General features: G+C 65.1%; 44 protein-coding genes and 2 pseudogenes (1 of these 46 running past the window's edge). 27 read left to right on the forward strand and 19 right to left on the reverse strand.

Features of this window, described 5'->3' with window-relative positions; translation table 11 throughout:
- Positions 1-18: 18 nt before the first annotated feature.
- Positions 19-8541, forward strand: coding sequence for an SDR family NAD(P)-dependent oxidoreductase (locus tag ACIBW7_RS09480; protein WP_397045814.1), 8523 nt, complete (start codon positions 19-21; stop codon positions 8539-8541).
- Positions 8542-8584: 43 nt separating this feature from the next.
- Here the strand turns inward: ACIBW7_RS09480 and ACIBW7_RS09485 are convergent, their stop codons facing one another.
- Positions 8585-9343 carry a thioesterase II family protein gene (locus ACIBW7_RS09485; protein WP_397045816.1) on the reverse strand — a complete coding sequence of 253 codons (759 nt, stop codon included), beginning with the start codon at positions 9341-9343 and terminating at the stop codon, positions 8585-8587.
- Complete coding sequence (locus ACIBW7_RS09490; protein WP_397045818.1) at positions 9336-10193, reverse strand: class I SAM-dependent methyltransferase; 858 nt, start codon at positions 10191-10193, stop codon at positions 9336-9338. Before ACIBW7_RS09490 ends, ACIBW7_RS09485 begins: the two co-directional genes overlap by 8 nt.
- Before the next feature lie 136 nt (positions 10194-10329).
- Here ACIBW7_RS09490 and ACIBW7_RS09495 point away from each other — a divergent pair, with 136 nt between their 5' ends.
- Positions 10330-11667 carry a cytochrome P450 gene (locus tag ACIBW7_RS09495; RefSeq protein WP_397045820.1) on the forward strand — a complete coding sequence of 446 codons (1338 nt, stop codon included), beginning with the start codon at positions 10330-10332 and terminating at the stop codon, positions 11665-11667.
- Positions 11668-11829: 162 nt separating this feature from the next.
- Here the strand turns inward: ACIBW7_RS09495 and ACIBW7_RS09500 are convergent, their stop codons facing one another.
- Positions 11830-13551 carry an MFS transporter gene (locus ACIBW7_RS09500; protein ID WP_397045822.1) on the reverse strand — a complete coding sequence of 574 codons (1722 nt, stop codon included), beginning with the start codon at positions 13549-13551 and terminating at the stop codon, positions 11830-11832.
- A gap of 125 nt (positions 13552-13676) precedes the next feature.
- Between ACIBW7_RS09500 and ACIBW7_RS09505 the strand changes: the two genes are divergently transcribed.
- Positions 13677-14567: a sigma-70 family RNA polymerase sigma factor gene (locus ACIBW7_RS09505; RefSeq protein WP_397045824.1), complete on the forward strand. Its 891-nt coding sequence runs from the start codon at positions 13677-13679 to the stop codon at positions 14565-14567.
- Between the two features lie 200 nt (positions 14568-14767).
- Here the strand turns inward: ACIBW7_RS09505 and ACIBW7_RS09510 are convergent.
- The 4 genes and pseudogenes from ACIBW7_RS09510 to ACIBW7_RS09525 all read right to left on the reverse strand — a co-directional run.
- A pseudogene (locus ACIBW7_RS09510) lies at positions 14768-14857 on the reverse strand (AAA family ATPase); the annotation flags it as partial.
- A 6-nt stretch (positions 14858-14863) separates the two neighbouring features.
- A complete protein-coding gene (locus tag ACIBW7_RS09515) occupies positions 14864-15361 on the reverse strand; it encodes a hypothetical protein (protein WP_397045825.1) in 498 nt (165 codons plus the stop codon).
- Positions 15362-15366: 5 nt separating this feature from the next.
- Positions 15367-16446, reverse strand: coding sequence for a MerR family transcriptional regulator (locus ACIBW7_RS09520; RefSeq protein WP_397045827.1), 1080 nt, complete (start codon positions 16444-16446; stop codon positions 15367-15369).
- Positions 16447-16490: 44 nt separating this feature from the next.
- Entirely contained in the window at positions 16491-17474 is a 984-nt protein-coding gene (locus ACIBW7_RS09525) for a cation diffusion facilitator family transporter (protein ID WP_397045829.1), read from the reverse strand.
- A gap of 304 nt (positions 17475-17778) precedes the next feature.
- Between ACIBW7_RS09525 and ACIBW7_RS09530 the strand changes: the two genes are divergently transcribed.
- From ACIBW7_RS09530 to ACIBW7_RS09545, 4 genes are all read left to right on the forward strand, one after another.
- Positions 17779-18588 carry an SAM-dependent methyltransferase gene (locus ACIBW7_RS09530; protein ID WP_397045831.1) on the forward strand — a complete coding sequence of 270 codons (810 nt, stop codon included), beginning with the start codon at positions 17779-17781 and terminating at the stop codon, positions 18586-18588.
- Between the two features lie 24 nt (positions 18589-18612).
- Entirely contained in the window at positions 18613-19893 is a 1281-nt protein-coding gene (locus ACIBW7_RS09535) for a diguanylate cyclase domain-containing protein (protein WP_397045833.1), read from the forward strand.
- 16 nt (positions 19894-19909) lie between these two features.
- A complete protein-coding gene (locus ACIBW7_RS09540; RefSeq protein WP_397045835.1) occupies positions 19910-20464 on the forward strand; it encodes a GNAT family N-acetyltransferase in 555 nt (184 codons plus the stop codon).
- A gap of 324 nt (positions 20465-20788) precedes the next feature.
- Entirely contained in the window at positions 20789-21289 is a 501-nt protein-coding gene (locus tag ACIBW7_RS09545; RefSeq protein ID WP_397045837.1) for a CGNR zinc finger domain-containing protein, read from the forward strand.
- A gap of 177 nt (positions 21290-21466) precedes the next feature.
- Here ACIBW7_RS09545 and ACIBW7_RS09550 read toward each other — a convergent pair whose 3' ends face one another.
- The gene (locus tag ACIBW7_RS09550; RefSeq protein ID WP_397045839.1) at positions 21467-22192 is read right to left on the reverse strand and encodes a hypothetical protein; all 726 of its coding nucleotides are present in this window, start codon (positions 22190-22192) and stop codon (positions 21467-21469) included.
- 653 nt (positions 22193-22845) lie between these two features.
- Between ACIBW7_RS09550 and ACIBW7_RS09555 the strand changes: the two genes are divergently transcribed.
- Entirely contained in the window at positions 22846-23106 is a 261-nt protein-coding gene (locus ACIBW7_RS09555; RefSeq protein ID WP_397045841.1) for a hypothetical protein, read from the forward strand.
- A 21-nt stretch (positions 23107-23127) separates the two neighbouring features.
- On the opposite strand, the gene ACIBW7_RS09560 is transcribed toward ACIBW7_RS09555, so the two are convergent.
- Positions 23128-23610, reverse strand: a complete 483-nt coding sequence (locus ACIBW7_RS09560; RefSeq protein WP_397045843.1) for a VOC family protein — start codon at positions 23608-23610, stop codon at positions 23128-23130.
- A 340-nt stretch (positions 23611-23950) separates the two neighbouring features.
- Between ACIBW7_RS09560 and ACIBW7_RS09565 the strand changes: the two genes are divergently transcribed.
- From ACIBW7_RS09565 to ACIBW7_RS09595, 7 genes are all read left to right on the forward strand, one after another.
- Positions 23951-25033 carry a sugar ABC transporter substrate-binding protein gene (locus ACIBW7_RS09565; protein ID WP_397045845.1) on the forward strand — a complete coding sequence of 361 codons (1083 nt, stop codon included), beginning with the start codon at positions 23951-23953 and terminating at the stop codon, positions 25031-25033.
- Positions 25034-25108: 75 nt separating this feature from the next.
- The gene (locus ACIBW7_RS09570; RefSeq protein ID WP_397045847.1) at positions 25109-25879 is read left to right on the forward strand and encodes an ATP-binding cassette domain-containing protein; all 771 of its coding nucleotides are present in this window, start codon (positions 25109-25111) and stop codon (positions 25877-25879) included.
- On the forward strand, positions 25876-27117 hold the full coding sequence (locus ACIBW7_RS09575; RefSeq protein ID WP_397045849.1) for a sugar ABC transporter permease: 1242 nt from the start codon (positions 25876-25878) through the stop codon (positions 27115-27117). Before ACIBW7_RS09570 ends, ACIBW7_RS09575 begins: the two co-directional genes overlap by 4 nt.
- A gap of 62 nt (positions 27118-27179) precedes the next feature.
- On the forward strand, positions 27180-28373 hold the full coding sequence (locus tag ACIBW7_RS09580) for an ROK family protein (RefSeq protein WP_397045851.1): 1194 nt from the start codon (positions 27180-27182) through the stop codon (positions 28371-28373).
- Between the two features lie 187 nt (positions 28374-28560).
- On the forward strand, positions 28561-29106 hold the full coding sequence (locus ACIBW7_RS09585) for an Rv3235 family protein (RefSeq protein ID WP_397045853.1): 546 nt from the start codon (positions 28561-28563) through the stop codon (positions 29104-29106).
- A 406-nt stretch (positions 29107-29512) separates the two neighbouring features.
- The gene (locus ACIBW7_RS09590) at positions 29513-30151 is read left to right on the forward strand and encodes a class I SAM-dependent methyltransferase (protein WP_397045855.1); all 639 of its coding nucleotides are present in this window, start codon (positions 29513-29515) and stop codon (positions 30149-30151) included.
- 11 nt (positions 30152-30162) lie between these two features.
- Entirely contained in the window at positions 30163-30870 is a 708-nt protein-coding gene (locus tag ACIBW7_RS09595) for a haloacid dehalogenase type II (protein WP_397045857.1), read from the forward strand.
- Position 30871: 1 nt separating this feature from the next.
- Here the strand turns inward: ACIBW7_RS09595 and ACIBW7_RS09600 are convergent, their stop codons facing one another.
- Both ACIBW7_RS09600 and ACIBW7_RS09605 read right to left on the reverse strand, forming a co-directional pair.
- A complete protein-coding gene (locus ACIBW7_RS09600; protein WP_397045859.1) occupies positions 30872-31729 on the reverse strand; it encodes a class I SAM-dependent methyltransferase in 858 nt (285 codons plus the stop codon).
- Positions 31730-31761: 32 nt separating this feature from the next.
- Positions 31762-32394 carry a TetR/AcrR family transcriptional regulator gene (locus ACIBW7_RS09605; protein ID WP_397045861.1) on the reverse strand — a complete coding sequence of 211 codons (633 nt, stop codon included), beginning with the start codon at positions 32392-32394 and terminating at the stop codon, positions 31762-31764.
- Positions 32395-32830: 436 nt separating this feature from the next.
- Between ACIBW7_RS09605 and ACIBW7_RS09610 the strand changes: the two genes are divergently transcribed.
- The gene (locus ACIBW7_RS09610; RefSeq protein WP_397045863.1) at positions 32831-34246 is read left to right on the forward strand and encodes a lipase family protein; all 1416 of its coding nucleotides are present in this window, start codon (positions 32831-32833) and stop codon (positions 34244-34246) included.
- A gap of 54 nt (positions 34247-34300) precedes the next feature.
- Here ACIBW7_RS09610 and ACIBW7_RS09615 read toward each other — a convergent pair whose 3' ends face one another.
- Positions 34301-34723 (reverse strand): nuclear transport factor 2 family protein, encoded by a 423-nt coding sequence (locus ACIBW7_RS09615; protein WP_397045864.1) that lies wholly within the window; start codon positions 34721-34723, stop codon positions 34301-34303.
- 105 nt (positions 34724-34828) lie between these two features.
- On the opposite strand from ACIBW7_RS09615, the pseudogene ACIBW7_RS09620 reads away from it, so the two are divergent.
- A pseudogene (locus tag ACIBW7_RS09620) lies at positions 34829-34963 on the forward strand (Ada metal-binding domain-containing protein); the annotation flags it as partial.
- A gap of 30 nt (positions 34964-34993) precedes the next feature.
- Entirely contained in the window at positions 34994-35818 is an 825-nt protein-coding gene (locus ACIBW7_RS09625; RefSeq protein WP_397046536.1) for a helix-turn-helix domain-containing protein, read from the forward strand.
- Here ACIBW7_RS09625 and ACIBW7_RS09630 read toward each other — a convergent pair.
- The 3 genes from ACIBW7_RS09630 to ACIBW7_RS09640 form a co-directional block, all read right to left on the reverse strand.
- Positions 35807-36727: an esterase/lipase family protein gene (locus ACIBW7_RS09630; RefSeq protein WP_397045865.1), complete on the reverse strand. Its 921-nt coding sequence runs from the start codon at positions 36725-36727 to the stop codon at positions 35807-35809. The two genes, ACIBW7_RS09625 and ACIBW7_RS09630, sit on opposite strands and share 12 nt — an antisense overlap.
- Positions 36724-39168 (reverse strand): beta-glucosidase, encoded by a 2445-nt coding sequence (locus ACIBW7_RS09635; RefSeq protein ID WP_397045866.1) that lies wholly within the window; start codon positions 39166-39168, stop codon positions 36724-36726. Before ACIBW7_RS09635 ends, ACIBW7_RS09630 begins: the two co-directional genes overlap by 4 nt.
- 93 nt (positions 39169-39261) lie before the next feature.
- On the reverse strand, positions 39262-39861 hold the full coding sequence (locus ACIBW7_RS09640) for a TetR/AcrR family transcriptional regulator (RefSeq protein WP_397045867.1): 600 nt from the start codon (positions 39859-39861) through the stop codon (positions 39262-39264).
- Between the two features lie 140 nt (positions 39862-40001).
- On the opposite strand from ACIBW7_RS09640, the gene ACIBW7_RS09645 reads away from it, so the two are divergent.
- Positions 40002-40883 carry an SDR family oxidoreductase gene (locus tag ACIBW7_RS09645; RefSeq protein WP_397045868.1) on the forward strand — a complete coding sequence of 294 codons (882 nt, stop codon included), beginning with the start codon at positions 40002-40004 and terminating at the stop codon, positions 40881-40883.
- Positions 40884-40917: 34 nt separating this feature from the next.
- Here ACIBW7_RS09645 and ACIBW7_RS09650 read toward each other — a convergent pair whose 3' ends face one another.
- Entirely contained in the window at positions 40918-41820 is a 903-nt protein-coding gene (locus ACIBW7_RS09650) for an SGNH/GDSL hydrolase family protein (RefSeq protein ID WP_397045869.1), read from the reverse strand.
- A gap of 598 nt (positions 41821-42418) precedes the next feature.
- Here ACIBW7_RS09650 and ACIBW7_RS09655 point away from each other — a divergent pair.
- The 6 genes from ACIBW7_RS09655 (at position 42419) to ACIBW7_RS09680 (ending at position 51970) form a co-directional block, all read left to right on the forward strand.
- Positions 42419-43774: a cytochrome P450 gene (locus tag ACIBW7_RS09655; protein WP_397045870.1), complete on the forward strand. Its 1356-nt coding sequence runs from the start codon at positions 42419-42421 to the stop codon at positions 43772-43774.
- 33 nt (positions 43775-43807) lie between these two features.
- Positions 43808-45208: a wax ester/triacylglycerol synthase family O-acyltransferase gene (locus ACIBW7_RS09660; protein WP_397045871.1), complete on the forward strand. Its 1401-nt coding sequence runs from the start codon at positions 43808-43810 to the stop codon at positions 45206-45208.
- A gap of 5 nt (positions 45209-45213) precedes the next feature.
- Positions 45214-46674: a flavin-containing monooxygenase gene (locus ACIBW7_RS09665; protein WP_397045872.1), complete on the forward strand. Its 1461-nt coding sequence runs from the start codon at positions 45214-45216 to the stop codon at positions 46672-46674.
- A gap of 1 nt (position 46675) precedes the next feature.
- Positions 46676-48583, forward strand: coding sequence for an asparagine synthase (glutamine-hydrolyzing) (gene asnB, locus ACIBW7_RS09670; RefSeq protein WP_397045873.1), 1908 nt, complete (start codon positions 46676-46678; stop codon positions 48581-48583).
- Positions 48580-49749, forward strand: coding sequence for a cytochrome P450 (locus tag ACIBW7_RS09675; protein ID WP_397045874.1), 1170 nt, complete (start codon positions 48580-48582; stop codon positions 49747-49749). The genes asnB and ACIBW7_RS09675 overlap by 4 nt, the downstream gene beginning before the upstream one ends.
- A gap of 190 nt (positions 49750-49939) precedes the next feature.
- Positions 49940-51970: a CocE/NonD family hydrolase gene (locus ACIBW7_RS09680; RefSeq protein ID WP_397045875.1), complete on the forward strand. Its 2031-nt coding sequence runs from the start codon at positions 49940-49942 to the stop codon at positions 51968-51970.
- A gap of 1 nt (position 51971) precedes the next feature.
- On the opposite strand, the gene ACIBW7_RS09685 is transcribed toward ACIBW7_RS09680, so the two are convergent.
- The 3 genes from ACIBW7_RS09685 to ACIBW7_RS09695 all read right to left on the reverse strand — a co-directional run bounded on the left by ACIBW7_RS09685 (position 51972) and on the right by ACIBW7_RS09695 (position 55584).
- On the reverse strand, positions 51972-52556 hold the full coding sequence (locus ACIBW7_RS09685) for a TetR/AcrR family transcriptional regulator (protein WP_357479435.1): 585 nt from the start codon (positions 52554-52556) through the stop codon (positions 51972-51974).
- A 136-nt stretch (positions 52557-52692) separates the two neighbouring features.
- A complete protein-coding gene (locus tag ACIBW7_RS09690; RefSeq protein ID WP_397045876.1) occupies positions 52693-53907 on the reverse strand; it encodes an Ig-like domain-containing protein in 1215 nt (404 codons plus the stop codon).
- A gap of 126 nt (positions 53908-54033) precedes the next feature.
- Positions 54034-55584, reverse strand: coding sequence for an LCP family protein (locus ACIBW7_RS09695; protein ID WP_397045877.1), 1551 nt, complete (start codon positions 55582-55584; stop codon positions 54034-54036).
- Between the two features lie 229 nt (positions 55585-55813).
- On the opposite strand from ACIBW7_RS09695, the gene ACIBW7_RS09700 reads away from it, so the two are divergent.
- The gene (locus ACIBW7_RS09700; RefSeq protein WP_397045878.1) at positions 55814-56467 is read left to right on the forward strand and encodes an SDR family NAD(P)-dependent oxidoreductase; all 654 of its coding nucleotides are present in this window, start codon (positions 55814-55816) and stop codon (positions 56465-56467) included.
- A 126-nt stretch (positions 56468-56593) separates the two neighbouring features.
- Positions 56594-57671: the 5' portion of a serine hydrolase domain-containing protein gene (locus tag ACIBW7_RS09705; RefSeq protein WP_397045879.1), read on the forward strand. It continues 53 nt past the right edge of the window; the window shows 1078 of its 1131 coding nt (coding positions 1-1078); the start codon lies at positions 56594-56596; its stop codon lies off the right edge, out of view.

Below are 57671 nucleotides of genomic sequence, written 5' to 3' on the forward strand. Positions count from 1 at the left end.
GGTGTGGCCGGGTTGTTCGTGGCCGGTGCCGAGGTGGACTGGGCCGGTTTCTACGCCGGTTCCGGAGCTCAGCGAATCGACTTGCCCACCTACGCCTTCCAACGTCGGCGTTATTGGATGGCCGAAGGGTCCGCTGGTAGCGGGGACGCTCGGGCGATGGGCCTGGTGGCTACCGGACATCCCTTCGTTTCGGCGGTGCTGTCGCAGCCGGACTCCGACGTGGTTTCTGTCAGTGGCAGGTTGTCGCTGCAAACGCATCCATGGCTGGCCGATCACAGGGTTATGGACACCGTGCTGTTCCCCGGCACCGGTCTTGTCGAACTCGCTCTGCACGCCGGGGAGCGGGTGGGCTGCTCTGTTCTGGATGAGCTGGTTCTGCGGGCGCCGCTTGTGCTGTCGGAGTCGGCAGGGGTCGCGGTGCGTGTTGTCGTCGGTGGCGAGGACAGCGCGGGTCGTCGCGGGGTGCGAATCTTCTCCCACCCCGATGATGATGTCGATTCGTTGCGGTCGTGGACGCTGAACGCCGATGGCGTGCTGGCGTCCGGATTCGATAGCGCGGCTGTGGATTTGGTGCAGTGGCCGCCGGCCGGAGCGACCGCGGTCGATATCGATGGTGTCTATGACTCTCTCGATGCGCAGGGCTACCACTACGGTCCCATGTTCCAGGCGCTGAAGTCGGTGTGGCGCGCAGCGGACGGGGTCTACGCCGAGGTCGAATTGCCCGAGCAGACCCGATCCGAGGCGGAACGGTTCGCTGTGCATCCGGCGTTGCTCGACGCCGCTCTGCATGCTTTGCGTTTCGCCGATGACAAGGCCGCGGCGGGCGCCGGGCTGGCGTTGCCGTTCGAGTGGTCCGGTGTCACCGTGCATGCGGCCGGGGCCGACGCGTTGCGTGTTCGGCTCACCCGTATCGGTGAACACGGTGTCGCTCTGAATCTCGCGGACCCGACGGGCGCCCCGGTGGCGACGGTGCGGCAGCTGGCTTCCCGGCCGATCGATCCCGCACAGCTCACGGTCGGCACACCTATTGCCCGTACCGCTCTGTTCCAGGTCGGTTGGACACCGATCTCGGTGTCCGAGGCCGAAACCACCGCTGTGGGATGGGCGGATCTCGATAACGATGTGGTTCCGCAGGTCGTGGTTCTGGAGTGCCCGTCGGGTAATGATCCCGCCACCATCCACGCTGCGACGCACGAGGTTCTCCAGGTCCTCCAGTCCTGGACTGCGCAGGATCGGTTCACCGAATCGGTCCTCGTGATCCGCACCAGCGGTGCTGTCTCGGTAGCCGGGGAGGACATCACGAACTTGGCCGGTGCGGCGGTGTGCGGTCTGGTTCGTTCCGCGCAGGCGGAGAGTCCTGGCCGAATCCTGTTGCTCGACACCGATTCCGAATTCGGTGCACTGCTGGGCGGGATCGTGGCCGCAGCCGAACCTCAGGTGGCCGTGCGTAATGGGCAAGTACTCATCGCGCGGCTGGCCCGTGTCGATTCCACCTCGACTGTTTCCATCGAAACCGCTTCGGCGACTATCTCTTTCGACCCGGACGATACTGTTCTGATCACCGGCGCCAGTGGTCTGCTCGGTGGGTTGTTCGCCCGGCACCTGGTCGCCACACACGGTGTTCGTCACCTGTTGCTGTTGAGCCGGCGCGGCGCGGCCGGTCCTGATGCTGCCGAATTGCGAGTGGAGTTGCAGCGTCTGGGTGCCGACGTCGAGTTCGTCGCGTGCGATGTCGCCGATCGTGATGGACTGGCGCAGGTACTGGCCAACGTGCCCGCGGGGCATCCGCTCGCCGGGGTGTTCCACATGGCCGGTGTGCTCGATGACGGCGCCATCGCTTCGCTGACCGCGGATCGGATGGACACGGTGTTGCGGCCCAAGGTCGATGCCGCCCTGCACCTGCACGAACTGACCGCCGATCTGCCGTTGAAGGCGTTCGTGCTGTTCAGCTCGGCGGCCGGTGCGTTCGGCAACGCCGGGCAGGGAAACTATGCCGCGGCCAACGCCTGCCTCGATGCCCTGGCGGCACACCGCAGGGTCTCGGGCCGGAGCGGTCAGTCCTTCGCCTGGGGTCTGTGGGACGGCGGTATGGCCGGGGAACTCAGCGATGTCGACCGGCATCGCATGTCTCGGTCGGGCCTGTTGCCGCTCTCGGAGGAACAAGGCCTCGCGCTGTTCGACGCCGCGACCGGGGTAGACGCGGCGACGCTCGTCCTCGCCCGTTTGGATCTGGACACCATGCGTAGTCCAGGGGTGGTCGTGCCGCCGCTGTTCGCTGGGTTGATCCCCGCTCGCCGCAAAGCGGCCTCGGCTGCCGCCACCGCACTACGCGCTCGGTTGACGAACACTCCCGACAGCGAACGCCTCGGCGTTCTCGTCGAGATCGTCCGTGGTCAGGTCGCGTCGATTCTGGGTCACCAGAACGCGAGCGCCGTCGCTGCCGACAAAGCCTTCAACGAGCTGGGCTTCGATTCGATCACCGCCGTCGAGTTCCGCAATGCCCTCAACACCGTCACGGGACTCCGGTTGCCCGCGACTCTGGTATTCGACTATCCGACACCGCAGGCACTTTCGGAGTATCTGGCCGACGAGTTCACCGGTACCAGCCAGGACATCGTGGTCACCGCCAGCAGATCTGTCGACGACGACCCGATCGCTGTGGTCGGAATGGCCTGCCGTTACCCCGGCGGAGTCACGTCCCCTGAGCAACTCTGGGAACTGGTCCGTACCGGCGGGGATGCGGTATCGACGCTCCCGGTCGACCGAGGCTGGGATATCAATGGCCTCTACGATCCTGAACCCGGCCGCGCGGGCAAGTCCTACACCCGGGAAGGTGGGTTCCTGCACACTGCTGCCGACTTCGACGCGGAATTCTTCGGGATCAGCCCGAACGAGGCCACGATGATGGATCCGCAACAGCGGCAACTACTGGAAACGACGTGGGAGGCGTTGGAGCGTGCCGGCGTGGATCCGGCGGTGCTGCGTGGCAGTTCGACCGGAGTGTTCACCGGTGTGATGTACCACGATTACGCGCAGGGGACCGGGAGCAGCGCCGCCGGCAGCTTGGTCTCCGGGCGCATCGCGTACACGCTGGGGTTGGAAGGCCCGGCCGTATCGGTGGATACGGCGTGTTCGTCGTCGTTGGTGGCATTGCATTTGGCTGCGCAGTCGCTGCGGTCGGGTGAATCCGATCTGGCATTGGCCGGTGGTGTGGCAGTGATGGCGACACCGGAGACGTTTGTGGAGTTCAGCAGGCAGCGGGGTTTGTCGCCGGATGGTCGGTGTAAGTCTTTCGCGGACGGGGCCGATGGTGTTGGTTGGTCTGAGGGTGCTGGTGTGTTGGTGTTGGAGCGTTTGTCCGATGCGCGGCGCAATGGTCGTCAGGTGCTTGCGGTGGTTGCTGGTTCGGCGGTGAATCAGGATGGTGCGTCGAATGGTTTGACTGCTCCGAATGGTCCGTCGCAGCGGCGGGTGATTCGGCAGGCCCTGGCGAATGCTGGGGTGTCGCCGGTCGGGGTGGATGTGGTGGAGGCTCATGGTACGGGGACGACGTTGGGTGATCCGATCGAGTCCCAAGCCCTGTTGGCGACTTATGGGCAGGATCGGGATGCGGATCGTCCTCTCTGGTTGGGGTCGTTGAAGTCGAATATCGGTCATGCTCAGGCTGCGGCGGGTGTGGGTGGTGTGATCAAGATGGTGATGGCGATGCGGCACGGGTTGCTGCCGAAAACCTTGCATGTTGATCAGCCCAGCACCAAGGTCGACTGGTCCGAAGGCCACATCCGGTTGTTGACCGAGTCGGTGCCGTGGCCGGAGACGGGTCGGCCGCGTCGTGCGGGTGTGTCCTCGTTCGGTATCAGCGGGACGAATGCTCACGTCATCATCGAGCAGGCCCCGATGCCGGCGGTGGCTCCGGAGCCGGTGGCCAAGACTGTCCCGGCTGGTGGGTTGCTGCCGTGGGTGGTTTCGGCACGCAGCGTCGAGGCTCTTGCCGGTCAGGCTGCTCGTTTGACATCGCATGTGGGCGACCACGATCCGATTGATGTCGGTTTCTCGTTGGCGTCCACGCGTGCTGTGTTCGACCATCGCGCTGTTGTGTGGGCCGATGGCCGTGATGGTCTGCTCGCGGGAGTGCGGGCGTTGGCTGCCGGTGTGCAGGTACCGGGTGTGGTGTCCGGCCGCATCGTGCCGGGTTCGACGGGGGTGGTGTTTTCGGGTCAGGGTGCGCAGTGGGCGGGTATGGCTGCTGAGTTGCGCGTGTTCCCGGTGTTCGCTGAGGTTTTCGATGCGATTGTTGCTGAGTTGGATCCGTTGCTGGGGCAGTCGGTTTCGTTGGATTCGGCGTTGTCGGACAGTGATTTGGTCGATGCGACGGTGTTTGCGCAGGCGGGGTTGTTCGCGTTCGAGGTGGCGTTGTTCCGGTTGCTGGAGTCGTGGGGTGTGCGCGCGGATGTGGTGGCGGGTCATTCGATTGGTGAGGTCGCTGCTGCGCATGTGGCGGGTGTGTTGTCGTTGGCGGATGCGTGTGTGTTGGTGGCTGCGCGTGGTCGGTTGATGCAGGTGTTGCCTGTGGGTGGGGCGATGGTGGCGGTCGGTGCTTCGGAGGCTGATGTTGCGGCGCTGCTGGTTGGTGAACTGTCCGGTGGGGTGTCGATTGCGGCGGTGAATGGTCCGTCGTCGGTGGTGCTCTCTGGTGTTGAGGGTGATGTCGTCGCGATGGTCGAGGCGTGTGTTGAGCGTGGTTGGCGGACGCATCGTTTGCGGGTGTCGCATGCTTTTCATTCGGCGTTGATGGAGCCGATGCTGGCTGAATTCGCTTCGGTGGTTGAGGGTTTGGTGTTTGCTCGGCCGTGTATTGGGTTGGTGTCGACGGTGTCCGGTGCTCGGGTCGTGGATGAGATGAGCGATTCGTCGTATTGGGTGGGTCAGGTTCGGGAGACCGTGCGTTTTGCTGATGCGGTCGCCCAAATGGCGGCTATGGGTGTGTCTCGGTTCGCTGAGGTCGGACCCGATGCGGTGCTGACCCCGATGATCGCCCAGACGCTCGACACCGCGACCACAATCCCGCTGACCAGAAGGAACGACGCGGACCCCGCGACCCTGCTGACGGGGCTCGCCCGGTTGCACGTCACAGGTTCGGCGGTGGAGTGGACGAGCTACTACGCCGGCACTGGCGGCGAGAAGACAGATCTCCCGACATACAGCTTCCAGCACCGCCGCTTCTGGACCACGGGCCCACTGCATACCGGGGAGGCCCACGCTCTCGGCCTCCGGTCCACCGAGCACCCCATGCTGGGCGCGTTGGTGGCGCAGCCGGAGAGTGGGGGCGTCAGGTTCACCGGCCGCCTGTCCACGGCCACCCATCCCTGGTTGGCCGATCATGATGTGCTCGGTACCGTGCTGCTGCCCGGCACCGGATTCGTCGAGCTGGCCACGCATGCCGGAGACCAGATCGGCTGCCCGGAACTCGCGGAGCTCACTCTTCTGGCGCCGCTCGTATTCCAGGGGCATGGCGGAGTGCAGATCCAGGTGATCATCGGTGACGGCGACGAGACCGGTCACCGACGGCTCGACATCTACTCGCGCAAGGATGAGGACGATCCGTCGGTCCCGTGGACCCACCATGCGCAAGGCACCGTGAGCCCGGGCGAGGAGAGCGGCGAACCAGCAGGCTGGGCCGATTTCGCTCAGTGGCCGCCGGTCGGTGCAACGGATGTCCGGTTGGATGGCGCTTACGACGAACTCGCCGACAACGGGTACAACTACGGGCCTGCCTTCCAAGGGCTGGTAGCCGTGTGGCGCCGCGGCGAGGATCTCTTCGCCGAGGTTGCTCTGCCCGAGCAGACCTCTACCCAAGGCTATGGCGTACATCCGGCGCTGCTCGATGCGGCTATGCACGCACTGTCCTTCAGCCTTCCGCAGGGCGTCGACCCCGATGCCGAGCGGCCGACCCTCGTGCCATTCGCTTGGTCTTCGGTGCGTTTGCACGCCGACGGCGCCCGGCGGGTGCGGGTTCGGTTGACCTGGCTGAATCAGGGGACAGTCGCCCTGGCGATGGCCGATTCCGGTGGCGCGCCACTGCTGTCCGTACGGTCCCTGGCGTTGCGCCCGTTGTCCGTCGAACTGCTCTCGGCCGCAACCCGATCCTCGCAGGACGCGCTCTACGAACTCACTTGGCGGCCCGGTCCGGAGCTGCGATCCATAGCGGGAGTCTCCTGGGGCGAGTGGGACGCGGTGGAGTCGGCCTCGGTCTTGCTGTTCCGGCCCCCGGTCGACGGCGGTGAAGTGCCGGTCCGGCTGCGCACAGCTTTGCACCGCACACTCGGCGTCATCCAGCAGTTCTCGAGCGAAGAACGCTACGCCGCAAGCACTTTGGCCGTGATCACTGACAGCGCGGCCGACCCGGCCGCGGCTGCTGTGTGGGGTCTGGTGCGCGCGGCGCAGGCGGAAAACCCGGGTCGGATCGTACTCATCGAGGCCCCCGAAGCGACAACGGCGGATCACCTTGTGGCCGCAGCGATGACGGGCGAGCCGGAACTGGCTGTCCATCGAGAAGGGACACGGGTGCCGCGGCTCATCCGCGCCGCGTCGCCCGAATCGGAGCGGCCGACACCCTGGGATCCCGAACGGACTGTGTTGATTACCGGTGGTACCGGTGGGATCGGTCGCTACCTTGTCAAGCACCTGGTGAGCGAGCACGGTGTGCGACACCTGCTGTTGGCCGGCCGCCGTGGACCGGCCGCCGCCACGGATCTCATCGAGGAACTCGACGGTCTCGGCGCCGAGGTTCGGGTAGCCGCTTGCGATGTCGCAAACCGTGATGCGCTGCGAGACCTGCTGGCCTCGATACCCGCGGAGCATCCGCTGGGCGCGATCGTCCACGTGGCGGGCGTTGCCCACAACGGGTTGGTCGACACCTTGACGCCGGAGCAGATCGACTACTCCCTCGGTGCCAAGGCCGACGCCGCTTGGTACTTGCACGAGCTCACCCGGGAAGCCGGGCTGTCCGCCTTCGTGCTGATCTCCTCGGTGGCAGGCTCGATACTGCCCGCGGGGCAGGGCGGCTATGCGGCGGCCAACTTGTTCCTCGACGCTCTCGCGACCCACCGTCACACCGAAGGTTTGCCGGCCACCTCGCTCGCGTATGGCCTGTGGGGCATCGACACCGGACTGTCGCAGTGGCTCAGCGAGGCTGACCGGCAGCGTATGCGTCGCCAAGGTCTGCCGCCACTGGCTGCGGACAAGGCGCTCGAATTGTTCGATGTGGCATTGTCTTCGGAGCGCCCGATCCACGTACCGGTCGAGATCGACCTTGCCGCACTGCGTGCCCGGGACGCGGTGCCCGCGCTGCTCCGCGACTTGGCCAAGCGGACCGGGCGTCGGCAGAGCAGCGGAACGCAGGATGTGGGAGCGCTTCGCAGGCGACTGGCGCAACTCTCGGAATCCGAACAGGAACAGTGGCTCCGGACGCACATACTCGAGAACGCGGCCAGATTGCTGGGGCACGAGAGCGCTGATGCTCTCGACCCCGAGCGGGACTTCCTCGAATCGGGGTTCGACTCCCTGGCTGCCATGGAGTTGCGAACCGCGCTCAACGCTTCCACTGGTCTGACGCTGCCGACCGCCGCGATCTTCGATCACAAGACGCCGGCGGCGCTGGCCCGATATCTGCAGAAGGAGCTCACCGCAGTCTCACGAAGGGACCACGGGCACGGTGGCGAAGACGACTCGTTGTACGGGATGTTCCGTGGTGCGGTAACGAATGGCCAGGCCGGCAAGGGCTTCGCCTTGTTGCGGGCGGTGGCGGAGCTGCGCGACCAGTTCGCCTCGGCGCACGAACTGGACCGACTGCCGGTGCCTGCGCGACTCGCTGTGGGTCCCACCCTGCCACGGATCATTTGCCTCAGTCCGCCACTGGCCACCGGCGGCGCACATCAGTACGCCAGGATCACATCGCACCTGCGTACTACCCGTGACGTCTTGGCGCTGCCGCCAATCGGTTTCAGTACGGGAGAGCCATTGCCCGCGACGCCGACGGCGGCATTGGAAGCATTGGCGCGTTGCGTCCTCGAGGTGGCGCAGGGAGATCCGTTCGTTCTGCTCGGGTATTCGTCGGGCGGCCTATTGGCCTACCTCGTCACCGAGTACCTGGAAGCGGTCGATGGCCCAGCGCCCGTCGGCGTGGTCATGCTGGATACCTACAAGGTGCACGATGACGGCGAATGGCTGCTTCGGGAGATGGCCGAACACATGGTGTCGAACGAAGCTACTTTCGGTCGCTTCGACCATGCCCGGTTGACCGGTATGGGCCGGTATGTGCAGCTGCTACAGGAGATGGTGCCCGGCTCCGTCGTCACGCCGACATTGTTCGTCCAGTGCGCCCAGTCATTCCTGGCGAGCTCATCGGATCGTGTGGATTGGCAGGCCGAACCGTGGGATTCAGCGCATACCGTTGTGTCGGTGGAGGCTGATCATTTCACGATCCTGGAGGACGGCTCGGTGGATGTAGCGGAAGCGATCGAGGGCTGGCTCGACAGCTGAGAGTAACGACCGGGTGGGCGATAGCTCACCCGGTCGTGCTCGCCTAGTTCAACAGCGCTTGTGAGCTGTGATCACGGATCAGCTGCGCTACCGGGCGGCAATTCGAATCGATAAAGAAATGACCGCCTGGAAATGATTCGGCGAAGAAGCTTCCGGAAGTGTGCGAGCCCCATACCTCGATTTCCGTGAGACTCGCATCGGGGTCACGATCGCCGACAATTGCGACGATAGGGCTGCTGACCATCGCGTCCGCACTGCACTCGTAGGTCTCGATGGCTCGATAGTCGTTCCTGACGATCGACAGGATCAGCTCTCGAAATTCGGGATCCTCGAGCAACGCCGATGGTGTACCGCCGAACTGCACCAGGTGCTCACACAGTTCTCGATCGCTCAGCAGATGCGCTCGCAGCTCGGGCAGCGGCGCCGAAGGCGCGCGCCGACCGGAGGCGAACAGAACCCTCGCGCTCGCTCCCAATTCCTGCTCGAGCCGCCGGCATGCCTCGAAAGCTACGACAGACCCCATACTGTGCCCGAACAAGGAAAAGTCCTTGGCATCCCCGACTGCTGCTGTCAGCTCGGGAAGCAGGCCGTCGACGAGGTCCGGAATATTCCCCACGAGCGGTTCACGTCGTCTGTCTTGTCGCCCCGGATACTGGACAGCAAAAACCTCGTATTCCGGCCCGACGCATTCGGCCAATGGGCCGAAAGATATGGCGGAGCCGCCGGCGTGCGGAAAGCAAATCAGTTTATGAGATTCAGCCGCCGGCGCGGGAGACAGGCGACGTAGCCAGCTATTACCCATGGGTGAGCCGCACCACCGAACTCCAAGGCTTCCACGAGTTTTCGATCGGCTTGCGGGGATCCGGCGGCGGGAAGAGTGTCGCCGGCTTCATGAACCACGGCAGCCGGTTGAACCGGTGTGCCGCCGAGGCCAGATGTTCCACCTCGTCGGCCGTCCAGCCGAGGTCGGCGAAGAAGCCCAGCGGATCGACCGGACCGAACTGCCAGGGGGCATTGGCCAGCAGTTCGGTGGTGGCCTTATTCATCCGCTTCACAACCGCCTGGTTATTGACATCCAGTGCCCACCAGGCGATTTCAGGGCGAGCCAGCGCGGCGGCCAAGCCGACGACATCGTCGTCGCTGAGGTAGTAGATCAGACCCTCGGTGAGTACCAGCGCGCGCTGCGCGCCGGCGAGGGCCTCGTCCAGGAACTGCCCCCGCACCTCGGGATCGGCGAGATCCACCGGCGTGCGGGTGAGCGCGCAGCGCGGCGACTCCCCCCGCAGCAACTCGTTCTTCTCGGCGACCAATTCGGGGAGATCGGCCTCTATCCAAGAGAATTCGCTGGCCAGGTCCAAACGGTACGGGCGGGTATCCATACCCGCGGCCATATTGACCACTCGATCGCAGCCCTGCGCGATGGTCTTCAGGATCAGGTCGTCGACGAGTTTGGTCCGTGTGACCAGGTTCCAGCCATTGAGCATCAAGCGCGGTGTGTGGGCGGCTATGGCGCGGCCCCGCTCCCCGGCGACTCGGTCGGCGAGGGGATCGTGAAAGAGGGCATCCGGGCGCGCGGATTCGGCGGCGCGGAAGGCAGCCACCCAGCGGGCGGTGTCGGAAACGTTGGTAACTAGTTCAGCTGTCTCGGCCACCAATGCAGTCTTGCACAGCACACGAAACGATGCTCACGACCGCGGAGGGGGCCGATCCGAATAAACCGGATAAACCGGACTCACTGCGGGCCATCTCGACGTACTGTGGGTTTTTCGCCATGGCACAGGGGTTTTGATGAACGCAAGTTACGCGGTCAGGTGGGCTGCCGAGCACGGGCTGCCGCGGTTGGCGTTGCGCGCGAAGTATCGCCTGGGCGACCCGTTCGCCCGGCTACTCAGTGGCGAGGAAGGCCGCAGCGATCCGTATTCGCTGATCGAGCACCTGCGTGGGACGGGCGGGGCGCAGACCGGCCCGGTCGGATACGCGGCCTTCGATTACCAGCTGTGCCGGGCGATCCTGCGCGACAACAGATTCGGCGTGCGCACCCCGATCGACCCCAAGGTGCCCGGCCCGCTGCGCCGCTACGCCGAGCGAGTCGTGTTGCCGCCCAACCCGATCGAGGCGCCGTCGATGTTCATGCTCGACCCGCCGGAGCACAGCCGGTTGCGCAAGCCGGTCGCCGCCGCGTTCACCCCGCGCGCCGTCGCCCGGTTGGGCGACCGGGTGCGCGAGGTCACCACCGAACTACTCGACGCCATGGCCGCGCGCGGATCGGTCGACCTGATCGGCGATTTCGCCGCGCGGGTCCCCATCGCCGTCATCGGCGAGATGCTCGGATTCCCCGCCGCCGACCGCGAGCTGTTCCTGCGCTGGGGTGACGTGGTCACCCCGCTGCTGGACGTCGGGATCTCCTGGCGGGCGCATCGGCGCGCGATGGCCGCGACGGCTGCGATGGAGGGTTATCTCGCTGCCCACATCGAGAAGTTGCGCCGCGAACCCCGCGAGGACATCTTCAGCGTCCTGGTGTCCTCGGGCGAACTGAGTACCACCGAGCTGATGGCCAGCGCGAACGTGCTGATGGGCGCGGGCTTCGAGACCACGGTGAATCTGATCGGCAACGCGATCCCGCTCCTGCGGGCCAACCCTGACCAGCTCGACCTTTTGCGCGCCGAGCCGCAGCGCTGGCCCGGCGCGATCGAGGAGGTGCTGCGGTTCGACCCGCCGGTGCAGTTGACCTGTCGCCGTGCACTGGAACCGGTGGATCTCGGTGCGGGCGTTCGCCTTCGGCCGGGAGAGTCGATCATCGTCTCGCTGGCAGGCGCCAACCGTGATCCCGCGCAGTTCCCCGATCCGCATCGATTCGACATCACCCGTACCAACGCCAGGGAGCACCTCTCGTTCGGCAGCGGCGTCCACGCCTGCATCGGCGCGAGCCTGGCCAGGCTGGAAGCAGGCCACGCGCTGCCCGCCCTGTTCGAACGCTTCCCCGACCTGCGCCTCGACGGCGAACCACGCCGCCGCGGCCTGTCCACCCTGCACGGGTACCAGCACATGCCTGCCCGGCTGGGGCGACCGGCGGCTGCGCCGGCTGTTCCGTCCATGGCATCCGGCGACCGCAGGTTCAAATCCTGACTCCGTTACCAGGATTGCGGCCGGGCTCGGAACCGCTCGAGGATGTGCCAGGTGACCAGTCTGATCAGGCGACCATGCAGGGCCGGGTGCCGGTCACGAGGGCTTGCGGTCGATATCGCCACATTGCATCGTCGAATCGGCTGTCCACGCGTGCACATGGTCTCAGTGCACGGCATCCGATGCAAGGGAATCCGCGCCGGGCCAATTTCTTTCGGGTTCTGCGGTCAACCGGCGCGGGAGTGCGAACACACCTGCGGCGACGGCGATGAGAATGCCGATCGCCCACCACAGGGTTTGCGCGAAGGCGCGAGACATGTTGTGCGCGTTGGCTTCTAGCCCTGCCTTGGTCAGCGCTTGCTGCAGCGGCTCGGAGAACGGCTGTCCGGGTGGCGGCTGGCAGCTGGATGGAATGGCGGTGGGGTCGGTGGCGGCGGAGCGATCGTGTACGCAGGCACGGAACTGGGTGAGTATCCGGTCTCGGGCGGTGGCCGGGATGTTCAGGTCGGCGAGTTGCCGTTGGACTGTGGGGATGGCTGCGTTGGTGCCGTGGGCCGAGGTGTTGTCGATTTGGGTGAAGAAGAAGACTCCGGCCAGCGCGACGCCGAGCGCCATGCCGACCTGCTGGATGGTCGACAATTGTCCGGACGCGGACCCGGCATCGTGGCCGGGCACCCCGGACAGGATCAGGTCGACGGTCGGGGCGACGAAGAGTCCGAACCCGAACCCGCTGATCGCGAGCGGTGCGAACATCTGCGCGGAGGTGATGCCGGGGCCGTAGTGCGCGGCCAGATAGAGGTACAGACCGAACCCGGCGGCATTGATCATCGCGCCCGCGAGCAGAACCATCCGCCCATAGCGCGGCACGAACACCTCCACACTGGTACCCGCCCCCGCGGCAGCGGCCACCGCGAACGGCGATGCGCTCAGCCCGGCCCGCAGCGGCGTCCAGCCGAGCCCCGCTTGCAGGTACAGCGTCCACACCAGGAAGTAGCCGCCCAGGGCGACCCAGAACAACAGCCACACCGCCATACCGGCACTGAAGGTGCGCTCCCGGAACAGATTCAGCACCACCAGCGGCGATCCGGCCGTCTCGCTTCGGCGGCGTTCATAGGCGACGAATACCGCGAGAACCAGCACGGCGGCCGTCATCAGCGCGAAGGTCCAGACCGGCCAGCCGAGGGTGCGCCCTTCGGTCAGCGGATACACCAACAGCAGTACCGCGCCGATCGCGAGGACGGTGCCGATCGGATCCAATCGATCCGCCGTGGCCGAGCGAGACTGTCGCACCAGCACCATCGCCGCGGGAATGGCGAGCAGCCCGACCGGCACATTGACCAGGAAGATCGGCCGCCATGCCCAGCCGAAAAGGTTGGCCTGCACCAGGATTCCGCCCACGATCAACCCGGCCACCGATGCCGAGCCGAGCACACCGCCCCAGATGCCGAGCACCTTCCCGCGTTCGGCGGCGGGAAACGATACGTGCATGATCGCCAGGATCTGCGGGATCATCAGCCCGGCCGTCGCGCCCTGGACCATCCGTGCGGCGATCAGCCACGCCGGGCCCGGGGCGATTCCGCATGCCAGCGATGCGAGCGTGAAAAGGGTGAGGCCGACGAGCAGGATGGTTTTGCGGCCGAGCAGGTCGCCGAGCCGGCCGCCGGTGATCAGCATTGCCGCGAATCCGAGCAGATAACCCGACACCACCCACTCCAGATCCGCGTAGGGTGCGTTCAGATCGCTTTGGATTGTCGGCAGCGCCACATTCACGATCGTCACATCGAGTAGGTCCATGAACCCGGCCACCAGCAATACCACCAATGCGAGCCAGCGCCGCCGATCCGGCGTCGGCTCCAATGTGGGGCGCAGTTCGGATGTCTTGCGCATCAGCTCGTCCTTCTGTCCGAGATGGATCCGCGGGCGTGTCATGTCACCGCGGTTTCGGCCGTCATAGATATGACGGAGCACGACCCGTCGACATGACAGGCGAATCGGACGGAAGGAGACCGCCGATGACCGACGAGACCCAGTGGCTCGCGCAGCGCTTCGAAGACCACCGCGCCCACCTCAGCGCGGTCGCCTACCGCATGCTCGGGTCGGCCGACGAAGCCGACGACGCCGTCCAACAGGCATGGCTGCGGCTGGACCGCGCCGACACCGCAGGCGTGCGCAACCTGCGGAACTGGTTGACCGCGGTCGTCGCCCACATCTGCCTGGATATGTTGCGCGCCCGTAAGGCCCGGCGCGAAGATCCGGTCGGCGCGCTACCGACCGAGTTGCCCGCCATCCCCGCTGACTCCGTGGATCCGGAAGAAGAAGCGCTGTTGGCCGACTCGGTCGGACTTGCCCTGCTGGTCGTGCTCGACACCCTTACTCCAGCTGAGCGGCTGACTTTCGTGCTGCACGACCTCTTCGACCTGCCATACGCCGAACTCGCGCCCATCCTCGGCCGTACTCCGGCCGCCGCCGCCCAACTGGCCGCCCGCGCCCGCCGGCGCGTCCGCGGCGCGTCCGTGGGCGAGACCGACCGCATCGCCGATGAACGTGTGGTCGTCGATGCCTTCCTACAGGCCGCCCGCGCCGGTGACTTCGACGCGCTGATAGCCGTGCTCGACCCGGACGTCGAACTGCACGCAGACGCTGTCGCTGCCCCCAGCGGACACCCGATCCGCATGAGTGGCGCCCGCCGCGTCGCCTCCAGCGCCCTGATGTTCTCCAGCCAGGCCCCCTACACCCGCCCCGCCCTCATCGATGGCCACATGGGCCTGGTCGTTGCCCCAAGCGGAAACCTGAATCTCCTCCTGGCCTTCACTATCACCGACCAACGGATAGCCACCATCGACATCATCGCCGACCCGAACCGTCTCGCTGACATCTCTTTGGCCGTTCCCGATGAGACGTAAAGTCCGCGGCTTCCGGAAAACTCGGCGGTCTGATGCCCCGGCAGCGATTCGATTCCGATGTTGTGTTCGCGACGGCAATGGAGCACACCGAAGAGCGTCGGCAGTGTAAGCAGACTCAACTCGTCGCCGGGTTCTGCCGCGAAATCCGGCCGCCCGTGCACCAAGCCTTCCTCGATTTCGTCCCGGCCGATCGCGGGGCACCCCACCTTGGCGGCCAGCGCATGCGCGAGTGTTGTCTTACCGGCGCCCGGCGGTCCGCTCACGACGACGAGAGTGGGCAAAAGACTCATGGGCAGCTACCCGCGTCCATTCGGAGCGGAGGCCCGTCGAGCGGTCGTCCGCGTCCGAATCGCTTCGGCGACTTCATCAATGGCGGTGCGAATCATCGCGCCGTAGCCGTCGTCGTCGAGCGCATCAGCACAACCTCGCGCCGCGTCGATCTCGCCCTGTGCCGCATCGAATGAACCGAGTCGCCGGTAATTGTCGGCCAGATTCAAGTGCAGCGACGGATAGAAACCTCGCACGTCCAGATTCGCATCATGCCGATGCAACCGCGCATCGGTCAGACTGTCCGCCGCGTCCAGCGCCCGAACATCCCAGCAAAGCGCTTGTGCCGCATCGTCATACAGATCCGCGAGATAGTGCGCCAACGTGCACCGGTGCAATGGATCACCCTGCGGACCGAGCGCCGCCCATATTTCGAGCAGCGCCTCCCGTGCGACCTCCGGCGAGCCTGTTCGCCCGAGCTCGACCGCCTCTGTGATGGCGGCCATGGTTGCGCCAGCGGCATTCATGCGCCCTACTCCTTCGAATTCGCAATGGCAGTCGGCATAACGAGCGTGGTCAACTCACCGTCCGTCGCGGAACGAACGACCACGGGTGCGTCGGCCGCAGCGATATCGAGCATGATTTCCGGACCGATCGCACTCACCAATGCGGGCCGTAATGTCGTGGGGGAGAAGGCAAGTTCGATACCCGGTCCGGTAACGGTGGCCGGAATGTGCAGGCGCGCAAGTGGCTCGGGATAGCCGGGCGAGCTGCGTTGTCCATCGCAGGTCGCAAAGAGCCCGGACTGATCGACGGCGAAGAACACCGACGCCGAACCGCCCGCCTCGAGCACTGCGAGCAACGCATCCCGCCCCGTCACCACCCGCGTCCGAACCGCACCCAGTCCCGCCAACATCGCCCGATAATCCGGAAACGCCGCATCGATGGTGCCGCACCGACGCTCGGAGCCACCACCGGTCAGGACGAGCGCATCGTCCAAAGTACGCACGGTGACTTCATCCAATCCCCGCAGCCAGGAACCGATTCCCCCCAACTCACCCGCATCGGCAACCACCGACCACGCCCCACCACTCGGCCGCACCGGCACCATCGCCCGCGTCGACAGCCGATACCGATCCGTGGCCGTCAACGTGACCGAATCGGCACCCGACTCCACCAAAACCCCAGCCAGCACCGGTATTTCGCGATCCGATGCCGCCGCCGACCGCACCTGCTCGATGGCCGCCGCCAGCACTGCCGCGGACAACACCACGCCCGCCCCGATCTCCTCCTTGATCACCCGCGCGACCGCAGCAGCCTCCCGCGCCCGCCGCGCGAGCTCCGCCACATGCTCGTCGAGCAACCGCCCCGCCCGCGCCCCGTCCCCGTTCAAAATCTCCGAAACAACCTCCAGCGGCATCCCGATTCCCCGCAGCCGCCGAATCATCACCCCGTGCTCGACCTGCGCGTCGCTGTAGTACCGATATCCGGTCACTTCATCCACCCGAACCGGAACCAGCAAACCGCAATCGTCATAAAACCGCAGCGCACTGGCCGTAAGCCCACAGGCTCGCGCCAACCCGCCGATCGTGATCAACCCATCGCCCGCCACCCGCTCATCATGGAGCCTCAGGTAACCCGAAGGTCAAACGGTGGTCAGGACCGGTGCACCGGCCCATGCGCCTCCGCGCAGTGCGCATCATCGGCGGAAACCGTCGGTTCCGACGAGTGGTCCACTTGCAAAGTCGTATGTTCCAACCCGAATTCGTCGTGCAGCACGGTCTCGATCTTCGATCGAATCGCATGGCAGTCGGCAGCGTCGTCGACGAGGATATGCGCCGACAGCGACGGCTGTCCGGAGGTGATCTGCCAGACGTGCAGGTCGTGGACCTCGGTCACCTGCTCGAGCGTGACGATGCGCGCGCCGATGGCGTCGGGATTGAGATGGGCGGGCGCGGCCTCCAGGAAGATCCGCCCGGATTCCCGAACCAGGGACCAGCCCGCCTTGATCATCAACGCCGCGACGACCAATGCCGCGATCGCATCGGCACGGGCGAATCCGGCCAACCACACCACCGCGCCCGCGATGGCGGTCCCGATGAAGGCATAGAGGTCGTTGAGGATGTGCTGGAACGCGCCTTCGACATTCAGACTGGTCCGGTTGGCGCGGCTGATGCTCCACGCGGCGGCGATATTGACCACGATCCCGACCAGCGCCGTGACCAACACCAGCGGCCCTTCGACATCCGGCGGATTGATCAGCCGATTGATGCCCTCGTACACGAACCACGCCGCGAGCAGCAGCAAGGTAATCCCATTGGCCTGTGCCGAAAGGATTTCGACTCGCTTGAACCCGTAGGTGTATCGCCCCTTCGCCGGACGTCGAGCCAACCGGATCGCGATCATCGCGAGCACGATCGAGGCGGCATCGGTCAGCATGTGCGCGGCATCGGAGATCAGCGCGAGCGACTGCGCGAGCAGGCCGACGACCACCTCGGCCACCATGAACGCGACGATCAAGCCGAGCGCGATCGCCAGCCAGCGCGGATTCGAATCCGCCGAGACACCGTGGTCGTGGCTGTGGCCGTGTTTGTCCGAATGGCCGGAGTGTGCGTGGTCATGCGAGTGGTCATGATCCATGTGTTCAGCCTCGCTGACCGCCACTGCAGACCGCTTCGGCGACACGCACTGCTCGCCCATAGTCGAATGCCCCTTCCAGTTGATACTGCTGCCGTTGGTCAGCGTAGCGGATCTTGCACTCATGCGCATGTATGAATATGGCACACGCCTGGAAGGCCCAGATCAACAGTGGCGAATTCGTGATCATTCGGACCGACCGGCCCGACTACTATGCGGACTGCACCTATCGGTGATCAACAACGCGGTATCCGGCGGTGCGGACCTGGATGGGTTGGTCCGATGGTGTGACTGCAGAGGGGATGCGATGGACAGGCCGGCGTGGGCGCCCGAGGGCGTGGATATGCGACAGGCGAGCCCGGCACGGATGTATGACGCCTTGCTGGGTGGCTCACACAACTTCGAGATCGATCGCAAGGCCGCCGAGGCCGGTAAACAACTGGTGCCCGACCTGCCCCGGCTGGCGCTGAGCAACCGGGCTTTCCTGCGCCGCGCGGTCCGCTTCCTGGCCGACCAGGGCGTGCGTCAGTTCCTCGATATCGGTTCGGGCATTCCGACCGCGGGCAATGTGCACGAGGTCGCACAGTCGGTTGATCCGGAGATTCGCGTGCTCTACGCCGATATCGATCCGGTCGCGGTCGCCCACGCCCGCGCGATCCTGGTGGACAACGACAAGGCCGCGGCCATCGAAGCCGATCTGCGCAAGCCCGACGAGCTGCTCGCCCGAGTCCGCGAGACCGGCCTCATCGATTTCGAACAACCGGTCGGCGTATTGCTGGTGGCGGTGCTGCACCTGCTGTCCGACGAGGAGCGGCCGGTCGCGAAGGTCTCCGCCCTGCATGCGGCCGTCCCGGCCGGAAGCTACGTCGCGATCTCACACCTGACATCGGAGTCGCGCCCCGAGGATGCGGGCAAGCTCGGCCGCAATGCGGCCGATGTGACCCGGGTAGGCATCCACTTCCGCTCGAAGGACGGCATTTCCGCGATGTTCGACGAGTGGGAGCTGGTCGAACCCGGTGTCGTCGAGCTACCCGCCTGGCGGCCGGAATCCGACCGCGACCTATATGAGACGCCGGGCCGATCGCTCGGCCTGGCGGGCGTCGGCCGGAAGGTCTGACCGGAGCCGTGGCAGGGGGTTCGTGTGGGGACGCGTGAGCTGGCAATGCGATGGGCGGAGGCGCTCGACGGCGCTGTCGCTCCGATCCTCACCCGAAGCCAAATCGAAACTCTGCTAGCGGAACTCGCCGAGGTACTGGTCGCGGCCGTGTGCGGGACGCGGGAGGTCGCGGTGGCCCAGGACGCCGCCGCGGTGCTCGTCGCGGCGAACTATCGTGACCAGATTGCCGTCAGCCGTTCAGTTCTGGTTATCTGCCGGGATATCGTTCGTGAAATCTGCCCCACCGGAACCGAATCCGATTACGAGCCAGTTCGCGAGCGTGCGATAGTTGTCGCTGCCGAGTTCGCCGCGGGTTTCACCTATGCGCTGCGGAACGCGGCGTTAGGGGAGCAGGAAACCACACTCGCAGCGGCGTTTTCGGCCGCGCAGGAGGCCGAGGTGCGAAGGCAATTGTCGGAGGCCAGGTTCGAAGCGGTCTTCGCGGGAGCGTCGGTTGGGATCGGGACGGTCGACGTCACCGGTCGGGTACTGGAGGTGAACGCGGCCATGGCCGATATGCTCGGACTACCCGCGGCGGTGATGCCGGGTCGGTCGGTCGCCGAATTGCTCGGTCCCGCGAATATCGGTGACGCATATGCCAATTTGGAGCACCTACTCAGCGGGCGGACCGACCGCTTTCGCCTCGAAACCGACCATCTCCGACGCGACGGCACCATCACCAGCATCGATCTGTCCATGTCCGCGGTACGCGACAACAGTGGGCAGGTCCGCTTCCTGATCGGCGTCGCCGTCGACGTCACCGAACGCAAACAACTGGCCGACCAGCTGTGGCACGATGCCAACCACGACAGCCTGACCGGTCTACCCAACCGCGTGCTCTTCTTCAATCGACTGGCCAATGCCATTCCGCCAGTTGGTGTTTGCTATCTGGACCTCGACGGGTTCAAGGAGGTGAACGATGTGTGGGGGCATACGGTAGGGGATCGGGTGCTGCGCGACGTTGCCCAGCGTCTTCGTGAATCCGTCGAATCGGTCGGCGGCTTGGTCGCGCGAATCGGCGGCGACGAGTTCATCGTACTCGTCGAGAAGTGCACGGGCACAGAGCAATTGGAAACAGTTTCCGCGCTCCTGCGCGACCGGCTCGCCACCCCGATACAGGTGGCAGGCCGGCCAGTTGTCGTAGGCGCAAGCATCGGAACGGTTTTCGCCGAAGACCGCCCCACCGACATCGACGAAATGATGCACGCCGTCGACACCGCGATGTACCGCAACAAAACCACGGGAGGACGCCGGCTGCGGCATTAGCTACCAACGGAAGGTCATGATGTTCGCGATATCCCTCGGTGCCGACGGCGCCGAGCTGCGTCCGCTCGAACCGGGGCATGCCGCGGAGTTCCTGGAACATATGGACCGGGGGCGGGAGTCCATCGGGCAGTACATCAAAGTTGCCGATGCCGTAACGGATCTGGAGTCGAGCCGCACCTACCTGCGCGAGTACGCGGAGAAAGCGGCGGCCGACACCGGCCGGATCTATGGGATCCGGCTGGACGGCAAGTTGGTCGGCAGCGTCCTGTTCCGGACGATGGACCTCGCACTCGGCGTCGCCGAGGCGGGTTGCTGGCTGGAGCCCTCGGCCGCGGGCCGTGGCCTGGCGACCCGGGCCGCCCGCGTGATCATCGACTGGGCAATCCGGGAGCGCGGCATCCATCGCGTGGAGTGGCTGGTCGCGTCGCCTGATCTCGCCAGTATCGCCGTGGCGCGGCGGTTGGGAATGACCAAAGACGGTGTGCTGCGGGAGTTTTACCCGCATCGAGGGCAGCGGCTCGATGTGGAGGTCTGGTCAGTGCTGGCCCCGGACTGGCGGGCGGGCAGCTAGTGCCCCCGTCCAGATAGGTTGCCGCGCTATCAGGTCCGGCTCGCTCGCCGAGCGCAGTCGAAACGCCGCACCATACGCCCTACGGCACCGCCATATGACTGCGCTCGACGGATCTCGATACCTCACAAGCTATCTGGACGCGGCACTTGGCCCATTGTGCTGGTCCCTGCCAGCGCCACAACCGATCCGTGCTCGCTGATCAGCCACCGCCCGCAGATGCAGCGCAGGTAGCTGGTGGCGCCGTGTGACGACACGAGGGTAGGCGACGACCAGGAGCAAGACGGGCAGGTAGCGATCATGCGTCCAGCCTGATGTAATGACTTAGTGCATTTCAACCCTTACGGAGGCGCGGCGGCCGAACTCGCCGCCCGCCTGGTGAACGCGGACCCGCGGCAAGACCTGCTGCAACTGCTCGCCGATTCCGGCTACCAGCCGCTCGGCGTCCTCAACACCCGGCAGACCGCCGAGCTGCGCCGCTGGATCGCGCGGCTCGACGAGGTCTTCACGGAACCGAGCGTCGACTTGCTCAACGCTTTACTGGCCGAAACAACCAGTCAGCCCTACATCTCCACCCACGACGGCCGTGCGCCGCACCTGCACTACGCCCGCGAGGACGCGCCCACCGACGAGCGCGTCAAGGCGTACACCGCGGCCGGGCTCGCGGAACTCTTCTGCGAGGATCCGGGCCGCATCGGGCGCTGTGCCCGCGAGGGCTGCGGCGTTGTCTTCGTCGACACCTCACGCAACGGCAGGCGCAGATACTGTTCGACCCGCTGTTCGACCCGCGTGCACGTCGCGGAGCACCGCACCCGTCGCTCCGCCTGATCTTGGGCGAGCGGTTGCCCGCGTTCTGCTGGTGATCGCGTCGTCGCTGGTAAGCAGGTCGTGCAGGGCTACGTCGGACGGATTGTCGACCACATGATCCGGAGCCGCGCTCGTCGCCCTGACTTCACCCATTTTCGTTCATGTCGTGCATTCTTACCGAATTCTCCTGGGGCCGGATCAGTTCCGTAGCCGCACCGGCAACGCAACCAGTCCGTGCGACCGCCATGACGCCCGATACTCCAGCTCGGATTCCGGAACAGCCAGGCGCACTCGCGGATACCGAATGAACAACTCCGGCACCACCGCGTCGACGATCAGATCGCTGACCTGTGCGCCCAGGCAATAGTGGGGTCCGCGCCCGAACATCAGGCTCGGTCGCCCATTGCGGGCAGGATCGGAATCGGCACCGAATACCGACAACAACACGGTGTCGCCCTTGGGGATGATCTGGTCGCCAATCGCCAAGTCGCTGACGGCGAATCGCCGAATCGCGAACGGCAACGGATTGGCAGCCTCCATCAACTCACCACGCCGAGCCTTCCAGTCTGCTGGTATACCAGTGGACAAAAGCGTCGCAAATATGTTGCCGCACAGATGAACCGCGTTCTCCAGCCCCGCCAGCATCATCAGAAAGGCCAGCGAAACCAACTCGTCCTCGGACAACAAGTCCGCGTCATCCCGAGCCCGCACCCACCCACTGATCAGATCATCGCCCGGCTCATCCCGCTTGGCCCGCACCACGCTCGTGAATGTCCCCGCCAGCCACTTGACCGCTTCTGCCAGCCGGCCCGCGGATTCCTTCGACGACGCATCGAACGTCACCATCGCAGTGGCGGCAGCACGCAACTCGCCATGCCGATCAGCGGGCACCCCGAGCAACTCGCCGATCACCAGCGCAGGCACCCGAACGCAGAGCTTATCCAGCAGATCAACTGTGCCACTGGAATTTTCGCCCAGCGACTCGAACGCAGCCGCGCTGATCCGGTCAACCGGCTTCCGAAGCGAATCTACCGACCTCCGTGAAAACGCAGGCGCGGCGAGCCGCCGTATCCGAGCATGCTCGGCGCCATCCGAATTCAGCAGATTCCGATCCAACGCGGGCGGCAACGCGAATCCCGAATACCCACCCCCGGAATACCGCTTGTCCACACTCAGCCGCCCATCCCCCAACAGCCCCGCCACCTCGTCATACCCACCGACCACCCAAACCTGTTGCCCACCAGGAAGTTCACCCCTCCGAATCGCCCCACGCCACCCACCATGCTCCCGCCACCGATTTCGACCGGAGATCCCAACCGGACATGTATCGACCATCACCAATCCTCACTGACGCCCTCATCGCAGGATATTGGTGGGGATGATGCGATCACCACCGCGCGGTTCACGGGCTGCTATCGAACTGAGCGGTGCGGACGCCTGCCTCACCGGGTGTGGTCGACGGCGCGTTGGAGGTATCCGCCGCGCAGTGGCGGATCTGGTAGTAACCGCTGGCCGTGTGGCGGAGTGGCCGTCAGCGGTCATATCGAAGAATTCTGTCCGCCGAGCGGCAATGGTATTTGTTCTTCGATATCAGGAACGGCGGGTCTGATCTCACGAGCCGCGAGATGACGGCGGATGCGCTCGGCTTCCGTCGCGCGTTGTTCGCGGCGGGACTGGAAGCGCTGGGATCGATGATGGCAGGACGTGCCGAGGAAGGTGTCCGCGAACCAGAGATGGTGTCGGAGTCGGTTGCTTTCTTTCGGAAGATCTTCTGGTGGCACTGGACGCGGATGACGCAATTCGTTAGTTCAGCGCCTGACGCGCAGGTAAAGCCGTGAGAGTCGAGGCATCAACCGAATTCATGACTTGTCGCTGAGCCGTGGTTGCTCGTAGCCGATCGGTGTGCCGTCCGGCCCGAACTCCAGGCCGGCGAAACCGATTGGGTAAGTGTCGGGTTCGTACAGGAACCGGATCACCGTGCCGTCGGGATCGCTGATGTCGAGGGCGGCGCCGTATGGCCCGCGGTCGTGGATCTCGCCGTGGGGTGCGCCTAGTTCGTCGGCGCGCTTGATCAGTTCGGTGAAGGTGTCGAGGGAGTCGACTTCGAGGGCGAAGGCGTCGAAGTCGTTGAGGTGGGGGTGGCTGGCGCAGTAGGCGCGTTCGCGGAGGGCGATGTGGAGGTCGGCGTTCGGTTCCAGGAGTACTACGCCGCGGACGGCGTCCTCCTCGTAGAACTCGAAGACGGGTTGCAGGTCCAGGAGTTGGCGGTACCAGGCGACGCTCTTGGCGAGGTCGGTGACGGGGAGCTTGACCTGGCGGATCTTGTTGATTCCGAGCGGCATCGGCGGGGTCCTCTGCGTCGACGGCGGTTGGGATAACGCTACTCGGTGCGGCGATGCGTGGGCTATTGATCGGTCCGTCTCGTCAGGCAGCGGATTGCTTCCTTGTGTCGATGTCCGGCAGCGCTGTGGAGGCGACCGATCGGGTGGTCGGAAAAGTGCGCTCGAGTGCTCGGTTCGAGCCAACTGACCGGCTGTGGCCGGATTGTTATGGCGAACAACAAATATCTTTGCGAAATGGCTGTGCTTCGGGTCACAGTGCAATATGTTGTGTCGAACAACATTCGCTCTTGCTCGACTGCCCGGTCTGATCGGGCGGTGGTTCGACGAAAGGCTCGCCCTCATGCGTAAGGGGATCCTCGGCATTGCGGCCGTATCGGTCGCGCTTCTCACCTCGCTCACTGCCTGCGGGGACGACAACAAGGACTCCGGAGGTGGGGGTGCCAAGATCGGGGTGATCCTGCCGGACAGCAAGACATCCGCGCGGTGGGAGACGGCGGATCGGAAGTATCTGCAGGCGGCGTTCGACGCGGCGGGGATAAAGGCGGATATCCAGAACGCGCAGGGGGATAAGAACGCCTTCCAGACCATCGCGGATCAGATGATCACCAATGGCGCCTCGGTGCTGATGATCACCAACCTCGACAGCGGGACCGGCAAGGCCGTGATCCAGAAGGCGAAGTCGCAGGGTGTGACCGTAATCGATTACGACAGACTGACTCTCGGCGGCGGGGCGCCGTTCTATGTGTCGTTCGACAATGTGAAGGTCGGCAAGTTGATGGGGGACGGGCTGGCCAAGTGCCTCACCGATAAGAAGGCGGTCAATCCGATCGTCGCGTATCTGAATGGTGGACCCACCGACAACAACGCGACGCTGTTCAAGAACGGCTACAACAGCGCGCTCGAGCCGAAGTTCGATTCCGGCGAGTATGCGAAGGGGCCGGATCAGGCGGTGCCGGAGTGGGATAACACCAAGGCGGGCACCATTTTCGAGCAGATGCTGACCGGCACGCCGAATCTGGGCGGTGTGGTCGCGGCCAACGACGGGCTCGGCAATGCCGCGATCGCGGTGCTGAAGAAGCAGAAGCTGAACGGCCAGATCCCGGTGACCGGCCAGGATGCCACGGTCCAGGGCCTGCAGAACGTGCTCGCGGGCGATCAGTGCATGACCGTCTACAAGGCCATCAAGTTGGAGGCCGATGCCGGCGCGAAGTTGGCGATCGCACTCGCGAAGGGTGAGAAGGGCGAGGCGAACAGCACCGTCGACGATCCCGAGGCGAAGGCGAAAGTGCCCGCGGTGCTGCTGGAACCGAAGGCGATCTTCAAGGACAACGTGAACGACGTTGTCGCGGACGGCTATGTCACCAAGTCCGAGCTGTGCACCGGCGAGTTCGCCAAGCTCTGCGCGGATAACGGGGTCCGCTGATCGTGTTACACCGCCCCTTCCGCGATTCGATGAGGGGACCGCGGAAGGGGCGCCCCAACCTGAGGAGCTGCACCCATGCCGGATACCCCGGTCATCGAATTACGCGGGATAGAAAAGAGTTTCGGTCCCGTCCATGTCTTGCACGAGGTCGCCTTCGCCGCGTACTCGGGTGAGGTGACGGCGCTGGTCGGCGATAACGGCGCGGGCAAGTCCACCCTGGTCAAGTGCATCGGCGGCACCCATCCGATCGATTCGGGTGAATTCCTGTTCGACGGCAAACCGGTGCGGGTGCACAGTCCGCGTGACGCCGCCGATCTCGGGATCGAGATCGTGTACCAGGATCTCGCGCTCTGCGACAACCTCGACATCGTGCAGAACATGTTCCTCGGCCGGGAGAAGAAGCACGGCCTGGTCCTCGACGAGTACGGAATGGAGGAGCTGGCCGGAAAGACTCTGGCGGGCTTGTCGGTTCGGACGGTGAAGTCGGTGCGACAGCAGGTGGCGAGCCTGTCCGGCGGTCAGCGCCAGACGGTCGCGATCGCGAAAGCCGTGCTGTGGAACAGCAAAGTGGTGATCCTGGACGAGCCGACGGCCGCGCTGGGTGTCGCACAGACCCAGCAGGTGCTCGAGTTGGTTCGCCGGCTTGCTGACAAAGGCCTTGCGGTGGTGCTGATTTCACACAACATGAACGACGTTTTCGCGGTCTCGGATCGTATCGCCGCGCTGTATCTCGGCCGGATGGCGGCCCAGGTGCGCACCGCCGACGTGACGCACGCGCAGGTCGTCGAACTGATCACCGCCGGTCGCAGCGGAAGTCTCGGCCTCGGAAATGGAGCAAGCGTATGAGCGCCGTGGTTACGGATAAGTTCGAGGCCACGTCCTCGCCGGTGACCGAGCTGGTCAACTCGTATGTCGGACGGGTGCGCAGCGGGAATATGGGTGCGCTGCCGTCGATTATCGCGCTGGCCGTGCTGTCGGTGGTGTTCTGGATCGCGCGACCGGTGTTCATGACGCAGGGTAATTTCGCGAATCTCCTGACCCAGGGCGCGGCCATTGCGGTGATCGCCATGGGGCTGATCTTCGTATTGCTGCTCGGTGAGATCGATCTGTCGGCCGGATTCGCCAGTGGCGTGTGTGCGGCGGTGCTCGCGGTATTGCTCACCGATAAGGGGTGGCCATGGTACGCGGCGGTTCTCGTCGCGCTGCTCACCGGCGTTGTGATCGGTCTGACCATCGGCGCGATCGTGGTGAAGATCGGAATCCCTTCGTTCGTGGTGACGTTGGCGGCGTTCCTGGCATTGCAGGGTGTCGCGCTGAAGATCATGGACAACGGGCGCAATATCTCCATCCACGATGAGACGATCGTCGCGATCGCCAATAAGAATGTGCCGCCTTGGCTCGGCTGGGTCATGTATGTGGTGCTGCTGGCCGGATTCGCGGTGATCCAATACCGAAAACTGCGGGCGCGCACCAAGCTCGGTCTAACCGGTGAGACTGCGCCGGTGATCGCGCTGCGGATCGCGGCGGTCGCCGTGGTGGCGGGTGCGGCGGTGCTGATCCTCAATGACGAACGCAGTCGCAACCCCGCGATCAACTCGCTCAAGGGCATGCCGATCGTGGTGCCGTTGATCATTGCGCTGCTATTGCTTTGGACGTTCGTGCTCAACCGCACTTCGTTCGGCAGACATATCTACGCGGTCGGCGGCAGTGCGGAAGCGGCTCGGCGGGCGGGCATTCCGGTCGATCGGATCAAAATCTGTGCCTTCGTGTTGTGTTCGACGATGGCCGCGGTCGGCGGGCTGATCGCGGCATCGCGGGCCAACTCCGTCGATCCGAATACCGGCGGCAGCGATGTGTTGCTGACCGCTGTCGGAGCGGCCGTGATCGGCGGTACGAGTCTGTTCGGCGGGCGCGGTCGGATGCTCGACGCGGTGCTCGGTGCGGCGGTGGTCGCGGTGATCAATAACGGAATGGGCCTGATGGGCTACAGCGCGGGCACCAAATTCGTTGTGACAGGATTCGTGCTGTTGTTGGCAGCGGGAGTGGACGCGCTGTCGCGCAAGCGTGCGTTGCCAGGAAGTTGACCAGCTGACCATTTCGAGCGACCTGCAAGCAGGCGCTAGCGACCGGGAGGAGGTTCGCCCGAATGAGAGCTGCACCTTCCCCGGACGAGATCCGGCGGCAGAACCTTGCCGTGCTGCTGAGGCATGTCCATTCCAGCGGACCCATGTCGCGGACAGCGCTCGCCGAGCGGATGGGGCTCAATCGCAGCACCATTCTGGCGCTGACCGCCGACCTCGCCGCGGCCGGTCTGGTCAGCGAGGAGCTGCCGGGACAGACGGGGAAGGCGGGGCGGCCGTCGCTGGTAGTGCGGCCCGAATCGGAGCGGGTCTACGGGTTGGCGCTGGATGTCGGAGCGGACCGGCTCGCGGTGGCTCGGGTCGGCTTGGGCGGGGTGATTCTCGATCGGCGGGAAGCACGCCGTCCCAGTGGGACATTCGATCCTAACGATGTGATCGGTGCGCTGGCGGACCTCGCGGAGAACATGATTCGCGGGTCCGGGCCCGAGACCGTATGTGTAGGTGTGGGAGTCGCGTTCTGCGGGATGGTGCGGGAAGAGGACGGGGTCGTTCGGTACGGGCCGAATATCGGGTGGGTGGATGTGCCGGTCGGTGCGCTGCTTTCGGAGCGACTCGGGTTGCGCGTGGTGGTCGGTAACAATGCCAACCTCGGTGCGCTTGCCGAACGGGAGCGTGGTGTCGGTATCGGGATTGCGGACATGATCTATCTGCACGGTGAGGTAGGTATCGGGGGCGGAATCATCATGGGCGGCAAGCTGCTCGGTGGTGAGGGTGGATATGGCGGCGAGGTCGGGCACATGATCGTCAATCCGGGTGGGCGGGCTTGCACGTGCGGGTCGCATGGCTGTCTGGAGGCCGAGGCGGGCGAGCTCGCGTTGATTGCGGCTGCCGGGCGGACTGATCTCACCGGGCGTGCGGCGGTGGAGGCGATCGTGGATGCGGCTGCGCGTGGTGATGCCACTGCCCGAGATGCGTTGCACCAGGTGGGGGATTGGCTCGGGTACGGCGTTGCCAACCTGGTCAATATCTTCAATCCGACAATGGTCGTGTTCGGTGGGGTGCTTCGCGAGGTCTACCTCGCCTCCGCCGCGCAGGTCCGCAGCAGGCTCGCGGTGAACGGGTTGCTCGCGGTGCGCGAGCGGGTTCGCCTGCGCACCTCTGCACTTGCCGACGATGCCCCCCTGGTCGGCGCCGCCGAACTAGCCTTCGCCGACGTCCTGACCGACCCGCTCCAAACCCTGGCCCGCATCTCGACCTGACTCGCATCAAGATCAGGTGGAATCTGTGCAGGCATCGGCCGAGAAGCCTCCTCCACCAGTGCCACCTGATCTTGATTGTGTTGACGCCAGAGCGGTCGCTTGGGTGGTTTACCTGCGGGGATATTCGTGGAATGCTGTCGCGGTCCGAGGTTGGGGGTAGTAGTTCTAACTCATTTGGGGGTGTTGTATGGAGAGACATTCGTCGGGGCTTTCGTATGCGCCGAGGACCGAGCCGCCGTTGTTGCCGTACCGTCCGGCCGGGAGCCGCGCGGAATTCGAGGATCCGCCGCGTGCGTCGCCGTGCCGCACGCCGTTATCGCGGAATGATCAGACCGGACGAGCCGGTCCGCCAGGTGTGCGGCGGGCGCTCGGTGCCGGGCACGCCGAGTTGCCGCCGGTCGTCGAATTGGATTCGACGGCACAGCAATTCGTCGAGCGTGCGCTGCGGCTGGCACTCGAGATACTCGACCACCGCCGCCCCGTCGCCCAGCTCACCACCATGGCAACTCCCGCAGTGGTCTCTGCGGTGCGAACCATAGTGAGAGCCGACCTCGCACCCGGTCGCACACTCCGCGTAGCGGTGCTCTACCGCGCGGGCGTCATGATGGTCGACGCCTCGACCGCGGAAGTCTTCGCCACCTACGACCGCGGCCGCCAACACTTCGCAATAGCCGCCCGCATCGCCCGCACGCGCTCAACGGACTGGCGGCTCACCGCTTTCCGGGTGCGCTGAGTCCTGACGCGCGCTCAGGTGGTTGCCACGGTGCAGGCTTCGGTCTGCACCGTGCCCGGCCGTGCCGTCCCGCCCGCAGCGGCGGGGGGAGGGGCACGGGGATGCGCCCCGGGCGGTGCGCACAGCCCATGCGTCCGTGACGATTACCTGTCCTGGCTCAGGGCGGGCCTACGTGTGTGTGCCCGGCTGTGCTGTCCCGCCTGTGGCGGTGGCGCGGTCGCGCATGCCGTCATTCAGCGGCTGTCGTCGCGGCGTGCCTCCAACGTGCGGCCCGGCATAGGTCGCGCGTGGTCAGGTGTGGCGGTCTCCGCCCGTGTACCGCCGCGGGGCAGACTGCCGCCGGCCGTCATCTGCGGCGGTAAGTCCACGGCAGGCGCGGGGTTCGGGGCGGAACTACGCTGGATGGATGATCGGCACGCGGCGCAGTTATGACCTGGTGGCCGAGCGTTATGCCGGTGAACTCGGGGATGAGTTGCGGGGGAAGCCGTTGGATCGGGGGATGTTGGAGGTGTTCGCCGAACTCACCAACGGGGGTGTGGTTGCGGATATTGGTTGTGGGCCGGGGCATGTCGCTGCTTATCTTGCGGGGCGGGGGGTGCGGGCTGTCGGAATGGATCTTTCGCCTGGGATGTGTGGGGTGGCGCGGCGGACAGGTGCGGTGGCGGTTGGTGCGGCCGATATGACCGCGCTGCCGGTGCGGGCGGAATCGCTGGCGGGGGTGGTTTGTCTGTATGCGGTGATCCATTTGGACGAGCAGCAGCGGGCGGCGGCCTATGCGGAGTTCGCGCGGGTGTTGCGGCCTGGTGGTCACGCGCTCATCGCGTTTCACACCAGCGATGCGGACTTTCCGGATGGCGGGGCCAAGACGCTCACCGATTGGTGGGGCCACCAGGTTGATCTCACCTTTCGTTACCTGGACCCGTCCGCGGAATCCGAAGCCATGGCGACGGCTGGTCTGGTCCTCCAGGCTCGCCTGGACCGTGAACCGCACCCGGACACCGAACATCCGAGTCGGCGCAGCTATCTGCTGGTGCGGCGCGTGTAAGAAGCGGAAAGGTGCGAATTGTGTTGCGAGCACTACTTTTTGATGTGCAGGGGACGGCGACGGATTTTCATTCGACCGTCTGCGCCGAAGCGCAACGCATCGGCGGTACTCGATATCGCCACATCGATTGGCCCGGTTTCGTAGACCACTGGCGCGCTGAATATTTCGCCGCACTGCGGAAGACGGAGCCCGACCGAGACAACTGGGTCACCGTGCATTCGGTCTACGCCAACGCACTGGACGACCTACTGGGTGACTACGGCATCGACCTAGCGCCCGGCCAACGCGCCGATCTCACCCTCGCCTGGCAACGACTCGAACCATGGCCCGATGTCGTTGCCGGATTGAACAGGCTCGCAAGCAAATTCACGCTCGCGACCTTGTCGAATGCGGATGTCGCCGCCGTGGTGAATATGTCGAAGCGCGCCGCGCTGCCATGGGATGCCGTATTCACCGCCGAGATGGCGGGCGCGTTCAAGCCCGACCCCACGGTGTATCGCATGGCCGCGCGGTATCTGGGGCTGGAGCCTTCCGAGATCATGATGGTCGCCAGCCACAAATATGACATTCAGGCCGCGGGTGCACTGGGCTTCCGTACGGCCTTCGTCGCACGGCCGCTCGAGTTCGGCACTGGTGGTGACGTGGATGTTTCCTTCGACGACGATTTCGACGTCAATGCCACCGACTTCCTCGATCTCGCAGACCAACTCGGCTGCTGACCTACGCGGTTCGCATGGCGCACAGCACATGTGGCGGAACGGTGGAACCCTGTCGCGGCTTGATACCGAGGTAACCGGCGACAAGGTTCGGCGCGTCGTGATCATCGACTCGGTCGAATCCCGCCTCCCGCAGGACATCTGCGATCTCATCGGAGGTAAAGAAGCTCAGCCAGGGCTCGCCGATGGACGCAACCAAATCGGCGCGCGCGGTGCGCAGATCCATCTCCGCACCCGTAGAAGCCGAAGCGGGATAGAGATAGTCGAACACCAACCGCACCGGTGTCGCCTGGTCCGCGACGAACCGCAGGGTGTCCAGGATCGTGTCCCGAGTCAGATACATGATGACCCCCAGCCACACGAACGCGGCTGGTCGACTCCGATCGAACCCGGCGGCAGCCAATCCTGCTGCGAGCGTTTGGCTTTCGAAGTCGACAGGTGCGAAGGTCAACGACGCCGGAAGTTCGATGCCCGCCGCATCGAGCTGCTGCCGCTTCCACTCCTGGGTATCGGGATGATCGACCTCGAACACCCGCACATCCGGATGCGGGTTGCGATAGGCGAAGGTGTCCAGGCCGGCACCGAGAATCACCACCTGCCGGGTGCCCGCCGCCACCGCGTCGGTAACGGTGTCCTCGGCGAAGCGGGCGCGGGCGGCCAGGAACAGACGGCGTCGGCGGCGCATGTCGGTGTCGTCGTTCTGGAACGCCGCGGTCTCCAGATCGGCTAGCTGATCGGGCGTGATGCCGGCGATTCGAACGGCCAGCGGATCGGTGAAGATTCGCGGCTCACTCGCGATCTGGTGGTAGGCGCGAGCGTAGGCGGTGGCGAGCGCGGTGCGACTTGGCTGACCGAGTTGCATACACCGAACCTACGTGGGCGCTGCCCGCCGCGCTATTCCTCGGTGATGATCAGTGCGGCGGCGATGGGGGCGAGCACCTCGACCAGTTGCGTGATCGGCGGCCGCGGGTCGGCCAGAATCCATTCGTGTGCGACGCCGTTGATCGCGCCGATGAGTGCGCTTGCCGCCCAGGTGATTCCGCCACGGACGCGGATATCCGGGCCCGCGATCGAGATGAGTAGTGCCTCGATCGCCGCCGCCCACGCGTGGCGGCGCTCACGGCGGTGCTTCTCCATGCGTTCGCTGACCCCGACCACCTCGACGAAGGCGACCTTGGCCCGATGCGGATCGGAGCTGATCGAACCGATGAACGCCGTCAGTACCGCGGTGAGCCCGGCCACGATATCCGTATCCGGGCCCAGCGCCGCGACGGCCTGCCCGACGACCGCAGCGGACTGGTCCTGGATGTAGTCGTAGGACGCGATGAGCACATCTTCCCTGGTCTGGAACTCCTCGTAGAACTGCCGCTTGGACAGCCCGGCCGCGGTGCACACATCGGCCAGCGAGCAGTCCGCATAGCCGCGCTCGGCGAAGGTCCGGATGGCGGCGTCCAGGAACCGCTGCCGTCGCTCGGCCTTCCGCTCGCTCACTGCGCGACCGCCGTACTGCCTGTCGACGATGGTCACAGCTGCGCCTCGCTAGTGCTCGGCTCCGCTGCGACCAAGGATGCTGTGTCCTTGGTTCCCTCGGTGCGCTCGGTCACAAGCACCACGGTATCCGAGCAGTCGCGCGGACTGCTCGGTGTGCTGTGACGGCTCGGGTCAGCCCAGGATGAAGGTCCTGCCCAGCGCATCCTGTGCGCCGTAGAAGAGCAAGAAGACGTAGTACAGAACCGTCGAGACCGGTTCATTGGGCACGTGCATGTTTCCTCGTAGCTTCCCCAGCAAGCTATCCGGCACCAACCGGCCGGTTCGGTGAACCGAAAGTTACGGCATCTTCGGCCGGTCGGCACATCGAGTCGGCAAATCGGGTCTATTTCTGCTCATGACCGCGGCCGTTATTGCGACGCACATCACGTTTGTGTCATAGTCGCCAACATGTGAGACGGAGTGGTATCACAGTATGCGAAGGGGCTGGAAGTTGATCAATCCGCTGGCGGGTCGCGCCCGGCGAATCTTGTTCTCGGCCGGAGTCACGGCCATCGCACTGCTCGCGACGACCGCGGTCACTGTCGCCGAACCGCCGCAGGAACCGGTCGCGGTACAGCCCGCGGCTCCGGTTCCACTGCCGCCCGAATTGGATCCGGGTTTCTACCACCCGGCCGCCGAACTGGTGGCGAGCAAGGCGCCCGGCGAGATCATCTCGGCGCGGCAGGTGAATGTGGCCAATTTCGGTTTGATTCCGGTGAATGTCGATGCCTGGCAGGTCTCCTACCGCTCGAATAACAGTCGGGACGAAGCGATTCCGGCGGTCGCGACGGTCGTCAAGCCGCGTGACTCGGCACCGGACAAGCTCGTCTCGATGCAGATCGCCGAGGATTCGTTGGCGGGGTACTGTGCGCCTTCTTATGCACTGCAACAGTTTTCGGTGAGCCCGTTCGTCGGGCAGATCGTCGCGCCCGCGGAGTGGGCGATCGCCCAGGGGGCGGTGCAGCAGGGTTGGGCGGTCGTGATTCCCGATCATCAGGGACCGAACAACGCCTACGCGGCCGGACCGCTGGCCGGGCGGATCACCCTCGACGGCATTCGCGCCGCGCGCAAGCTCGAGCCGATGCGGCTCGCACCGGACAGTCGGATCGGTTTGTACGGATACTCCGGCGGCGCGATCGCCACCGGTCACGCGGCCGAGCTGAAGCAGACATACGCGCCCGAGCTCAATATCGTCGGCGCGGCCGAGGGCGGTGTGCCCGCCGATCTGGGCATGACGCTCAACGTCGCCAACAACCAGCTCACCTCCGGTCTGGTGCTGGCCGCCGTCAACGGCCTCACCCGCGAGTATCCGGAGTTCGCCCAGTTCATCGACGGCAATATCGATCTGCTCGGTCGGGCGATATCGACCGTCCAAGGCGGGTTGTGCGTGCAGTACGTGACCGCGCTGCTGCCCTTCCTGAACCTCAGGGGCATGATCCGGGTCCCCGGCGATCCGATCCAGCACCCGGTGGTCGCCGATGTACTCGACAAGACCCGGATGGGTAAATCGGTGCCCGATATGCCGATGTACGTCTGGCAGGGCAATCCGGATGAAATCATCCCGGTAGGCCAGGTGAATACGCTGGTCGATACCTACTGTCGAAATCCGTCCGCGAGTGTGCAATACATGCGCGAACACTTCGCCGAGCACGTGGTTACCGAGGTGTCGGGCACCGCACCCGCCATGCTGTGGTTGCGCGATCGGCTCAATGGTGTTCCGGCACAACAGGGTTGCAGCACCACCGAGGTAGGCTGGTTGGCCTTGGATCCGAATGGCATCGAGCTGTTGAAGGCGACATTCGGCGAGACGTTCGCCTCCTTCTTCGGTAAACCGATCGGCGTGAAGTAGCCGAATCCCTCGGATGCCCGGTCCGGCAGTGGCGTCCGGACCGGGCACTCGGTCTCAGTCGGTGGCGCTGAACATTTCCTCCGCGCGACGGGTGTCCATGTACTCGCGCACACGGTGGATCAGACCGTCACGCAGTTCGACGATGAAGCAGTAGTCGTTGTCGTAGTGGTTGCCGTTCATCAATGTCGCCCGCATCCGCTCCTCGACGACGACCGTCGTGCCCTCGGCGATGACGGCGGTGAACTCCACGCTTCGATCGGATACGAATACGGTCGGAAACTCTCTGGTCAGGAAATGCGCGATGCGGTCACGGCCGACCAGGTGATCGGTGCCGTCGAGAGCGCGGGCGGTGGCGTTGCGCGGCGGTGCGAGCCATTCGGCGTCCGGGGTGAATACCGCGGCAATGCGGTCGGGGTCCTGGGTCGCGAATTCGCGCCAGGCCCGGATGATCACATCTTTGCTCGTCTGTGCGTCCATTCGGCCAATCCTGAGTGGGCCGCGGCCGCCGATCACGCCATATCCGGACAGGTCGTGTCCGGATATGGCTGGTCGGTGCGTGGCCCGGCGCGCAGACTCGGGGGTATGGGATCGTTCCAAGGCGTGATCACGACCGGCATCTACTGCTTGCCGCCGTGCCCTGGACGTCCACGGGCGGAGAACGTTGTCACCTTCACCTCCGCTGCGGGGGCCGAGGCGGCTGGGTTTCGGGCCTGCCACCGTTGCCGTCCCTATCGTGGTGATCGAAGGGTGACGAGTGCATCCGAATTGGTCTGTCGCGCTGTCGATCTCATTGCCGTGGGGGCACTGGACGAGGGCAATGAGGCGGAACTTGCCGCGCGGCTGGCGGTGTCGGAACGTCACCTGCGGCGAATGTTTCATGAGCAGGTCGGTGCCTCGCCGGATCGGCTGGCCCGCTCGCGGCGTGCGCATTTCGCGCGACGGCTACTGGACGATACCGATCTGTCGGTCACCGATATCGCCTTCGCCGCCGGATTCGGGAGCCTGCGTCAGTTCAACCGAGTGATGGTCACGATATTTCGGGCAACTCCCGTCGAGTTGCGCAAACGTCGTCGACGCGCGGATCGTCTGGTCGCGGACGGGGGTCTCGCGCTGCGGGTGCCGGTGGCCGAGGCGACGAATATCGATCGGCGATTGGCGCAGCTCGCGCACACCGCCATCGCTGGTGTCGAGAGCGCCACACCGGCGTGCTACCGGCGCACGATTGTCATGGACGGTGATCCAGGGGTCATCGAAATATCCGCGGCCACAACAGATGCCGTGCGACTCGTCGTGCATGTGCCGCATATCGAAGGGCTGATCCACCTCGTGTCCAGGGTGCAGCGGCTGCTCGCGGGGCAGCCGTGGGATCCATTCGAGGACGACATCCGGCGCATGGTGTCGGACAGCGTTGTTCTCAACGATCTCGTCACCGCCTACGGCGTGCCCATAGGCGGCCTGCGGCAGTTCGGCCTTTCCTACCTCTTCCCGACGGCGGCAACGCTCGAGACTGCTGACCTGAACGGACTCGTTGGTGCACGCGCGATCCGCGCACGTCGTGAACTAGCCGGTTGAGTCGTCCTGGCACGGAATCGACCGCACCGTCGAACGATCGAGTGCATTGAGCACGAGTGCGGCAGCGGTAGGTGAGAACACCGTGCCATTGTGTCCGGCTTTGCTTCCGGGGCAGAGGTTTTGGAGGACGTAGTTGTCGACACCGGGCTCCGCGATCATGGCCTGGTTCTGGCCGAAGGATGAGATCGGGTCGAAACGGCTGCTGATGGTGGTGTAGGCGACGCCGGGAACGGTGATCGGTCCGGAGTTCAGCTCCTGCAGGAAGGCCGACCCGGCCAGTAGATCCTTCACCGCGGGCGGTACCGGCAGCTCGTCGCGGAGATTTCCGGCATTGAGAACAGTCGCGCCGAGATAGCCGAGCGTGCCGTGTGTCGGCGAGGAAATGGTGGTGACCGAACGGACGTCACCGGCGATCGCCGGATCGGTTTTCACGATGTACTGCGCCATGATGCCGCCCTCGGAATGGCCGATCAGGTCGACCTTCGGGACGCCGAGCCGGGTGGTCAGCGCGGTCAGTTTCTGCTTGATCTCGACCGCCGAATCGGCGAGCGGACCATTGCCACCGCCCTGCATGGCATTGCTGCCGCCATAGGAGAAGGAATAGACGCACAGACCGGCATTGGCGAGGGCAGGTCCGAGATAACCCCAGGCTCGATACTCGTCGCCCGCGAAACCATGTAGCAGGACAACGGGAACCGCGCCGGACACGGTCGGCACGCAGTCGTACCGGTTGACTCCGGGCGCCGTCGGCGCCTCGACCTTGCCCTGCTGTGCCCAGCGGGTTTCCTCGTCCTGTACCTGCTCCCAGGTGGCGGTCGGATACGTCGCCGGCTCCGCTGCGGCCACCGGAATCGCTGCGGCGCACAGAGCAAATCCGATGAGGGACAGGGTGATTCGGCGCGATCTCATGCGTGGAGTCCTCGAATGGCGGTAGTCAGGCGGATATCGGCAACCGATCGGCCGGTCAGCAGGTCGTAGGCGGTCGCCGGTAGTACCCAGGTTTCTGTTGTCTCATCCCAGGATTCGGCGGCTCGGCGGGGGATCGGAATCGCCACCTCGGCCGTCTCGCCCGGCTCGGCTTCGACGACCGCGAAGGCGGCCAGTCGGCGTTCCGGTTGGGATGAATGAGCGATATACGTCTGGATCGTTTCGCGGCCGGGACGATCGCCGGTATTGCGAACGCGAACGGTCAGCGTGCCGAGAACGCCGCCGACCGGCGCGGGCGCGAACGCAGCGCTTTCGTACTCCCAGGTGGTGTAACCGATTCCGTGCCCGAACCAGTACGCCGGTGCGGTCGAAAGTCGTTGCCACGCAAGGTATCCGATGTAGATATCCTCCTCGTAGGCGAGAGCGCCGTCGGTGGGCGTGACATTCAGTACCGGCGCATCGTCCTGATGTGCGGGCCAGGTGGTGGGCAGCCGTCCGCTCGGTTCGGCCAGGCCCATGAGCACATCAGCGAGCGCGGCACCGCCTTCCTGTCCCGGAAACCACGTGAGCAGAATCGCCGCGACATTCTCTGCCCACGGCATATGCACGGGGGACCCGGTATTCACCACGACCACGGTGCGCGGATTGGCCGCGGCGACCCGCGCGACGAGCTCATCCTGTCGACCGGGCAGCGAAAGCGATGTCCGGTCGAAGCTTTCGCTCTCCACCTCGGGGGTGGTGGCGACGACCACTACCGCCACATCGGCCGCAGCCGCCGCGGCGACCGCTTCTTCGATGAGCGCCTCCGGGTCGATATTCGGTTCCTGATGGCCGAGCGAGAACTTCTCGAAGGCAATCGGCATCTCTGGCAGCGTCGTCACGGTATGCGTAAGACTGATCGAGACCTGCTGTTGCGCAGTGAGTTCGACCTCGAAAAGGGTCTCCGGCGGGTGGAGGAAGGCGGCCAGCGGATCGCCCTGGGGGACGATCGTGTCGTCGAAACAGGTCACATCGCCGACCGTCAGCCGGAACGGCCCGATGCCCGCGATGGCCAAGGTGTGCGTTCCCGTCGCCCGTGGCGTGAAGGTGCCGGTGACAACGACCCGGTGCAACTCCCCGACCGCGATCCCGTCCGGGAATTCACCGATCCATTCGATCGTGGCCTCCGGCAGCGGATGCACGCCGAGCAGGCGGTCACCCGCGCCGTACAGCTGGACTCGCAGGTCGAAACCTTCCTTTGCGGCGGGAATCTTGACTCGGGGATCCGCACCGACGGCATAGACCACTTCGGTATCCGCATCGAGCACGGCCCGCAGACCCTCGAGCGGTGAGACGGTGTGCGGCGGGAACACCTGGGCGCTACCGCCGCCGAGCGCCCTCGGCTGATCAGCGGTCTGGCCGACCAGCGCGATGCGCCGCACCTTGCCGAGTGGAAGCACACTGCTCTCGTTGCGTAGCAGCACAATCGAGCGTTGGGCGATCTCGCGAGCCAGCGCATCGCCGTTGATCGTCGCGGGCACCGTGGCGAGTTCAGGTGGCGCTCCGGCCAACGCGCCAACCCGGGCGGCGAGCCGTAGTACATGCCGCGTCATCTGCTCGACCGTTTCGGCGGGAACCCGGCCTGCGCGAACCGCTTCCGCGAGGGCACCACCGAAGACGCTCTGCGGTCCCGGCATCGCAATATCGAGCCCGCCGACGGCCGCGCCGACGGTATTGCGCGCCGCCGTCCAGTCGGACACGATTGCGCCGTCGAAACCCCAACGCGCACGCAGGATTTCGTTCTGCAGCGCACTGTGCTCGGTCATCGTGACGCCGTTGACGCTGTTGTAGGCCGCCATCAAGGCCCATGGCACGGCCTGCTCGACCACGGTTTCGAACGGCGCCAGATACAACTCGTGCAATGCCCGCTGGGAGACCCGCACATCGACGGTGAATCGGTCGGTCTCGGAATCATTGGCCACGAAATGCTTCGGCGTCGCGGCCACGCCACCCTCCTGTACACCGGTCACATAGGCCGCGCCGATCGCCCCCGTCAGCAGCGGATCCTCCGAATAGCACTCGAAGTGCCTGCCGCCCAATGGGCTTCGATGCAGATTGAGCGTCGGAGCAAGCAGCATGTGCACGCCCTTGCGTCGCGCCTCCTGTGCGAGCAGCTGCCCGGCCCGCCGGGCCAGAGTCGGATCCCAGGTGGCGGCCAGCGCGGTCGGGCTCGGCAGGGCGATCGAGGGATCCTCCGGACTCCAGTGCACGCCGCGCACACCGATCGGACCGTCGGACATCACCAGGGACGTCAGCCCGATTTCCGGAATCGCGGGCAAGGACCACATGTCCTGTCCGGCGAGCAGGCGGCAACGCGCATCCAGATCCATTGCGGCCAACGCCTTTTCGACCACTGCCTCGCGGTCGGCTCGGTGATTCGCCATGTCGGTCGACTCCCTTGTTCGTATGACGCGCGGGCATCTACCTCGAAGTATGGTCGACTTACCTAATAATCGGTAGGTAATGTTATCAATACGTTACAAGTTCGGATCGCCATCCGGGCGGATCAGTAGCAGGAACTTGCGCAGCAGCGCGGGCATATCCACGTCATCCGGCGACAGCAACCACTGCTGCTGCAAACCGTCCAGGACCGCGATCAGCAATACTGCGGCATCCCGATGTGAGACGCCACGCGGCGGATCGCCGCCCAGGGCGCGCTCCAGGAAGGCTGTCAGCATCTCCCGAGCCTGCGCGTATCGATCGACGAAGTAGTCGCGCGCGGGATGATCCTGGGTGACGCTTTCGGCCGCGAGCACCGTGAACGACTGCACGATTCCGGGCCGCTCGGCATTGCGTTCCACCAGCTCGGCGAGGAGTTCCAGGGTCGTCGCATGGCCCTGTGCGGTGGCGAGCAGAACATCGAGGTCGTTCTGATCGCGCAGCGCGAGCACATTCGCCAGCAGCGTCTGCTTATTGGGGAAGTAGTGCAGCACGCCTTGCTGGCTGAGCCCGACCCGCTCCGCGACGATCGCAATGGTCGCGCCCTGGTAGCCGCGTTCCGCGAAAACCTCGAGTGCTGCCTCCAGGATCGCTCGACGACGATCCTCGTGACCGGCCCGGCCCTGGGCCCGCTTCATGCGGTGCACTCTTCTGCTGCGTCCATTGTTCGCAGACTAGCGAATTGCCATTGACAGCGGCGGTTTCGGCGCGTCTACTATCTACCACCGGTAGATCTAGCATTGGTAGATAATAGAGCAGTGATAGAAGTGGGTGTGTCATGTTCTTGGTAGTCGGCGGAACCGGCGTCGTAGGACGGCAAGTGGTCGAGCGATTGGTGGCAGCGGGTGCGCCCGTGCGTGTGCTCACGCGCAATCCGGCCCATGCGCTGCCGGGTGTGGAGGTCGCGGTGGGCGATCTCCATGACGGCTCGGTTGTATCTGCCCTAGGTGGTGTGACGCGCGTGGTGTGCACCGTTCACGGCGGAGAAGGCAAGGGCCGCAACGGACCTCGTGGACTTGAAGGTGCGGCGCTGCCCGGCCTGATCGATGCCGCCACCGAGGCGGGAGTCACGAATTTCGTATATCTGTCCGCAACGAGTGCCGATGCGGACAGTCCGGTCGATCTCTTCCGCGGCAAGGCGCAGGTTGAGGCACTGCTGGACCGCGGCCGGATGCCGTATACGGTGCTGCGGCCGACGCATCTTATGGAGACCTGGGTGCCGATGCTGGCCGATTCGCTGGTGAAATCATCGCGCGCACTCGTCTTCGGATCCGGGAACAATCCGGTCTCATTCGTCGCCGGTGCGGATATCGCCGCGGCCGCAGTGCAATTCGCATCGCGTCAGGGCATTGGCCGAACCGTGGAACTCGGCGGGCCCGACAACTGGACGTTGCGCGAGTTGAATACGCAGATCGCGCAGCGGCTCGGCATCGCGATCGGCAAGGAGACCGCATTGTCGGCCCGCATGCTGCGGATATCCGCCGCGGCGGTGCGGCCGTTCGATGAGGTGCAGGCTCGCCGAATGCGGCTGGGGGCGTTATTGGATTCCCGACCGCAGACCGTCGACGCGGGTGCGGTCTGGGAGGAACTGGGCATCGCGCCTGCTCGGCTGGTCGATTGGCTCGACCGTCTGCCGATGCCTGACGCCGTGTCACAGTGACGCTGGGCGCTGTACCGCGCCCAGCGCCGCGATCTCATCGCAGTGCGGCGACAACCTGCTGTGCGATGTTCTGCTCACCGAAGGTGTTGGGGTGGAGCGGGACAATGGACGGACTCGACAGCGAGGGGATGAGCCCGTTGATCCACTGCTGGTCGGGTCCGGCGCACATATCGTGTCCGATGCTGGAGGTGGCGGTGTCGACGAAGATCGCGCCGTGCGCGGCGGAGACGTTGCGTAACAGCGTATTGAGGTTGACCAGTACGTCCTGCAGGTAGTCGGCGTCGCGCGGCCAGGCGGGCTGTTGTGCCGGACATGCGCCTTCGCGCGATGCGGTGGGGTATCCGACGATCACGATCGTGGCTTCGGGTGCGCGCGAGTGGATTTCATCGATCGCGGTGCCGTAGACGGGTGCCAGGGCCTTGGTCCGTTCCGCGAAAGTGTCGACGCCGTTCGCCGTGAAGGTGTCCGCGCATGATGTGCCGTAGGGCTCCGGCAGGAGATTGCCGCATAGCAGGGCCTGCTTCGCGAGGCCGATATCGTTGCCGCCCATGGTCATTGTCACCAGGGTGGTGTCCGGTGTGAGCGCATCGAACTGCGGTGCGGCGGTTCCGGAGACGACGCCGCGCTGCGGGTTCGTGAGGTCGTCCAATGTGGCCCCACCGCAGGTGACGTCCTTGAAGGTCGCGACGCCGAGCTCCTTCGCGACCAGCGACGGGTAGTTGACCGCGGAGCGTGAACACGTGGCGAGCTCGGTTTGCGGAAATACGCCCGCCCCCGCGGCGAAGGAATCACCGAGGGCCACATAGTGGGTGTCCGCGGTCGGGTCGGCGCTCGCTTGCCCCGTGATAGCGGCGCTCGCCGCGACGGTCATCGCGGCCGCGGCGACCGCCGGTCTCACCTTTCCGAATAGGTGGTTCCAGCTGCCGAAAACTTGCATTGTGTCTCCTTGTCAACCCATGACCGGACGAATTCGGGTCTGAACTCCCAGGAGTAACTCGTGCAGGCGGGATCGACCCTGGACATCCGACCGATACGTGCAGAGTCTAACCGCGATTCGCTAATCCCGAATAACTTTCGGTTTTACCGGTGACATTATCTGGTCGCTGCGGACTCGGCCGCACGCCGAGACTCGGGCGCCGTTGGGGGATAGCGCATTTCGCCGGACGGCCAGCGACCAGGCGTTGTTTCAGATTTATGCCGTTTGGTGGGGCACTGTTGCGTTCCTCACTATTCCGTCTCTACCTGCGGAAAATCCGCGATGACGAATCGTCAGGGTTGACACCGCCCGCTCGCGCTGGCTACGGTCGCCATTGTTCGCGCTGAGTCATCGCCCGCCTCGGCATTAATGGCAGCAGGCTATTCCAATTGGTCTGGCCGAATGTTTCGACTGCGGGGAGGCTGTCGTTATTCTTCGACTCTGGTCGCATTCACAAAGAAACTCGGCGGAGCTTTCTTTGTGCTCCGAGACAAGATTCTCGCGCCTTTTTCTCGACCGCCAAGACTCAACCAGTTCCTTTCGACGTCAGGCGCCAGCTTTGTCCGTCTCGATCTCGCCCGCCAAGACCGTGGATGATCTCCCGGGGCCGAGCCGGTGGCCGTTGCTGGGGAATCTCCCGCAGATGCGGCCCTCGTTGCTGCACCGTCAGTTCGACGAGTGGTGCGATGAGTACGGCCCGCTCTACCAGTTGAAGATGCCGGGGCGGCACATTGTCGTCGTGAGTGATCCCGATCTGAACCGCGAGATCTTCCGGGACCGGCCCGGTGGGTTCCGGCGGCAGTCGGCGATCGAATCGGTTATGGACGAGATGGGTTCCAACGGACTGTTCTCGCTGGAGGGTGAGGCGTGGCGGCTGCGTCGCAAGCTGGCGATGCCCGCCTTCAATGCCTCACATCTGCGCAGCTTCCATCCCACCCTGGAGACGATCACCGGACGGCTGCGGCAGCGCTGGGAAAGGCAGTCGCCCAAGGATATTCGCGCCGACCTGACCCGCTACACGGTGGATGTCACCGCCAAGCTGACCTTCGACTACGACATCAATACTATTGAACAGTCCGGCGACATCATCCAGCGGCACCTGGAGCTGATCTTCCCGCTCATCAACCGGCGGATCAACAGCCCGCTCCCGTACTGGCGCTATGTCAAACTTCCGGACGACCGGGCGCTGGAGCGCGCACTGGCCGCGCTGCGCACCGATCTCACCGGTGTCATCAGTCGGGCCCGCGCGAATCTGCCTGCGGCGCCGACGAATTTCATCGAGGCCTTTCTGCTGGCGCAGGACGGCAGTACCTCCTTCACCGATGACGAGCTGTTCGCAGAGGCACTCACCATCCTGATCGCCGGTCAGGACACCACCAGCAATGCCATGGCCTGGCTGCTCTACCACCTCGCGGGCAATCCGGCTGTGCAGGAACGGATTCGCGAGGAAGTCGCCGAGATCCCCTCGGCGCTGGACCGGCAGCCGTATCTGGAAGCCGTTGTCGCCGAATCGATGCGGCTGCGGCCGACGACCCCGATCGTCGGACTGGAGGCAGCCGTCGATACGACGATCGATGGTGTGCACATCCCGGCGGGCACCTGGGTGATCGTGAATGTGCAGCATGCGAGCCTGCAGGAGCAGAACTTCGAAGACGCGCTGCGCTTCGACCCGGATCGCTGGCTGCGCAGCGAGCACGGCACGCATCGGCCCGAGGTCTCCACACCGTTCGGGGCCGGCCCGCGCTTCTGTCCGGGACGCGGGTTGGCGATGTTGGAGATCAAGAATGTGACCGGCATGGTCTGCCGCAACTTCGAGGTGCGCCTGCCCGCGGGTGCGCGGGCGCCGAAGGATCGCTTCCACTTCGCCGTCATCCCCATCGATCTCGATCTCGATCTGATCCGACGGCCCGCCTGACCCCCATTCGCCGAGCGAACTCTAAGGATGTAGATGTCGTTGCATCGACTGACCGCGACCGACGGTGTCTGGCTGTCGCTCGAATCTGCCGATATGCCGATGCATATCGCATTCCTGCTGGAATTCACCGCACCCGAGGGCGGGGCGGCCCAGTTCCTGCGGCAGTGGCGGGCCGGGCTGGACGCCCCGGCGAGCCTGCCGCAACCGTGGAACTTCCGCCCGCTGAAGTTTCCGCCGCCGGGTGTCGCGGCCATGGTGCGTGAGGTCGACGATATCGACCTGAGCGAGCACATCCGGGAGTGGACGCTGCCCGAGCCGGGCAGCCAGGACCAGCTGACCGAGCTCGTGTCGTCGATCCATCAGAAGCAGCTCGATATGAGCCGTCCGCCATGGGAATTGCACGTCATCGAGGGGCTGGCGCAGGACCGTTTCGCGCTCCTGCTCAAGGTGCACCACAGCCTGCTCGACGGCGCATCGGCCATGCGGTTGTTCACCGATACGTTCACCGAGGATGCCGACGCCCGCGATGTGCCGGACCTGTTCACTGTGCGCCCGGCCGCCGAATCGGCGGAGGCCGGTACGGCGAATCCGTTCCGTGCCCTGCTCACCGCATTGACCGGCGTGCTGGCCTTGTTGCGCGGTGTCGGATCCGCCGTTCGCGATGCCTTCCGACGTGCACGCGGCGATAAGACGATGGCGCAGAAGGCATATCAGCAGCCGGAAACCGTTCTCGACGGCACCATCACCGGCGCGCGCGATCTGTCCCGGCGTCGCTACGACCTCACGCTGTTCAAGCGATTGGCGAAGGCGGGTGACTGCACGATCAACGACATCGTGTTGTACCTCGTCAGCACGGCGCTGCGCAGCTACCTGACCGATCACGCTACGTTGCCCGAAGAGTCGCTGACCGCGGGCGTGCCCACCGATCTGCGCGAGGAGGACGACGCTCGCGCCGGCACCCGCGCGGGCATGATGTTCACCGCGCTGGCCACCGATATCGCCGATCCGCGCGACCGGTTGAGTGCGGTCAAGTACTACATCCGCGCCGCGAAACAGCATATGGGCGAGATGGCTCCGAACGAGGTCATCGGCTACGGACTCGCGGTCACCCTGCCGTGGATCCTCGGACTCAGCTTCGGCTTCACCACCACCGCATCCTCACACCCGATGGGCGTCTCCAATGTGCCGGGGCCGCGAAACCCGCTGTACTGGAACGGTGCTCGGCTCGAGACGATCTATCCGATTTCGCTGCTCATGCACGGCAATTCGCTGAACTTCACCTGCATCGGCTATTCGGGTGGGCTGCATTTCGGCGTCCTCGGTGTCCAGGAAAAGCTGCCGCCGATGTCGTACCTCACCGGGGCGATCGATGCCGCGCTCGATGAGCTCACCGAACTGCTCCTGCCGGACCGCACACAGCTAGCCGCTGGATGACGTCGATGTCGAATTACGATGTGGCGATCATCGGCTCGGGCTTCAGCGGGCTCGGCGTCGCGATGAATCTGCGCCGCCTCGGCACTGACAACTTCGTCATCCTGGAACGTGCCGACGCAATCGGCGGCACTTGGCGCGATAACGTCTATCCCGGCTGCGCGGTCGATGTGCCGTCGGTGCTGTACTCGTATTCCTTTGCGCCGAAGGCGGACTGGACCCGCGTGTACGCGACCCAGCCCGAATTGCGCGCCTACACCGAGCAGGTCGTCGACAACTTCGATCTGCGGCGGCATGTGCAGCTGAACAGTGATGTGGCCGACGCCGATTTCGACGACGAGGCCGAACAGTGGGTGCTGCGGCTGAGCGACGGCAGACTGGTCCGGGCCCGCGCCGTCGTCATGGGTTACTTCTCCCTACATGCCGAGGCTATTCCGGATATCCCTGGTCGCTCCGGTTTTGTCGGGCCGCAGATGCATTCGAGCAAGTGGGACCCGTCATTCGAACCGGCGGGCAAGCGGATCGCGGTGGTCGGGGCCGGGGCGAGCGCGGTGCAGATCGTACCCGCGCTCGCGAAGTCGGCGGCCGAGCTGATCTCGTTCCAGCGCACTCCGGCCTGGGTGATTCCGCGCCTGGACCGGCCGATTCCGCCGACTGTGCGCAAGATACTGCGCACCGTGCCGCCGATTCGGTTGGCGGCACGCGGATTCGTCTTCCTGTTCCTGGAGGCCATGCACTTCGCCGTATTCCATCCGCGGCTGGTCTCGGTCTACGAGCGGGTCGTCCGCAAGGTACTCGCCGAACAGGTCCGTGATCCCGAATTGCGGCGCAAACTCACGCCCGACTATGCCTTCGGCTGCAAGCGACCGATGGTCTCCGACGAGTACTACAGCTCGTTCACCCGTCCGAATGTGCGGCTGAGCACCGAGAAAATCACCGAGATCACCGCAACCGGCCTCCGCACCGCTGACGGAGAGTTGCACGAGGTCGATGCGATCGTGTGGGCCACCGGATTCCACGTCCAGGATTCCATCGCGCACTTCCCGGAGTTCCGCACCGCGGCGACCTCTACGCGAAAGAAGTTCCAACGAGATGGTTTTCGCGCCTACCGTGGCATTGCCTTCGCGGGGTTGCCGAATCTGTTCGCGGTTACCGGACCGAATACCGCACTGCCGCACACCTCGCAATTCCTCGCCATCGAACCCACGACGAAGCTGATCGCCAAGACGATCGAGCATATGCGGGCCAAGGGGATTCGCCGCTACAGCCCGTCCGAGCGGGCCGAGCGCGAATGGGTCACGCGCGCACGAAAACTGCTCGGCAGCCGGGTGTGGTCGACCGGCGGATGCACCAGTTACTTCATCGATGCGGACGGCACCAACACCCTGACCTGGCCGGGCGGAACGTTCAGCCTCCGGCTCGACCGGCGTCGCATCCGCCCGCAGGACTGGGATACCGGAAGACAGTGACATGTGCGGCATCAATGGAATAGTCGACTTCGCCGGACCGGTCGATCCGACCCCGATCGCGACCATGAACGAGATCCAACGCCATCGCGGCCCCGACGGTTTCAGCACCTGGCACCGCCGCCATGTCGCCTTCGGCTTCCAGCGCCTCGCCATCGTCGATGTCGAGCACGGCGCGCAGCCCGCCCGCAACGAGGACGACACTGTCCACGTCGTCGTCAACGGCGAGATCTACAACCATCGGGAACTGCGCGATGCGCTCGCCGCACGCGGGCATCGGTTCCACAGCCACTCCGACGCCGAGGTGATCCCGCACCTCTACGAGGAGTACGGTCCGGGCTTCGTCGAACGCCTGGACGGCGATTTCGCCATCGCCCTGTGGGATTCGCGCCGAGTACGGCTGCTGCTCAGCCGCGATCGGGTCGGCGTCAAACCGCTCTTCTATCACCACCGAGGCAGCCGGATCGTATTCGCCTCGGAGATCAAGGGCATCTTCGCCTCCGGACTGGTCGACGCGACCATGGACCCGCAGGGCCTCAGCGACTGCCTGTTCTACGGCCACACCATCGCACCGCGCACCTTCTGGCAGGGCATCGACGACCTGCCACCCGCGACCATCGTGACGATCGATCGTCGCGGTATCTCCGAACAGCGTTACTTCACACCGTTCCTGCGCCGCGATCCCGATGCACCGCTGCTCACCGGCCGGGCCGCGATCGAGCGGTTCAACGATGCCTTCACCGCGGCGGTACGCAAACGCCTGCCCGACGAGGTGGGGGCCGGAATCGCGCTGAGCGGCGGCCTCGACAGCTCCGCCATCGCCGCAGTGGCCGCCCGGCGCTGCGGTGCCCCGCTCACCACCGCGAGCATCCGGCTCACCGGTGAAATTCTCGACGAGACGCCGATGTCGCGGCTGGTCGCCCAGTCCCTCGGCCTACCCAATGACGAAGTCGAGATGACCGGTGCTCGTGCGTGCGAGCTACTGCCGAAGAGCCTGTGGCACTTCGAATCACCGTTCTGGTACGGCGCGGTGGCGACACCGTTCCTCGATCTGACCGAATTCGCTCGGAACAAGGGCCTCAAGGTCGCCATGAGCGGAGACGGCTCCGATGAGCTGTTAGCGGGCTACGACTTCTACCGTCTGATGAAGCTGAGCTCCCGATTGGAACAGCTGAAATGGGCCCAGACCGCGATCTGGCGCAATGCCACCAAATGGGTCGGTGCGCCATCGGGTTTGGACAGCCACATCGTCTCCGTGGCAGGCCGACGTGCCGAATACACCGCCCGCTACGGCGAGGTGCCACCCTGGATCTACCTGTGGAGCGCCCTCGGCGACACCACCGGACCCATTGCGCCCGAGGGTCTTCCGGCCCCATCGCCGCTCGCCCCGCCACCACCGCACGACAAGCTCCGCCGCCAACTGCATTTCGAGTTCTACACCCGGCTGCCGCACTGGGTGCTGCCGATCTCGGATCGCCTCGGGATGGCCAATAGCATCGAGGTGCGTGTGCCCTACCTCGACCGTGATGTCATCGATGTCTGCGCCGAACTGTCACCGGAGATGCTGGTGCACTGGGGAACCGAGAAGTACGCGCTCAAGCGGGCCAGCGCGGACGTGCTGCCGAAACAGATCGTGCGCAGGCGTAAGAAGCCGTTCATGACGCCGGTCGGCCCGTGGTATCTCACCGGTTCGGGTGCTGATCTGGCGCACGACCATCTTTCCCGGGATTCGGTGCGGCGCTACGGGATCTTCGATCCGGTGGCCACCGAACGGATGTGGCGCACCGCGGTCGATCAGACCGGCACCTGGGCCGCCACCGCTGCGGAATGGGGTTGCCTGGCTGTCATGTCCACCCACCTCGTACTGGACCAATTCCGCTCGCTGGGCACGAGTGAGCGAGTCGCCTCGTGAAAACCGCCGCCGCCCACGAATATGCCCTGCACGGATTCGCCCAGCCCGCACTGCCTCTGGTACTCGCCGCCGGGTCGCTGATCAAGCCGATACGGCGAGTGCCCAAACTCGGCTGGCTGGTGGCAGATCCGGAACTGGCACGTCAGATCCACAGTGACACCGACCATTTCAGCATTATCGGTGTCGGCGCGTCCGGGCACTGGTGGGGACAGATGCTCGGCGAGTGGGTCTTCGAACTGTTCGAGGGCCGGCCGCATGTCGAATTCCGGGCGCAGGTTCGCGATCTGTTCACCCCCGAACGGTCCAGGGTGATCACCGAGCGGGCGGTGGGGCCGATGCTGCGCCGACTCACTGCGGATCTGTCTGCCGGAAAAACCGTTGATATGGCGAAGTTCTCGCGCGAGTTCACCGGACGCACCATGGCCGAGCTGGTCGGCTTGCCGGTCGACGATTCACCCGCCGCCTACGAGGAACTGTTCGGCCTGGTCGAGGCCATGGCCAATCTCGGCAAGGGGAACTACGACACCACAGTCGTCTCGGAAGGCAACGCCCGCAAGGGACGTGCTGTGGCCGATCGCATCGCCGCCGCCGTGCCCGCCGTCTATGAAACCGCCGACCCGAGCACCACCATCGGACGCAGCCGCGAACTGGGCCTCGGACCCGAAATCACCCGCCGCATGGCCGCCTTCCTGGTCGTCGCCGGAACCGCGACGCTGGCAAGTACGTTGGGCCGAATGGTCGCTTTGCTGCACGATAGCGGAGCTCAGCACGAACTGATCGAGGACCGAAGCCTGATCCCGGACGCGGTGCGCGAGGCGCTGCGGGTCACCAGCTCGATGCCGATCGTCGGGCGCGGTGTCGTCTCGGATATCGAGTTGGCGGGCAGACGATTACGCGCGGGCGACCGCGTGAAGATCATGACCTGGTCGATCAACAATGCGGCCGGCGGCTATGACCTGCGGCTGGGCAAGGTGCACGAACTCCGGCAGCTGTGGTTCGGCGGCGGTCGCCATATCTGCCTCGGCGCGAGTCTGACCCATGTGGAGCTGGCCGCGGTATTGGAGGCGATGACCGCGCCCGGCCGTCCGTGGACCATCACAAAGCGCCGCTACCGCACAAACGTGTTCGTCCCGCTCTACCAGCGATTGGATATCGCCCTGACCTGATGAGCGGTCCGCTTGCCGCGCAGTCGGTTCAGGGAGAATGTCTGGCAACTTAACTGCGGTCCACAGTCCAAGGTGTGCTGCACAGCGCGTTGTAGTGAGTCACGGTTGCGCACCAACGGCGATGCAAGTTACTGTACCCACTCGTTGATGGGAACGGGGTAGTTCCTCATTGCGGGAGGGTTTGGCAAGCATGATCCGACATCGACGTCCGATTAAGGCAGTGGCTGCTGCGATAGCCACGATCACCGTGTTTGCCGGAGCCGTGGTCGCGGCCGCGCCGACCCAGGCCACGCTCGGCCTCGATGCGCAATTCACCGCGACTCATGCGGGGCCGCAACAGTATCCGAACGTCTACATCGACTGGGACATCCCGATCACCATGAGTGACGGCACGGTGCTGAAGGCGAATGTCTACCACCCGGCCGACGCCTCCGGCCGGCCGATCGTCGAGCCGACGCCGACCATCGTGAACCTCACGCCCTACACCAAGCTGGTGGCGAATATCGCCGACTCCGTGCTGGCCATCCCCGGCCTGGCCGAGCCGCTGATGCAGGCGCTGCACGGCTTCGATCTCTCGGCCTACGGCCTGAGCGGGATCAGCGATCTGGCACAAGCATTGGCGGGCGGCACCGCGCGCACCTTCGCGGTGGATCGCAAACTGGTGCAGAGCGGCTACACCCAGGTGGTCGTCGACGTGCGCGGCACCGGCTTCTCCGAGGGCACCTGGCAGGTGTTCGGTGATCGCGAGCAGCAGGACGGCGTCGAGGTCGTCGACTGGGCGGCTGCGCAGCCGTGGTCCAACGGCAAGATCGGCATGAGCGGCATCTCCTATTCGGCCATCAACCAGCTGCAGACGGCGGAGCGCAGACCCGCTGCGCTGCAGGCGATCTTCCCGATCGTGCCGGGCAGCGATCTGATCCGTGACGTCGCCGCACCCGGTGGCGCACTCGGCATCGGGTTCATCCCGGAATGGCTGCTGGCCGTCGACGGTACGAAGCTGATTCCCGATGTGGTGTCCATGCTGGCGGGCAAGTTCGACTGGACCTGGCTGGCGGATCGCGTCCGCGACCCGTTCACCTTCTTCAATATGATCATCATGGCGCTGGGCACCCAGAGCATGGATCAGATTCCGCCCGAAATGCATTCGGTGCTCGACGATCAAAGTCCGTTGCGCACCGCCTGGATCGGACATCCCGATCGCATCGATGTGCCGACCTTCGTCTACGGCGGCTGGCAGGACATCTTCGCCTACTCCTCGCCGCGGGTCTACAACGCGATCAATGTGCCCGACAGCCAGAAGAAGCTGGTGATGGACAACAACTATCACATCACCACCGGCTCGGGCATGGGTGACGCCGACGGACCGGCGGCCCTGGATGTATTGCAGCGCGCGTGGTTCGACAAGTGGCTCAAGGGCATTGATAACGGCATCGATGACTACGACCAGGTCACCCTGTGGCAGCAGGGCGGCGGCTGGACCCACACCTCGGCCTTCCCGCGGCCCGATATGGATTACCGCCGTATGTATTTGAACGCGGCGGCCTCGGGCACCGCGCCGGGCAGCGCCTACGACGGCAGCCTCACCGGGGAGCCGGGGGGACCCGCGCGGGTTTCGATCGCACCCGGCCTGACCACGCTCTGCTCGCGCGATGGTGCACAGGGGACAGCGGGCATTCTGCCGCTCCCGGATATCTGCACAAAAGATTCGAGGATCGCCGAGACCAACGGTCTGACTTTCACCAGCGCGCCGGTCGCCGTGCCGACCCAGATCTCCGGGGCGATCGCGATACACCTCGACACCGTCTTGGACGCCACGGACGGCTACTGGACCGTGACACTGAACGACGTTGCGCCGGACGGACGTTCGACCCAGTGGACGCACGGCCAGCGCACCGCATCCCTGCGCGCCGTCGACGAGAGCAAGGCCACCCGCTCCGCCAACGGCGATTACACCGACCCCTACCCTTATCTGACGCTGGACACCCGCGAACCGATCGTGCCCGGCCGACCGACGGTCATCGATATCGGCATGTTCGCCACCGACGGTGTGCTGCAATCGGGGCACCGGCTGCGCGTCGATATCTTCGCCGGAAACTTCCCGAGCAGTCTTCCGTTGCGCCCCTTGCTGAATGAGAGCGGGTTGAAGCCGCAGCACATCGAGCTGGACCCGAATCAGCCGAGCTGGGTGAACATTCCGGTCGACGGCGAGCCGGGCTGGTGAATCAGGCCGGGCCGGAGCCGAGCAAGACCAGTGCGGCGCGAGTCAGTGTGGGCGCCAAGGCCGGTAGCTCCTGCGGCCCGGACTCGATCAGGGTGGCCCGGACGCGATCGTCGATGCCGCCGAGCAGCACATCGATCAGTCCGGGATCGGGTTCGGCGCGAACTTCGCCCGCGCGCACACCGATTCGCGCGGCGGCCACCATCCGATAGCCGAACATGCGGTGCGTGCGGGCCCGGCGGGCGATGAGTCCCGGTCCGGCGGCGAGGGTTTCGATATGCAGCGCGCGTGCGGCGGCCGGCTCGGCGGCCAGGAATTCCAGATACGTTTCCAGCGTCGTGCGCACCAGTTCGACGAAGGTGTCCGCACCCGATTCCGCGACCACCCGGTCGAGTTCACGGGTGATGACGTCGACCGCGAAATCGAAAGCGGCGGTGAAGCATTCCTCTTTGCTCTCGAACAGCCCGTAGAACGTGCGCCGGGCCACCCGGGCCCGACCGACGATATCGGTGATCGTGGTCGGGCCGTAGCCGAGTTCGGCGACCGCCTCCAATGCGGCGATATACAGCCGCTCGCGCTGTGACGTCACGACTTCGTCCCGGGACAAGCGATGCGGCCCTCGGGGCAATCGGTCCGGAGAAGCGCTGGTCAAGACGGTCATAATGCCGACGATTCTGCCACACCGGGAACTTTCGCCCGGAAATTCCGGTCCGGCCCACCAAGACTCAGTGCAGCGCGCTGCCCTGGACCCACTCGTCCCACGGCACGCCCCAGTCCCCGTTCTGCCAGACCTCGAGCGGTGCGCCGCCGGTATTGCGGACCTCGACCACATCGCCCGGAATCGCAAAATTGTAGAACCACTGGGCGTTCGCGGCGCTCAGGTTCAGACAGCCGTGCGAGAGGTTCTGGCTGCCCTGCGCCCAGACCGTGGAATCGAGCTGGTGCAGATAGATGCCGTCGGTGCTGATGCGGGTGGCCCAGCCGATGGCCTCCTTGTAGCCGAGCCGGGAATTGACCGGCAGGCCGTAGGTTGAGGAGTCCATGATCACCGGATTGCCCTTGTCCATCACGGTGTAGATGCCCGGCTGGGTCCAGAAGGTCAGCGTCTTACCCCCGATGACCTCGCTGCCGCCCCTTCCCATCGAGGTGGGCATGGTGCGGATCAGATTGCCGTTCTCGAAGACCTGCACCTGTTTGGTGTTGTCATCGGCGATGGAGACATGCGACGGGCCGATGGTGAAGGTGGTCTTGGTGTCCTCCTGGCCGTAGAGTCCGCCGCCGAGGTCCGCGCCGTAGATGTTGGCCGCGGCGGTCACCTTGGTGCCCGGTGCGAAGTACTGCTGCGGCCGCCAGTGCGCGTTGCGCTTGTCGAGCCAGTACCAGGAACCTTCGACCGGCGGGTTGGTCGTCACCGAGAGCCGCTTCTCCGCAACGGCCTTATCCGGGACATCCTCATCGAAATGCGCGACCACGACGGTGCCGACACCGAAGGTGCCGCCGTCCGCCAGCGGTGTGCCGCCGGTGGTGGTCATATACACCTTGGTCTGGTTGTTCGGCGCCAGCGTGCTGAAGGTCGAGGTGGTCGGCCCGACGCGGCCGGTGATGGTGAGGCTTTCGGCGGTGATCGTGTAGGTGTGCCCGTATCCGAGTGGATCGACGGGCTTCCACGCCGTCTTGTCCGGGGTGTAGATGCCCTCGATCGAACGGCCCGCCTCATTGGCGAGTTTCACCGAGGTGAGCATGCCGTCGTTCGCGGTCACCACGACCGGCGCGAGCGGATCGACATTGTTGCCACCGCCCGGCGTGATGACGATCGGGGGCGGCGGCGGTCCGGCCTGGGTGGTCGGAGCTTCCGACTTCGATGAACATCCGGCGACGAGCAATATCATCACCAATGCAAAACCCGCAGCTGCTCTCCACCGGAAGCGGCGACTCGACATGACTCTCCTGTGTTTCGCCGTGCGTTCCCTGCGGCGCACCTACGACGTACTGGCCCGTGCCGTAGTTTACCGGCCATTTCGGGCGTGGTTCGCCGCCGCGGGTGTGACCTGCGCGAACATCCGGCCTCAGTTGACGCAGGGCACGCTGCTGCCGATCGTGGTCGCGACCGGCTTGCCCGCATCGGGCGCGGGTGTGGCGGAGGTGGTGGTCGCGCTCGCGCTGGTGGTCGGCACCAGTTCGGTGGGCATGGTGAAATCGGTGCCGACAACCACGGTGATGTGGCCGGGTTCGACATTCGGTGATGCGGTCGCGGTGAGGCCGAGGATGTCGCCCAGCTGCGCGGCATCGGTCTCTGCGCCGGTGCCGTAGGTGATGGTGGAGATGGCGCGGGTGACGGTAGTCGTGCTGCCCGCCGGATAGCCGCGCTTGGTGAGTGCGGTGGAGAGTTGGGCGGCCCGGCCGCTGTATCCGCTCGCATTGTGCACATCGACGATGCTGGTCGGGGTGCGCGTCGAGGTGGTCGGTGTGGTTTCGATACCGAAGGCGGCGCGCACTTCCTTCTTGATGGCCGCCGGATCGACGATATTGACGTCCTGACCGTCGATATTGTCGTAGCGCAGCACTGGCAGCGTCCGGAATTCGACCGAGATCGAGCCCGCCGACCCGAGGTCGCGGGCGAAGTCGAGCAGGTTCCAGCCGTCGGACAGCACGATATCGCGGTGTGCGACATCCATGAGACCGGAGAGCTTGCTGAAGTTGGTCAGCGTGCCGGTGTCCTTCAGCGATTTGGCGACCGAGGTGAGGAAGGCCTGCTGGCGGTGGGTGCGGTCGAGGTCGCCGTTCTCCAATCCGTGGCGTTGCCGCACGAAGGACAGCGCATTGGCGGCATCGAGATGCTGCGGACCCGCGGGGAAAACTGCGCCGGAGTAGTAGCTGTCGTCGACCGCGTGGTTGAGGCAGACATCGACGCCGCCGAGCTTATCGGCCAGATCGTAGAAGCCGACGAGCGAGATTTCGGCGAAGCGGTCGATGGGGACGCCGACCAGATTGCGCACCGTCTGCACGATCGATGCCCGCCCCGCCTCGCGGCCCGCGCGTTCCAGGGCCACCTTGTCCTTCATGCCCGAGTTTTCCAGCTTGGTCTCGGTTGCGGCCTTCTTCAGCCCGTAGGCCTCCTTGATCTTGGCGTGGTCATAGCCCGGAATGCCGGAGACCGCGACATAGTCGTCGCGCGGAATGGAGAACGCGACGATCTTGTGCATATCCGCAGGAATATGCAGCAGGATCAGCGAATTCGCGTTGTAGCCGCCATTGTCGCCGTCGCCGGCGTGCAACTGGTCCAGGATCGCTTTCGGCAAGTCGTTGCCGTCGAGGTCCTTGCGGGTATCCAGGCCGATCAGCAGGATATTCAGATCGCCGCCGAGTGAGCGCGGTGCGTCCTTGCCGATCGCGTCGGTGTGGGTGAAGCCGTTATCGAATTCGGTCTTGGCCGACCAGGCGAATCCGGTGCCGGACAGAACGGCGAGAGCGGCGATCGATGTCAGGACGCGCATTGCGATCTTTGCCGCTTTGCGGGCGCGATGGGGTTTCGGATCCGCTCGTCGGTGCGCTGCTCGCCGGTGTCCGGTGCCGCGGGTATCGGTGATTTTGGGGAGCTCGACGGTGTCGTCATTCATGGCGGCGGCCTAGGTCCCGGGTCATTCTCGCCGCCTCAGCTTTCGTTTCGGGTCACGACACAGCGCATGTCCGGGTCATACCCGCTAACGACTTGTTGCACCCGCTAGTGACTGCTTGCAGGTCACTCGAAAGGGCCCGCTCAACCTTGCCAGTGTTACCGACAGCGCTCGGGGCAGGCAAGAATCGGACATTGTGATCTGCACAGATTGACGCTCTAGTCTCGTATACATGGCTGCTCCCGTGTTGCTCGTCCTCGGTGCCGGTCCCGGCGTCGGACTGTCCGTCGGCCGTCTTTTCGCGCGCGACGAGTATGTAGTGGTGCTGGCCTGTCGGCTCGGCGCGGAGGCCGAGCCGTTGGCGAAGGAATTGCTGGGCGAAGGTTTCGACGCCGAAGGTGTCGGTGTGGATCTGGCCGATCCCGACAATGTCACTCGTATTGTGACCGAGGTGGGCGAGCGGCATGGACGCATCGACGTGCTGCACTTCAACCCGAGCATCTTCCGGCAGGCGGATCCGCTGCGATTGACGGTCGCGGAGTTGATCGAGGACTTCACGATCGGCGCCGCGGCGCTGCTGCCCGCAGTGCAGGCCGCCCGGCCGTTCTTCGCCCCCGGTGCGCGCGTGCTCGTCACAGGGAGTGCGGCGGCGGATAAGCCGTGGCATGAGGCGGCATCGCTCGGTGTGCAGAAGGCGGCGGTGCGCAATCTCGTCACCAGCCTGGACACCACCCTGGCGCCCGACGGTTTCCGTGCCGTCGCGGTGCAGATCAATGGTGTGCTCGGTGAAGGTGCGTTTACCCGGGAGCGGGTCGCCGCGGCATTGCACGCCGCCGCCGTCCGCCCCCTCGACGACTGGACACCGCATGTGTCCTATAACGGCTGATCCGACAAGACATTCCAACCAACGACGCGCCTGCGCCGGATTTTCCTTCGACTCGAACGGTACCCGCGCGGGTGTCACCGTCCGCACCGAAGGACCGGCCGAGCGGGTCGCGACGAAGGAGGATGTATGCGGCGGTTCAAGGTAACAACGGCTTTGGTTGCCGCACTGGTGATTTCGGTGCTGCCGAATCTCGCGGCTTCCTCGGCGCAACCGGCCACGGTGCACCCCCAAGTGCTGCAAGCCAGGCTGGATGACCTGGTTCGTTCGGCTTTCGTTCCAGGGGGGCAGCTGGTCGTAACCGCCGACGGCGACGCGACTCAGATCAATAGCGGCGTCGGCGATCTCGCGACGGGCGCTCCGTTCCCGGATGACGCACAGGTTCGGATCGCCAGCAATACCAAGACATTCGTGGCGACCGTGGTGCTGCAGTTGGTGGGGGAGGGGCGAATCGAGCTCGACGCTCCGATCGAGCGTTATCTGCCCGGTGTGGTGCGCGGCCCCGGCGGCGACGGGAATCTGATCACCGTCCGAAATCTGTTGCAGCACACCAGCGGTATTCCGGACTATCTCGTTCGATTGGACTGGGGTTCCGTCGAGGCATTGCAGCGGTACCAAACCGCGGATCAGCTGATCCGACTCGGTTTGGATATGCCCGCGCTGTTCGCGCCCGGTTCGCGTTTCAGCTACTCCAATACCAATTATCTGCTGGCCGGAAAGCTGATCGAGCAGGTCACGGGACGGCCGCTGGGCGCCGAGGTGACGACCCGGATCCTGAGCCCGCTGGATCTCCGCGATACCTACTGGCCCGCATTCCCGCAGGAGAACGTGATTCGCGGTCCACACCCGCGCGCATATCAGATCTTCAACGGTGCCCAGGTCGACATAACCGATATCGACCCGGGCTGGGGCTTGGCCGATGGCGCGCTCGTCTCCACCGATGCCGACCTGAATCGCTTCTTCTCCGCCCTACTTTCCGGAAAACTGCTTCGCCCAACCGAACTCGCCGAAATGCAGCACACCATCCACGGCGGTGACCCAGCTCTCCCCGACGATGTCGGCCTCGGCCTGTTCCACCGCACCAATGCCTGCGGCATCGATATCTGGAGCCACGGCGGCGCCATGGACGGGTTCTTCGTCTTCGGCGGCTACACCCCCGCCCGCTCGGTAACCGTCAGCCTCAACCAAGTCCCGCCCCTGTTCGGCC

Source organism: Nocardia sp. NPDC049526, assembly GCF_044465765.1.
Classification (GTDB): Bacteria; Actinomycetota; Actinomycetes; order Mycobacteriales; family Mycobacteriaceae; genus Nocardia.

Excerpts from the sequence above, each read along its gene's own strand:
- ACIBW7_RS09630 (WP_397045865.1), bottom strand. The coding sequence starts at position 36,727 with ATGAGATCGCGCCGAATCACCCTGTCCCTCATCGGATTTGCTCTGTGC.
- ACIBW7_RS09640 (WP_397045867.1), bottom strand. The coding sequence starts at position 39,861 with ATGAAGCGGGCCCAGGGCCGGGCCGGTCACGAGGATCGTCGTCGAGCG.
- ACIBW7_RS09600 (WP_397045859.1), bottom strand. The coding sequence starts at position 31,729 with ATGCAACTCGGTCAGCCAAGTCGCACCGCGCTCGCCACCGCCTACGCT.
- ACIBW7_RS09680 (WP_397045875.1), top strand. The coding sequence starts at position 49,940 with ATGATCCGACATCGACGTCCGATTAAGGCAGTGGCTGCTGCGATAGCC.
- ACIBW7_RS09695 (WP_397045877.1), bottom strand. The coding sequence starts at position 55,584 with ATGAATGACGACACCGTCGAGCTCCCCAAAATCACCGATACCCGCGGC.
- ACIBW7_RS09690 (WP_397045876.1), bottom strand. The coding sequence starts at position 53,907 with ATGTCGAGTCGCCGCTTCCGGTGGAGAGCAGCTGCGGGTTTTGCATTG.
- ACIBW7_RS09565 (WP_397045845.1), top strand. The coding sequence starts at position 23,951 with ATGCGTAAGGGGATCCTCGGCATTGCGGCCGTATCGGTCGCGCTTCTC.
- ACIBW7_RS09485 (WP_397045816.1), bottom strand. The coding sequence starts at position 9,343 with ATGGGTAATAGCTGGCTACGTCGCCTGTCTCCCGCGCCGGCGGCTGAA.
- ACIBW7_RS09645 (WP_397045868.1), top strand. The coding sequence starts at position 40,002 with ATGTTCTTGGTAGTCGGCGGAACCGGCGTCGTAGGACGGCAAGTGGTC.
- ACIBW7_RS09570 (WP_397045847.1), top strand. The coding sequence starts at position 25,109 with ATGCCGGATACCCCGGTCATCGAATTACGCGGGATAGAAAAGAGTTTC.
- ACIBW7_RS09540 (WP_397045835.1), top strand. The coding sequence starts at position 19,910 with ATGATGTTCGCGATATCCCTCGGTGCCGACGGCGCCGAGCTGCGTCCG.
- ACIBW7_RS09700 (WP_397045878.1), top strand. The coding sequence starts at position 55,814 with ATGGCTGCTCCCGTGTTGCTCGTCCTCGGTGCCGGTCCCGGCGTCGGA.
- ACIBW7_RS09500 (WP_397045822.1), bottom strand. The coding sequence starts at position 13,551 with ATGCGCAAGACATCCGAACTGCGCCCCACATTGGAGCCGACGCCGGAT.
- ACIBW7_RS09665 (WP_397045872.1), top strand. The coding sequence starts at position 45,214 with ATGTCGAATTACGATGTGGCGATCATCGGCTCGGGCTTCAGCGGGCTC.
- ACIBW7_RS09650 (WP_397045869.1), bottom strand. The coding sequence starts at position 41,820 with ATGCAAGTTTTCGGCAGCTGGAACCACCTATTCGGAAAGGTGAGACCG.
- ACIBW7_RS09585 (WP_397045853.1), top strand. The coding sequence starts at position 28,561 with ATGGAGAGACATTCGTCGGGGCTTTCGTATGCGCCGAGGACCGAGCCG.
- ACIBW7_RS09635 (WP_397045866.1), bottom strand. The coding sequence starts at position 39,168 with ATGGCGAATCACCGAGCCGACCGCGAGGCAGTGGTCGAAAAGGCGTTG.
- ACIBW7_RS09495 (WP_397045820.1), top strand. The coding sequence starts at position 10,330 with ATGAACGCAAGTTACGCGGTCAGGTGGGCTGCCGAGCACGGGCTGCCG.
- ACIBW7_RS09515 (WP_397045825.1), bottom strand. The coding sequence starts at position 15,361 with ATGAATGCCGCTGGCGCAACCATGGCCGCCATCACAGAGGCGGTCGAG.
- ACIBW7_RS09590 (WP_397045855.1), top strand. The coding sequence starts at position 29,513 with ATGATCGGCACGCGGCGCAGTTATGACCTGGTGGCCGAGCGTTATGCC.
- ACIBW7_RS09610 (WP_397045863.1), top strand. The coding sequence starts at position 32,831 with ATGCGAAGGGGCTGGAAGTTGATCAATCCGCTGGCGGGTCGCGCCCGG.
- ACIBW7_RS09525 (WP_397045829.1), bottom strand. The coding sequence starts at position 17,474 with ATGGATCATGACCACTCGCATGACCACGCACACTCCGGCCATTCGGAC.
- asnB (WP_397045873.1), top strand. The coding sequence starts at position 46,676 with ATGTGCGGCATCAATGGAATAGTCGACTTCGCCGGACCGGTCGATCCG.
- ACIBW7_RS09560 (WP_397045843.1), bottom strand. The coding sequence starts at position 23,610 with ATGCCGCTCGGAATCAACAAGATCCGCCAGGTCAAGCTCCCCGTCACC.
- ACIBW7_RS09575 (WP_397045849.1), top strand. The coding sequence starts at position 25,876 with ATGAGCGCCGTGGTTACGGATAAGTTCGAGGCCACGTCCTCGCCGGTG.
- ACIBW7_RS09505 (WP_397045824.1), top strand. The coding sequence starts at position 13,677 with ATGACCGACGAGACCCAGTGGCTCGCGCAGCGCTTCGAAGACCACCGC.
- ACIBW7_RS09615 (WP_397045864.1), bottom strand. The coding sequence starts at position 34,723 with ATGGACGCACAGACGAGCAAAGATGTGATCATCCGGGCCTGGCGCGAA.
- ACIBW7_RS09660 (WP_397045871.1), top strand. The coding sequence starts at position 43,808 with ATGTCGTTGCATCGACTGACCGCGACCGACGGTGTCTGGCTGTCGCTC.
- ACIBW7_RS09580 (WP_397045851.1), top strand. The coding sequence starts at position 27,180 with ATGAGAGCTGCACCTTCCCCGGACGAGATCCGGCGGCAGAACCTTGCC.
- ACIBW7_RS09530 (WP_397045831.1), top strand. The coding sequence starts at position 17,779 with ATGGACAGGCCGGCGTGGGCGCCCGAGGGCGTGGATATGCGACAGGCG.